49 protein-coding genes and 7 pseudogenes (1 of these 56 cut by a window edge) are annotated in these 57,671 nt (G+C 37.9%); 54 read left to right on the top strand and 2 right to left on the bottom strand.

The genetic code is table 11. The features are described from left to right. The 5 genes from miaB to mutL form a co-directional block, all read left to right on the top strand. Nucleotides 1–161, top strand: partial view of a tRNA (N6-isopentenyl adenosine(37)-C2)-methylthiotransferase MiaB gene (gene miaB, locus NKR74_RS15490; protein ID WP_253630185.1) — the 3' portion only. 1,369 nt of this gene lie to the left of the window's left edge; only the last 161 of its 1,530 coding nucleotides appear in the window; its start codon lies beyond the left edge, outside the window; the stop codon is at nucleotides 159–161. Between the two features lie 3 nt (nucleotides 162–164). Beyond that, on the top strand, nucleotides 165–596 hold the full coding sequence (locus NKR74_RS15485) for a YlbF/YmcA family competence regulator (RefSeq protein WP_098309735.1): 432 nt from the start codon (nucleotides 165–167) through the stop codon (nucleotides 594–596). Nucleotides 597–770: 174 nt separating this feature from the next. Further along, entirely contained in the window at nucleotides 771–1,322 is a 552-nt protein-coding gene (gene cotE, locus NKR74_RS15480) for an outer spore coat protein CotE (protein ID WP_098309738.1), read from the top strand. Between the two features lie 128 nt (nucleotides 1,323–1,450). Continuing rightward, nucleotides 1,451–4,120 (top strand): DNA mismatch repair protein MutS, encoded by a 2,670-nt coding sequence (gene mutS / locus NKR74_RS15475; RefSeq protein ID WP_253630184.1) that lies wholly within the window; start codon nucleotides 1,451–1,453, stop codon nucleotides 4,118–4,120. 8 nt (nucleotides 4,121–4,128) lie between these two features. Further along, complete coding sequence (gene mutL / locus NKR74_RS15470) at nucleotides 4,129–6,051, top strand: DNA mismatch repair endonuclease MutL (protein WP_253630183.1); 1,923 nt, start codon at nucleotides 4,129–4,131, stop codon at nucleotides 6,049–6,051. Nucleotides 6,052–6,257: 206 nt separating this feature from the next. Here mutL and NKR74_RS24260 read toward each other — a convergent pair. Both NKR74_RS24260 and NKR74_RS24010 read right to left on the bottom strand, forming a co-directional pair. After that, nucleotides 6,258–6,347, bottom strand: a pseudogene (locus tag NKR74_RS24260) (IS6 family transposase); the annotation flags it as partial. Between the two features lie 3 nt (nucleotides 6,348–6,350). Continuing rightward, nucleotides 6,351–6,527, bottom strand: a pseudogene (locus tag NKR74_RS24010) (alpha/beta hydrolase); the annotation flags it as partial. A 281-nt stretch (nucleotides 6,528–6,808) separates the two neighbouring features. Here NKR74_RS24010 and NKR74_RS15460 point away from each other — a divergent pair. From NKR74_RS15460 to NKR74_RS15225, 49 genes and pseudogenes are all read left to right on the top strand, one after another. Beyond that, nucleotides 6,809–7,252, top strand: a complete 444-nt coding sequence (locus NKR74_RS15460; protein WP_253630182.1) for a MarR family winged helix-turn-helix transcriptional regulator — start codon at nucleotides 6,809–6,811, stop codon at nucleotides 7,250–7,252. Nucleotides 7,253–7,555: 303 nt separating this feature from the next. Continuing rightward, a complete protein-coding gene (locus NKR74_RS15455) occupies nucleotides 7,556–8,494 on the top strand; it encodes a ring-cleaving dioxygenase (protein WP_253630181.1) in 939 nt (312 codons plus the stop codon). A 22-nt stretch (nucleotides 8,495–8,516) separates the two neighbouring features. Further along, the gene (locus NKR74_RS15450) at nucleotides 8,517–9,125 is read left to right on the top strand and encodes a flavin reductase family protein (protein ID WP_253630180.1); all 609 of its coding nucleotides are present in this window, start codon (nucleotides 8,517–8,519) and stop codon (nucleotides 9,123–9,125) included. 37 nt (nucleotides 9,126–9,162) lie between these two features. Continuing rightward, complete coding sequence (locus NKR74_RS15445) at nucleotides 9,163–10,110, top strand: ring-cleaving dioxygenase (RefSeq protein WP_253630179.1); 948 nt, start codon at nucleotides 9,163–9,165, stop codon at nucleotides 10,108–10,110. Beyond that, nucleotides 10,110–10,721: an alpha/beta hydrolase gene (locus NKR74_RS15440; protein ID WP_253630178.1), complete on the top strand. Its 612-nt coding sequence runs from the start codon at nucleotides 10,110–10,112 to the stop codon at nucleotides 10,719–10,721. The genes NKR74_RS15445 and NKR74_RS15440 overlap by 1 nt, the downstream gene beginning before the upstream one ends. A gap of 118 nt (nucleotides 10,722–10,839) precedes the next feature. Beyond that, nucleotides 10,840–11,451 carry an NAD(P)H:quinone oxidoreductase gene (gene wrbA / locus NKR74_RS15435; protein ID WP_253630177.1) on the top strand — a complete coding sequence of 204 codons (612 nt, stop codon included), beginning with the start codon at nucleotides 10,840–10,842 and terminating at the stop codon, nucleotides 11,449–11,451. Nucleotides 11,452–11,894: 443 nt separating this feature from the next. Beyond that, nucleotides 11,895–12,299: pseudogene (locus NKR74_RS15430) on the top strand (beta-propeller fold lactonase family protein); the annotation flags it as partial. Nucleotides 12,300–12,793: 494 nt separating this feature from the next. After that, a pseudogene (locus tag NKR74_RS15425) lies at nucleotides 12,794–12,986 on the top strand (hypothetical protein). Then, nucleotides 12,955–15,894, top strand: coding sequence for a formate dehydrogenase subunit alpha (gene fdhF, locus NKR74_RS15420; protein ID WP_253630176.1), 2,940 nt, complete (start codon nucleotides 12,955–12,957; stop codon nucleotides 15,892–15,894). Before NKR74_RS15425 ends, fdhF begins: the two are co-directional and overlap by 32 nt. Before the next feature lie 15 nt (nucleotides 15,895–15,909). Beyond that, nucleotides 15,910–16,392, top strand: coding sequence for a helical membrane plugin domain-containing protein (locus tag NKR74_RS15415; protein WP_253630175.1), 483 nt, complete (start codon nucleotides 15,910–15,912; stop codon nucleotides 16,390–16,392). 179 nt (nucleotides 16,393–16,571) lie between these two features. Continuing rightward, entirely contained in the window at nucleotides 16,572–16,916 is a 345-nt protein-coding gene (locus NKR74_RS15410) for a Na-translocating system protein MpsC family protein (protein WP_000041501.1), read from the top strand. Between the two features lie 16 nt (nucleotides 16,917–16,932). Next, entirely contained in the window at nucleotides 16,933–17,730 is a 798-nt protein-coding gene (gene fdhD, locus NKR74_RS15405) for a formate dehydrogenase accessory sulfurtransferase FdhD (protein WP_253630174.1), read from the top strand. A 44-nt stretch (nucleotides 17,731–17,774) separates the two neighbouring features. Beyond that, nucleotides 17,775–18,791: a GTP 3',8-cyclase MoaA gene (gene moaA, locus NKR74_RS15400; RefSeq protein ID WP_253630173.1), complete on the top strand. Its 1,017-nt coding sequence runs from the start codon at nucleotides 17,775–17,777 to the stop codon at nucleotides 18,789–18,791. 261 nt (nucleotides 18,792–19,052) lie between these two features. Further along, nucleotides 19,053–19,832 carry a formate channel gene (locus tag NKR74_RS15395; RefSeq protein ID WP_253630172.1) on the top strand — a complete coding sequence of 260 codons (780 nt, stop codon included), beginning with the start codon at nucleotides 19,053–19,055 and terminating at the stop codon, nucleotides 19,830–19,832. Nucleotides 19,833–19,903: 71 nt separating this feature from the next. Then, a complete protein-coding gene (locus tag NKR74_RS15390; protein ID WP_253630171.1) occupies nucleotides 19,904–20,920 on the top strand; it encodes a molybdopterin-synthase adenylyltransferase MoeB in 1,017 nt (338 codons plus the stop codon). Nucleotides 20,921–20,940: 20 nt separating this feature from the next. Further along, nucleotides 20,941–22,227 carry a molybdopterin molybdotransferase MoeA gene (locus NKR74_RS15385; protein ID WP_309247656.1) on the top strand — a complete coding sequence of 429 codons (1,287 nt, stop codon included), beginning with the start codon at nucleotides 20,941–20,943 and terminating at the stop codon, nucleotides 22,225–22,227. A gap of 141 nt (nucleotides 22,228–22,368) precedes the next feature. Next, nucleotides 22,369–22,887: a molybdenum cofactor biosynthesis protein MoaE gene (locus tag NKR74_RS15380; RefSeq protein ID WP_253630169.1), complete on the top strand. Its 519-nt coding sequence runs from the start codon at nucleotides 22,369–22,371 to the stop codon at nucleotides 22,885–22,887. Continuing rightward, nucleotides 22,838–23,074 (top strand): molybdopterin converting factor subunit 1, encoded by a 237-nt coding sequence (moaD, locus tag NKR74_RS15375; RefSeq protein ID WP_253630168.1) that lies wholly within the window; start codon nucleotides 22,838–22,840, stop codon nucleotides 23,072–23,074. The genes NKR74_RS15380 and moaD overlap by 50 nt, the downstream gene beginning before the upstream one ends. Before the next feature lie 71 nt (nucleotides 23,075–23,145). Further along, nucleotides 23,146–23,631 carry a cyclic pyranopterin monophosphate synthase MoaC gene (gene moaC, locus NKR74_RS15370; protein ID WP_253630167.1) on the top strand — a complete coding sequence of 162 codons (486 nt, stop codon included), beginning with the start codon at nucleotides 23,146–23,148 and terminating at the stop codon, nucleotides 23,629–23,631. A 197-nt stretch (nucleotides 23,632–23,828) separates the two neighbouring features. After that, on the top strand, nucleotides 23,829–24,878 hold the full coding sequence (locus tag NKR74_RS15365; protein ID WP_253630166.1) for a P-loop NTPase: 1,050 nt from the start codon (nucleotides 23,829–23,831) through the stop codon (nucleotides 24,876–24,878). Between the two features lie 136 nt (nucleotides 24,879–25,014). After that, on the top strand, nucleotides 25,015–25,542 hold the full coding sequence (gene mobB, locus NKR74_RS15360; RefSeq protein ID WP_253630165.1) for a molybdopterin-guanine dinucleotide biosynthesis protein B: 528 nt from the start codon (nucleotides 25,015–25,017) through the stop codon (nucleotides 25,540–25,542). Next, nucleotides 25,535–25,756 carry a hypothetical protein gene (locus tag NKR74_RS15355; protein WP_375337706.1) on the top strand — a complete coding sequence of 74 codons (222 nt, stop codon included), beginning with the start codon at nucleotides 25,535–25,537 and terminating at the stop codon, nucleotides 25,754–25,756. Before mobB ends, NKR74_RS15355 begins: the two co-directional genes overlap by 8 nt. A 68-nt stretch (nucleotides 25,757–25,824) precedes the next feature. Next, nucleotides 25,825–26,190, top strand: a complete 366-nt coding sequence (locus tag NKR74_RS15350) for a hypothetical protein (protein ID WP_253630163.1) — start codon at nucleotides 25,825–25,827, stop codon at nucleotides 26,188–26,190. A 67-nt stretch (nucleotides 26,191–26,257) separates the two neighbouring features. Further along, a complete protein-coding gene (gene modA, locus NKR74_RS15345) occupies nucleotides 26,258–27,076 on the top strand; it encodes a molybdate ABC transporter substrate-binding protein (protein ID WP_375337705.1) in 819 nt (272 codons plus the stop codon). A 9-nt stretch (nucleotides 27,077–27,085) separates the two neighbouring features. Further along, on the top strand, nucleotides 27,086–27,742 hold the full coding sequence (gene modB, locus NKR74_RS15340; RefSeq protein WP_253630161.1) for a molybdate ABC transporter permease subunit: 657 nt from the start codon (nucleotides 27,086–27,088) through the stop codon (nucleotides 27,740–27,742). A gap of 359 nt (nucleotides 27,743–28,101) precedes the next feature. Beyond that, nucleotides 28,102–28,206, top strand: a pseudogene (locus tag NKR74_RS24160) (DUF8096 family protein); the annotation flags it as partial. A 430-nt stretch (nucleotides 28,207–28,636) separates the two neighbouring features. After that, the gene (locus tag NKR74_RS15335) at nucleotides 28,637–30,091 is read left to right on the top strand and encodes a YfcC family protein (RefSeq protein WP_253630160.1); all 1,455 of its coding nucleotides are present in this window, start codon (nucleotides 28,637–28,639) and stop codon (nucleotides 30,089–30,091) included. A gap of 32 nt (nucleotides 30,092–30,123) precedes the next feature. Continuing rightward, on the top strand, nucleotides 30,124–31,248 hold the full coding sequence (locus NKR74_RS15330) for a M20 family metallopeptidase (RefSeq protein WP_253630159.1): 1,125 nt from the start codon (nucleotides 30,124–30,126) through the stop codon (nucleotides 31,246–31,248). 231 nt (nucleotides 31,249–31,479) lie between these two features. After that, nucleotides 31,480–32,097, top strand: a complete 618-nt coding sequence (locus NKR74_RS15325; protein WP_253630158.1) for a hypothetical protein — start codon at nucleotides 31,480–31,482, stop codon at nucleotides 32,095–32,097. An 89-nt stretch (nucleotides 32,098–32,186) separates the two neighbouring features. Further along, a pseudogene (locus NKR74_RS15320) lies at nucleotides 32,187–32,412 on the top strand (DDE-type integrase/transposase/recombinase); the annotation flags it as partial. An 824-nt stretch (nucleotides 32,413–33,236) separates the two neighbouring features. Next, nucleotides 33,237–37,646 (top strand): discoidin domain-containing protein, encoded by a 4,410-nt coding sequence (locus NKR74_RS15315; RefSeq protein WP_253630157.1) that lies wholly within the window; start codon nucleotides 33,237–33,239, stop codon nucleotides 37,644–37,646. A 90-nt stretch (nucleotides 37,647–37,736) separates the two neighbouring features. Next, nucleotides 37,737–42,047, top strand: a complete 4,311-nt coding sequence (locus NKR74_RS15310; protein ID WP_253630156.1) for a discoidin domain-containing protein — start codon at nucleotides 37,737–37,739, stop codon at nucleotides 42,045–42,047. 273 nt (nucleotides 42,048–42,320) lie between these two features. Next, nucleotides 42,321–42,515, top strand: coding sequence for an extracellular solute-binding protein (locus NKR74_RS15305; RefSeq protein WP_253630155.1), 195 nt, complete (start codon nucleotides 42,321–42,323; stop codon nucleotides 42,513–42,515). A gap of 384 nt (nucleotides 42,516–42,899) precedes the next feature. After that, nucleotides 42,900–44,066, top strand: a complete 1,167-nt coding sequence (locus NKR74_RS15300; protein ID WP_253630154.1) for an SIS domain-containing protein — start codon at nucleotides 42,900–42,902, stop codon at nucleotides 44,064–44,066. Between the two features lie 25 nt (nucleotides 44,067–44,091). Continuing rightward, entirely contained in the window at nucleotides 44,092–45,252 is a 1,161-nt protein-coding gene (nagA, locus tag NKR74_RS15295) for an N-acetylglucosamine-6-phosphate deacetylase (RefSeq protein WP_253630153.1), read from the top strand. Then, nucleotides 45,249–45,383 carry a hypothetical protein gene (locus NKR74_RS15290; protein ID WP_375337674.1) on the top strand — a complete coding sequence of 45 codons (135 nt, stop codon included), beginning with the start codon at nucleotides 45,249–45,251 and terminating at the stop codon, nucleotides 45,381–45,383. The genes nagA and NKR74_RS15290 overlap by 4 nt, the downstream gene beginning before the upstream one ends. Nucleotides 45,384–45,694: 311 nt before the next feature. Beyond that, nucleotides 45,695–46,168 (top strand): PTS N-acetylgalactosamine transporter subunit IIB, encoded by a 474-nt coding sequence (gene agaV / locus NKR74_RS15285; RefSeq protein ID WP_253630152.1) that lies wholly within the window; start codon nucleotides 45,695–45,697, stop codon nucleotides 46,166–46,168. A 16-nt stretch (nucleotides 46,169–46,184) separates the two neighbouring features. Then, complete coding sequence (agaW, locus tag NKR74_RS15280; RefSeq protein ID WP_253630151.1) at nucleotides 46,185–46,958, top strand: PTS N-acetylgalactosamine transporter subunit IIC; 774 nt, start codon at nucleotides 46,185–46,187, stop codon at nucleotides 46,956–46,958. Then, nucleotides 46,948–47,814, top strand: a complete 867-nt coding sequence (locus NKR74_RS15275) for a PTS system mannose/fructose/sorbose family transporter subunit IID (protein WP_253630150.1) — start codon at nucleotides 46,948–46,950, stop codon at nucleotides 47,812–47,814. Before agaW ends, NKR74_RS15275 begins: the two co-directional genes overlap by 11 nt. 28 nt (nucleotides 47,815–47,842) lie before the next feature. Further along, nucleotides 47,843–48,265, top strand: coding sequence for a PTS galactosamine/N-acetylgalactosamine transporter subunit IIA (gene agaF, locus NKR74_RS15270; protein ID WP_253630149.1), 423 nt, complete (start codon nucleotides 47,843–47,845; stop codon nucleotides 48,263–48,265). Nucleotides 48,266–48,664: 399 nt separating this feature from the next. Beyond that, a complete protein-coding gene (locus NKR74_RS15265) occupies nucleotides 48,665–48,970 on the top strand; it encodes an amidohydrolase family protein (RefSeq protein WP_253630148.1) in 306 nt (101 codons plus the stop codon). After that, entirely contained in the window at nucleotides 48,967–49,902 is a 936-nt protein-coding gene (gene lacC, locus NKR74_RS15260) for a tagatose-6-phosphate kinase (protein WP_253630147.1), read from the top strand. Before NKR74_RS15265 ends, lacC begins: the two co-directional genes overlap by 4 nt. A gap of 15 nt (nucleotides 49,903–49,917) precedes the next feature. Next, nucleotides 49,918–50,907 carry a tagatose-bisphosphate aldolase gene (lacD, locus tag NKR74_RS15255; RefSeq protein WP_253630146.1) on the top strand — a complete coding sequence of 330 codons (990 nt, stop codon included), beginning with the start codon at nucleotides 49,918–49,920 and terminating at the stop codon, nucleotides 50,905–50,907. Between the two features lie 277 nt (nucleotides 50,908–51,184). After that, nucleotides 51,185–51,916 (top strand): GntR family transcriptional regulator, encoded by a 732-nt coding sequence (locus tag NKR74_RS15245; RefSeq protein WP_301287710.1) that lies wholly within the window; start codon nucleotides 51,185–51,187, stop codon nucleotides 51,914–51,916. Nucleotides 51,917–52,041: 125 nt separating this feature from the next. Further along, nucleotides 52,042–52,167: a hypothetical protein gene (locus tag NKR74_RS23975; protein ID WP_301287882.1), complete on the top strand. Its 126-nt coding sequence runs from the start codon at nucleotides 52,042–52,044 to the stop codon at nucleotides 52,165–52,167. 110 nt (nucleotides 52,168–52,277) lie between these two features. Next, a complete protein-coding gene (locus NKR74_RS15240) occupies nucleotides 52,278–52,544 on the top strand; it encodes a phosphocarrier protein HPr (protein WP_253630145.1) in 267 nt (88 codons plus the stop codon). Nucleotides 52,545–52,812: 268 nt separating this feature from the next. Further along, on the top strand, nucleotides 52,813–54,549 hold the full coding sequence (ptsP, locus tag NKR74_RS15235; protein WP_253630144.1) for a phosphoenolpyruvate--protein phosphotransferase: 1,737 nt from the start codon (nucleotides 52,813–52,815) through the stop codon (nucleotides 54,547–54,549). Between the two features lie 748 nt (nucleotides 54,550–55,297). Further along, nucleotides 55,298–57,391, top strand: coding sequence for a sigma-54 interaction domain-containing protein (locus NKR74_RS15230; protein WP_253630143.1), 2,094 nt, complete (start codon nucleotides 55,298–55,300; stop codon nucleotides 57,389–57,391). Next, nucleotides 57,392–57,530 (top strand): annotated as a pseudogene (locus tag NKR74_RS15225) (alkylphosphonate utilization protein); the annotation flags it as partial. Nucleotides 57,531–57,671: the final 141 nt, after the last annotated feature.

Genomic DNA, 57,671 nt, shown 5'->3' with positions numbered 1-57,671 from the left:
ATAATCCTGATGTACTTGCAGGTTATGCACGTGCCAATAAGCTTGTAAACTTCGTAGCTCCAAAATCTGTAATCGGTCAGCTTGTAAAAGTGAAAATAACAAAAGCAAAAACTTGGTCTCTAAACGGGGAATTGGTTGAGGAGCCGATCGAGGTGAAATAATAGATGAAAATCTTTACAAAAGATGAAATTGTAGAGCAAGCGAAGGAATTAGCAAAAATGATTTCTGAAACAGAAGAAGTTGATTTCTTTAAACGTGCAGAAGCGCAAATTCATAAAAATGAGAATGTAAAACGCACGATTGATGAAATTAAAGCTTTGCAAAAACAAGCAGTGAATCTACAACATTATGGGAAATGGGAAGCGCTAAAAAAAGTAGAATCAGAAATTGATGCGTTGCAAGATAAACTGGATGAAATTCCAGTTGTACAGCAGTTCAAATCTTCTCAAACATATGTAAATGATTTATTGCAGCTTGTCGCAAGTACAATTTCAAACAAGGTCACAGATGAAATTTTAATTTCAACTGGCGGCGATGTATTAAAAGGAGAAACAGGTGCTGAAGTAGCAAATAAAAAAGGCACATGTGGCTGTTAAAAGAGATGTCGAATTCGACATCTCTTTTTGTTTCATTTTATGTATTATCTCCTTCTAGAAAGTAGAAGTTTCACGTTACATAATGAGTAGGACAGAGCATTTGCAAAAAAGAATAACACATTCCGCATTTGTCCCGCATATAATGAATTGAACATTCATTGAGGAGGGGTTCGTATGTCTGAATTTAGAGAAATTATTACGAAAGCAGTTGTGGGAAAAGGGCGTAAGTATATGAAAACAACCCACACTGTTACACCAAATCATCCGCCGACAAGTATTTTGGGGTGTTGGGTTATTAACCATGCATATGAAGCAAATAAAAATGGAAAGTATGTAGAAATCGAAGGATTCTACGATATTAACACATGGTATTCGTATGAAGAAAATACGAAAACAGAAGTCGTGACAGAGCGTGTGCATTACACAGATGATGTGAACATTGGTTATCGTGATAAGAACTTTTCTGGGGAAGATTTAGAAATTGTTGCACGTGTCGTACAACATCCAAATTGTTTAGAAGCTGTTATTTCACCAAATGGAAACAAAATGGCTGTCACTGTGGAACGGGAATTTGTAATAGAAGTCGTGGGTGAAACAAAAATTTGTGTGAGTGTGAATCCGGAGGGCTGTCAAGAAGATGATCAGCAATTTGAAGTTGAAGTTGAAGTAGATGATGACGAGTTTGAAGAACTTGATCCGAACTTTATCCTAGAGGAAGAAGAATAAGTCGAAGCTAGGGAGAATCTCTTCCTAGCTTTTTGTATATGTTTCAGATGATGGAACAAAATCATTCGTGTATAATTGTGTTATAATATATTTTTAAAGTGAAAAAGAAAGACGTATGGGGGATCAAAATGGCACAGTACACGCCGATGATGCAGCAATATTTAAAGATCAAGGCAGATTATCAAGATGCCTTTTTATTTTTTCGATTAGGCGATTTTTATGAGATGTTTTTTGAGGATGCTGTAAAAGCAGCACATGAACTTGAAATTACATTGACGAGTCGCGATGGGGGCGGGAGCGAACGGATTCCGATGTGCGGGGTACCGTATCACGCTGCGAAAAACTACATTGAACAACTGATTGAAAAAGGATATAAAGTAGCAATTTGTGAACAAGTTGAAGATCCAAAAACAGCAAAAGGTGTTGTGCGCCGTGAAGTTGTTCAGTTAATTACGCCAGGAACGATGATGGAAGGTCGTACAATAGATGAAAAGGAAAATAATTTTCTCGCAGCACTAGCACATTTTGAAGATGGTTCCTATGCATTAGCATGTAATGACTTAACAACAGGTCAAAATACAGTAACATTGTTAACTGGAACACTTGAAGATGTATTACTAGAAGTATATGCAACGGGTGCGAAAGAGATTGTCGTATCTTCCACGTTCTCTAAGGAAGAATTGGACAAGATGTTAGCAACATTAAAAATGACGGTTTCATATGAGGAAGAAACGAAAATTCCAGAGAGTCTTAGACACCTCGTTCAAAATGTAACGCAAACGAAATTAATTGCAGCAGTTGGACGTTTATTTAACTATGTTTTACGAACACAAAAACGTTCACTAGATCACCTGCAACCGGTTGAAATTTATTATACAAATCAATTTATGAAGATTGATGTTCACTCTAAACGTAATTTGGAGCTAACAGAAACCATTCGAACAAAAGAAAAAACAGGCTCCCTATTATGGTTGTTAGATAAAACAAAAACAGCAATGGGTGGACGAATGTTAAAACAGTGGATGGAACGCCCACTCATTCAAAAAGAAAAAATTGAAGAACGTTTAGAGATGGTTGAAACGTTTGTGAACGATTATTTCTTACGTGAAGATTTAAAAGAAAAATTAAAAGAAGTATACGACTTAGAACGGTTAGCAGGAAAAGTTTCATATGGAAATGTCAATGCACGTGATTTACTGCAATTAAAGCGTTCCTTAATGCAAGTTCCGGCTATTTTAGAGGCAGTTAGTCTGTTAGATAATTCTTATGCTGCAAACTTAATTCAAGGTGCTGATCCTTGTGAAAGCTTAACGGCATTATTAGAGAGAAGTATTCAAGAAAATCCGCCACTTTCTATAAAAGATGGTGACATTATAAAAGACGGTTATAGTGAGAAATTAGATCAATATCGCTACGTAAGTAAAAACGGAAAAACATGGATTGCAGAGCTTGAAAAACGTGAGCGTGATATAACAGGAATTAAATCATTAAAGATTGGTTACAACCGTATTTTTGGTTATTATATTGAAGTTACAAAAGCAAACCTTACCGCACTTCCAGAAGGACGCTATGAACGAAAACAAACACTTGCGAATGCAGAGCGTTTTATTACAGACGAATTAAAAGAAAAAGAAACATTGATTTTAGAAGCAGAAGAAAAAATCGTTCAGTTAGAATATGATTTATTCACGGCTCTTCGCGAAGAAGTGAAAGTGTTTATTCCGAAGTTACAGCAATTAGCGAAAATTATTAGTGAACTAGACGTCCTTCAAAGCTTTGCAACTGTAAGTGAAGAAGAACAATTTGTAAAACCAATATTAACGAGTAAACGAGAAATCTTTATTAAAGATGGCCGTCATCCGGTCGTTGAAAAAGTATTAAACGGCAAGTTGTATGTTCCAAATGATTGTATAATGCCTGAAAATATGGATGTTTTTTTAATTACTGGTCCAAATATGTCCGGTAAAAGTACGTATATGCGTCAATTAGCACTTATTACTGTTATGTCGCAAATCGGTTGCTTTGTACCAGCAGCAGAAGCTGTACTCCCTGTGTTTGACCAAATCTTTACGAGAATTGGGGCAGCAGATGATTTAATTTCAGGCCAAAGTACGTTTATGGTTGAAATGTTAGAAGCAAAAAATGCGATTGCGAATGCATCGGAAAGAAGCTTAATTTTATTTGATGAAATTGGTCGTGGTACATCTACGTATGACGGTATGGCATTAGCGCAAGCAATCATTGAGCATATTCATGATCAAATTGGTGCGAAAACGTTATTTTCAACACACTATCATGAATTAACAGTGTTAGAAGAAAGTTTAGATCAACTGAAAAATGTGCATGTTTCAGCGATTGAAGAAAACGGAAAAGTTGTCTTCTTGCATAAAATTCAAGAAGGAGCAGCAGATAAGAGTTACGGAATTCACGTTGCCCAGCTTGCAGAGCTGCCAGATAGCTTAATCGCTCGTGCCAAAGAAGTATTAGCGCAGCTTGAAGGTCAAGAGGAAGTAACCATTCCAAAACGAACGGAAGTCAAAGTTCCAGAAGAAATCGTACAAGAACCTGTAGTCGTGAAAGAAGAACTAGAGGCATTGCCGCAAGAAGAAGTGGAAGAAGAATCACAGCTATCCTTCTTTGCGGTGGAACAAACAGCGGAAAAAGAAGATAAGTTTGTACTCGATTCAAAAGAAACAGCAGTATTAACACAAATCAAAAAAATAGATTTACTAGATATGACACCGCTAGAAGCATTAAATGAACTGTACCGTTTACAGAAAAAGTTGAAGAAAGGATGAGTAAGTAGATGGGGAAAATTCGCAAACTCGATGATCAACTTTCTAACTTAATTGCAGCGGGAGAAGTAGTAGAACGACCTGCTTCAGTTGTAAAAGAACTTGTCGAAAATTCCATCGATGCGAATAGTACATCTATTGAAATCCACTTAGAAGAAGCTGGATTATCGAAAATTCGCATCATCGATAATGGAGATGGAATTGCTGAAGAAGACTGTATCGTTGCTTTTGAACGACATGCAACAAGTAAAATTAAAGATGAAAATGATTTGTTTCGTATTCGGACGCTTGGTTTTCGTGGTGAAGCATTGCCGAGTATTGCGTCTGTTAGTGAATTAGAGTTAGTAACGAGCACAGGGGATGCGCCAGGAACACACCTTGTTATTCAAGGTGGCGAGATTTTGAAACAAGAAAAAACAGCCAGCCGTAAAGGAACAGATATTACGGTTCAAAACCTGTTTTTTAACACACCAGCACGTTTAAAATATATGAAAACGATTCATACAGAGCTTGGAAACATAACGGATATTGTATACCGCATTGCTCTATCACATCCAGAGGTCTCTCTGCGTTTGTTTCACAATGAGAAAAAACTGCTTCATACATCAGGAAATGGTGATGTAAGACAAGTTCTTGCTGCAATTTACAGCATTCAAGTCGCGAAAAAACTAATTCCAATTGAAGCAGAATCGCTAGACTTTACGATTCGTGGTTATGTAACGTTGCCAGAAGTAACGCGTGCATCTCGTAACTATATGTCAACGATTGTAAATGGTCGTTACGTCCGGAACTATGTCTTAATGAAAGCTGTGCAGCAAGGCTATCACACATTGCTACCTGTTGGACGCTATCCGATTGGCTTTTTATCAATTGAAATGGATCCGATGTTAGTTGATGTGAACGTTCATCCAGCAAAACTAGAGGTTCGCTTCAGTAAAGAACAGGAACTATTGCAGCTTATTGAAAAAGCATTGCAAGATGCTTTTAAAAAGATTCAACTCATTCCTGATGCTGGTGTTACGACAAAGAAAAAAGAAAAAGATGAAAGTGTTCAGGAACAGTTTCAATTTGAGCATACAAAACCGAAAGAACCATCGATGCCAAATATTGTTTTACCAAGTGGAATGGATGAACAAGAAGAAGAAAAGCCAAAGCAACAGTCACCGCTTTGGAATCCACCAAAGCAAGAATGGCAGCCACCACAATCTCTCGTAAAAGAAGAAAACAATTGGCAACCGTCCAAGCCAATTGTAGAAGAACCGCTTCCACAAGAGAATGAGTGGGAAGAGCGTGAGGAAGATTTTGAGTTAGAAGAACGGGAAGAAATGCAAGAAATCGAAATGAACGGAAACGATTTACCACCGCTTTATCCAATTGGGCAAATGCACGGAACATATATTTTTGCTCAAAACGATAAAGGGTTATATATGATTGATCAGCATGCAGCTCAGGAGCGCATTAACTATGAATATTTCCGTGATAAAGTAGGACAAGTTGCACCAGAGGTACAAGAATTACTCGTTCCATATAGAATTGATCTATCACTCAATGAATTTTTACGAGTAGAAGAACAACTAGAAGAACTGAAAAAAGTAGGATTATTCCTAGAGCAATTCGGTCATCAATCGTTCATTGTACGCTCACATCCAACATGGTTTCCAAAAGGACAAGAAATGGAAATCATTGATGAAATGATGCAGCAAGTATTGAAATTGAAAAAAGTTGATATTAAAAAACTGCGCGAAGAAGCAGCCATTATGATGAGCTGCAAGGCATCTATTAAAGCGAATCAATATTTAACGAACGATCAAATCTTCGCCTTATTAGAAGAACTGCGAACAACAACAAATCCTTATACATGTCCGCATGGCAGACCGATTATTGTGCATCATTCGACTTATGAACTGGAGAAGATGTTTAAGAGGGTAATGTAGGGTGTTTGTGTTGAGGGAAAAATTAATTAGGCTAGAGAAAAATCAAAAGAAAATAATAAGTTTTTTGTTATTATTTTGATAAAATATTGAGTTGAGAAAAAGAAGCGATAGGAACAAATCGCTTCTTTTTTAATTAATTTTTTAGGTTCTGGTACAAATATGATTTATTAGAAACATAGAACCTCAATATCCTTTTCATCCATGAATTACGATGCTAATCCAAACAATTTATGTATGAACTCAACTTCATTTTGGGCAGACTTCACCCCTTGGTGAACTTGTTCCTTTTTCATCACACTTTGCACATAGGCAGGACTAGGATTATTCTTATAAAACTTTGTCAGATCTGCCGGTCCATATAGGTTAATCACTGAATTAATAGTTACTGAAGGTACATTGGTTGAAGAAGGTAACTTTGTATCTCCCATACTATAGGCAGCTAGCATGGCTAGATTCTCTCCTGCTGATTGCCCCATTAAGTTTATCTTTTAGCTTGTAAGTGTTTCATATGACTTTTCTCGAAATACTTATCGTTGTTAAGTTATTCATTTTTAATGATTTAAACAACTTAACGTTGTAAATCCGGATTTACGGGACGCTATCATTAGAAGAAAAATAATGTAATATTTTAATACGGTATTTTATCAATTCGGGTGAAAATGAATATTTTTATGAAAAAATCAAAAAAGGTTGACAACCAATATTGAGTGTTATAATATTATCTCGAATTCGAGATAATTAAAAAGGAATTGATGTTATGGATAGGATTAACAATGAAGATTTATCTCTCAAGTTATTTGTTACTTTTTCACGTGCAGGGCAATCAGTCACAAAACGTATTGAAGAAGATATAAAGAGCTATGGACTTAATCCCACTGAATTTGCAGTTCTTGAGTTACTATTTAGTAAAGGGGATCAACCTATACAAAAAATTGGTGACAAAATATTACTTGCAAGTAGCAGTATTACGTACGTTGTTGATAAGTTGGAAAAAAAACAACTTTTAGTACGAAGACCTTGTCCTAAAGATCGCCGTGTTACGTATGCTGCCATTACGTTAGAAGGAATTAAACTAATGGAAGGGATATTTCCTAAGCACAAAGAGGCGATTCAACAAATATTTGGCGGTTTGAGTCCTGAAGAAAAAAGGATAATGATTGAACAGCTAAAAAAACTAGGATACTATGCTCAAAAACTATAATTTTTTTGCAATTTATCTCGAATTCGGGATAAATTGCGTTTAAGTAAGCTATAAAAGGGATATATTGTTATTCTTTTTATAGCTCATCTGAATGGTTAATATAATTAAGAAGTAACTGGTATTTTTTACTGTTAATTATCTCGAATTAAAGATAATTGAATTCAAGATAATTCTCTATAATATGAATTTAACTATTCCTTATAGCCAAGATTAAATGTAACGAATAAAAAGGAATAAGGAAATAACTCATGTTTAATCATTAAAAGAGTTTTTAAATACCTAAATAAAAAAGGAGTATACAAAATGAATAAGAAAACAATGGGGATTCACCATATTACAGCAATCGTAGGTCACCCACAAGAAAATGTAGATTTTTATGCTGGGGTTTTAGGATTACGCTTAGTAAAACAAACGGTAAACTTTGATGATCCAGGGACATATCATCTTTACTTTGGTGATGAAGGAGGAAAACCAGGGACTATTATTACATTTTTCCCGTGGGCAGGTGCTCGTCAGGGAATCATTGGAGACGGTCAAGTAGGAGTAACTTCTTACGTTGTTCCCAAAGGAGCTATGGGATTTTGGGAAAAGAGACTAGAAAAGTTCAATATTCCGTATACAAAAATGAGTCGTTTTGGAGAACAATACTTAGAGTTTGACGATCCTCACGGCTTGCATTTAGAGATTGTTGAAAGAGAAGAAGGAGAAGTAAATAATTGGACTTTTGGAGACGTTAAACCAGAAGTTGCGATTAAGGGATTTGGTGGGGCAACTCTTCTATCGACTCAACCGAATAAAACTGCTGAGTTATTAGAACACGTAATGGGATTAGAACGAATTGGAGAAGAAGGGGATTTCGTTCGCTTTCGTTCTTCAGCTGAGATTGGAAATGTTATTGATCTAAAATTAACACCTATTGGACGTGGACAAATGGGTGTAGGTACAGTTCATCATATTGCATGGCGAGCTAGTGATGATCAAGATCAATTGGATTGGAGAGAACATGTTTCACGCTATGGATACGGTGTAACACCTGTACGAGATAGAAATTATTTTAATGCGATTTATTTTAGAGAGCATGGCGAAATCTTATTTGAAATTGCAACGGATCCTCCAGGATTCGCACATGATGAATCACAAGAAACAATGGGCGAGAAACTCATGTTACCTGAACAATATGAGCCGAATAGAAAACAGATTGAACAAGTATTATTGCCGTTTGAAGTAAGAGAATTAGACTAATTTCACGAAGGGAAGGATTTCTTTGCTATCGATCGATCCATCCAAAAATACGGAAAGAGAAAATTATAAATTTCTTATAGGAAGTATTATTCCAAGACCGATTGCCTTTGTTACGACAATTTCAAAGGAACATATTTTGAATGGTGCACCTTTTAGTTACTTTAATATCGTTTCCTCTAATCCACCAATGATTTCATTAGCGATTCAACGGTCAGAGGGGAGACAAAAAGATACAGCAAAAAATATTCTCGATAGTAAGGAATTTGTTGTTCATATTGTGGATGAACAAAATGTAGAAAGAGTGAATAAAACAGCTGCTAATCTGCCTCCTACTCAAAGTGAAATTGAACTTGCAAGTTTTACTCCAATTGCAAGTGAAAAGATTTCTGTACTAGGAGTACAAGAGGCTAAAGTTCGAATGGAGTGTGTATTAGAGCACTCTTTAGAATTAGGCGATTCTGATTCTCCTGGATGTGATTTGATTATAGGAAAAGTGGTTCAATTTCATGTTGAAAATGAAATTTATGAAAAGGGAAGAATCGATCCAAGGGGATTGGGAGCGGTGAGTCGATTGGCAGGCCATAATTATGCGAAAATAGGTGAGATTTTTTCCATTGAAAGACCTCAGTAATTTAAATATGGCTTAATAATGAAATGGAGAGAGAATAATGTCCAATAAAATAGCAGGTATTCATCATATTTCTGCAATGGTAAATGATGCACAGCGGACAATTGATTTTTATGCAGGCATTCTAGGGCTAAGACTTGTAAAAAAGACAATCAATTTTGATCGACCAGAAGTGTATCATTTGTACTTTGGGAATGAATCTGGTGAACCGGGAACTGTCATCACATTCTTCCCATGGCCCAAACAGTTAAAAGGACGAATTGGAACAGGACAGGTTGGAGTAACCGGTTATATGATACCAAATGGGTCTATGTCATTTTGGGAGACTCGTTTGCGGAAATTCAATATTGAATATGTTTCATCTGTTCGTTTTGGAGAAACATATTTGCAATTTCAAGATCCGGACGGCCTTCAAATTGAGCTTGTGGAGCGAGATGGTGGTCCACAAAATACATGGAGTTTTGGAGGAGTTGGAATAGAAAACGCGATTAAGGGATTTAGTGGCGCTACTTTATATTCTGCACAACCACATAAAACAGCTCAATTGCTGGAGCACGTATTTGGGTTAGATTGCATCGGACAAGAGAATGAATTCTTACGATTTCAGTCAAAAGCAGAGACTGGAAATACAATTGATATTAAATTAACTGCATCAGTTCGGGGACTCATGGGAGCTGGTACAGTTCATCATATTGCATGGAGAGCAAAGAATGAAGAAGAACATCAAGAATGGTGGTCTATGCTTAAAGAGAAAGGATATTATCCTACTGAAATCCTAGACCGTAATTATTTCAAGGCTCTTTATTTTCATGAAGCAGGTGGCATTTTATTCGAAATAGCAACAGATCCACCGGGTTTTACAGTGGATGAATCGACAGAGAATTTGGGTGAAAGGCTTATGTTACCATCTTGGCTAGACCCAAAACGAAAAGAATTAGAAGAACTCTTACCTCCTATTGAGGTGCGGGTTTTGGAAGGGGATAAATAATGAAACATTTTTTTCATAAAGGGAAGGATTTAACAAAGCCAATATTATTATTACTTCATGGTACTGGTGGGAATGAGTTAGATTTATTACCACTTGCGGGTAGAATTGATGAAGAAGCCTCTGTATTAAGTGTTCGTGGAAATGTATTGGAAAATGGAATGCCTCGTTTCTTCCGAAGATTAGCAGAGGGTGTTTTTGATGAAGAGGATCTTGTTTTTCGTACTAAAGAATTAAACGAATTTCTTGATGAAGCAGCAAAAACATATGACTTTGATAGAGAAAATGTAGTAGCAATTGGTTATTCTAATGGCGCAAATATAGCAGCAAGTTTATTATTCCATTATCAAAATGCACTGAAAGGTGCCATTCTTCATCACCCTATGGTACCGAGAAGAGGAATAGAGCTTCCTGATTTATCAGGTAAATCTGTATTTATTTCAGCTGGGACAAATGATCCAATCTGTTCACCTATGGAATCGGAAGAATTACAAACGTTATTAGAAAAGGCGAATGCAAATGTATCATTGCATTGGGAAAATAGAGGGCATCAGTTGACTGCGAGTGAAGTAGAAGCAGCAGCTCAGTGGTATCAGACTTTTCTAAATGCGTGATAAAAAGATTTTATGGTATGGATTATAATTTGAAAAAAGTGAAAAAATAGGTAGGTGTAATGAAATGGGCATTTTATCCAAAATATTTGGAAATTCATCAATAAAGGAGAAGAAAATAATGGGAAATGTAAAATTAGCAGTGATTTATTACAGCATGGGTGGAACAAACTATCAACTAGCAAAGTGGGCTGAGGAAGGTGCAAAAGAAGTTGGTGCAGAAGTAAAAGTATTAAAAGTACCAGAATTAGCTCCACAATCTGTAATAGAAGGAAATCCGGTTTGGAAATCTCATATTGAAGCAACAAAGGATGTACCAGAGGTAACATTAAATGATTTAGAATGGGCAGATGCGATTATTTTCAGTGTACCAACTCGTTTTGGGAATATGCCTGCACAAATGAAACAATTTTTAGATACAACAGGTGGATTATGGTTTAATGGGAAGCTTGTAAATAAAGTTGTGAGTGCGATGACTTCTGCACAAAACGCTCATGGTGGCCAAGAAGCAACAATTTTATCATTATATACTTCTATGTATCATTGGGGAGCAATTGTGGCTGCACCTGGATATACGGATCCAGTAACATTTGGTGCAGGTGGAAACCCATATGGTACTAGTGTTACTGTTGGTCAAAATGGAAAAATGATTGAAGATGTACAAGCAGCTGTGAAACATCAAGCGAAGCGTACAGTAACTGTTGCCGATATGGTTAAAAAAGCAAATCAATAAGAAAAAGCACCAATCAAGAATTAAGATTGGTGCTTTTTTAGTTTAATTCTCTATTATGAATAAAAATTTTATATTGTTCATTTGTAGAAACCAGAATTAATTACACTGCACATTTCTCTTTAGCTGATAATTTTAAAATAACAGTATTACTTATGGTATTTAAGCTGTCTCTTTGTGTAATCCCGTGAATGCTCTAAGCGTATACGGATATATTAGCAATTGAGAACCATCCTAAAAAGAGATTCCTATTTATGCATTTATATTCACAATTTTGCGCGTGGTAAAGCTGATATTGTTACAGTGTTTAAGTAAAAGAAATATGATAATTTACAAAGAGGTACTCAAATTCTTTTGGGATACCTCTTTAAATGAAAAAATTATTTTAAGGTTATTTATAAGAAGCATGATGAACAAAAACCTATAGGGAGAAGAGGTTTATATTAATGATGAATAACAAAGAATTTATTGGATATATTGGAACTTATACGTGAGGAGACAGCGAAGGGATATATACTTTTACTTTAGACACAGAAACGAAAAAAATTAGTAATCTAAAACCAGTAGCAAATCTGGATAACCCCACATATTTAACCATTAACCGAAATAATCAATATCACTATTCTGTTATAAAGGAAGGGGAAGCCGGTTGTATAGCTGTTTATTCGATTGACAGTCATACTGGAGAGATTAAGGCACTAAACATACAAGTATTAGAAGGAGCTTCTCCTTGCCATATTAGTGTTGATAGTAGATATCGTATGGTAGTCACAGCAAATTACCATAAAGGAACGATTGAATCTTATGTAATAAATCAAGAAAATGGAACTGTAAGACTTGCATTATCTATTCATGAATATTGTAGATTCTATCATGTTTATCTAGCGGTGAAATTAACCTTCTTTTGTAAATAGTTGATTAGGAGTTCATACTATCCTGTCTACAGAAGAGGGATTTTTCTGTTTAAAGATAGCCGGTGAGGAAAACTAAATATTTGTGTTATGAATACCGTAATTTTTAAAAATGATTTAAATATTCTTGTTTAACGAAAGACAAAATATTGTTTTGTTGAGAGGATTAAATATACTTTTTTAAGTTTTTATCTTTGCAATAAACTTTTTTGTCTAGAATATGAATCCCAATCTGAAGGGATTAAATTAAATTATTTAAAATAATTTATTCCATACAACCAGTAAATATTAATGACACTAATAGCATGTAATGCTTTATCTTTTCCAATACAATATATTATTGAAATTCATAATACTTTTCCTCGTTATAATTTTTATATTGTATATTTTTGGAGTAAACGCTATAATGATAGTGTTAAAGATGGAATCGTGATATGACCTGTTATGAATCTATCATTTTATTTACAAATAAATGGATTGGTATTTTAGCAAGATGTGCTAATGAACTACTCCACCATGATGATAGCGTACCTATTAATTCGGTGCGTATATTTTCGTGGTGGAGTTTTTTTATTCTCAAAAAGGGGGAAAGACCATGAACGACAGCATGGTTCATATTACAATTGACGGCAAAGAATATACAGCTAAGCCCGGTTCAACTATATTGGGTATCATTAATGAGAACGGAATTGAACATCCACAAATCTGTTACGTACCTGAAGTGGATCCTATTCAAACGTGTGATACTTGTATTGTAGAAGTTGATGGAAAACTTGTGCGATCCTGCGGGGCAGTAGCAACGAACGGTATGAATATTGAGTTGTCCTCTATTAGTGCCAAGGCAGCACAAACGGAGGCGATGGACCGCTTATTGGAAAATCATTTACTTTACTGTACGGTCTGTGACAACAATAACGGGAACTGTAAATTGCATAATACAGCAGAATTAATGGAGATTGAGCATCAAAAATATTCTTACAAACCAAAAGTGGATGTAAGCGAAGTTGATATGTCTCATCCATTTTATCGCTATGACCCTAATCAGTGTATCGCGTGCGGTCAATGTGTAGAGGTTTGTCAAAACTTGCAAGTAAATGAAACGTTATCTATTGATTGGGAAGCAGAGCGTCCTCGTGTTATTTGGGACGATGGAGTGGATATTAACGATTCTTCATGTGTAAGCTGCGGTCAATGTGTAACCATTTGTCCTTGTAATGCTTTGATGGAGAAATCAATGCTTGGAGAAGCTGGATTTATGACTGGGCTGAAGCCGGACATTCTTGAGCCGATGGTTGATCTTATAAAAGAAGTTGAACCTGGATACAGCGGTATTTTCGCTATATCAGAAGTAGAAGCTGCCATGCGCGAAACTCGTACGAAGAAGACGAAAACGGTATGTACGTTCTGTGGTGTAGGGTGCTCATTTGAAGTGTGGACGAAGGGACGTAAAATTCTTAAAGTACAACCAACTTCTGAAGCACCGGTTAATGCAATTTCTACTTGCGTAAAAGGAAAATTTGGTTGGGATTTCGTTAATTCTGAAAAACGAATTACGAAACCTTTAATTCGTAAAAATGGAGTGTTTGTTGAATCAAGTTGGGAAGAAGCGCTTCATGTAGTGGCGTATAAATTAGGATCTATTAAAGAAGAGTACGGTAAAGGTTCTATCGGCTTTATTTCTTCTTCTAAAATTACGAATGAAGACAACTATGTCATTCAAAAATTAGCTCGACAAGTGTTTGAAACGAATAACATTGATAACTGCTCACGCTATTGTCAATCGCCAGCAACAGATGGATTGTTCCGCACAATTGGTATGGGTGGAGATGCAGGAACGATTAAAGATATTGCACAATCAGGTCTCGTTATTATCGTCGGTTGTAATCCAACAGAAGGCCATCCTGTTTTAGCTACTCGTGTGAAACGTGCGCATAAACTTCATGGTCAAAAACTAATTGTCGCCGATCTTCGTAAAACTGAAATGGCAGAGCGTTCAGATATCTTTATTAGTCCAAAGCAAGGAACAGACCAAGTGTGGTTAATGGCTGTTACGAAATATATGATTGATCAAGGTTGGCATGATCGACAGTTCATCGACGAGAATGTAAACTTCTTTGAAGATTTCAAAGATAGTCTTACAGAATATACGCTTGAATATGCAGAAGAGATTACAGGTATTTCAAAAGAAACTCTCGTTCAAATGGCCGAGATGATTCGTGATGCGGATGGTACGTGTATTCTTTGGGGTATGGGTGTAACGCAAAATACAGGTGGTTCAGATACTTCCGCTGCGATTTCAAATTTACTTCTTGCAACAGGAAATTATCGTCGCCCAGGTGCTGGTGCATATCCACTACGAGGTCATAACAACGTACAAGGTGCTTGTGATATGGGAACTCTTCCAGGTTGGCTACCAGGATATCAACACGTTACTGACGACGTAGAACGTACGAAATTTGAAATAGCTTACGGAGTAAAAATTGATAACAAACCAGGTCTTAATAATATTGAAATGCTTCACGCAATTGAAGAAGGGAAAATGAAAGCAATGTATCTTGTTGGAGAGGATATGGCTCTTGTAGACTCGAACGCGAATCATGTGCATGAAGTGTTATCAAGCCTTGAATTCTTTGTCGTTCAAGATGTGTTCCTTTCTAAAACGGCTCAATACGCAGATGTCGTATTACCGGCAGCACCATCTCTTGAAAAAGAAGGTACCTTTACAAATACAGAACGTCGTGTACAAAGATTATATCAAGTACTTCCAACGCTAGGTGATGCGAAACCAGACTGGTGGATCGTGCAGGCAATTGCCAATAAATTAGGCGCAAACTGGAACTATAATCATCCAAGTGAAATCTTTGCTGAAATGGCAAGTTTATCACCACTATTCGCACACGCAAACTATGACGTGCTTGAAGGATGGAACAGTTTCCATTGGGGAAGTTTTGACGGAACGAATACGCCGCTTCTTTTCCAAGATGGATTTAACTTCCCGGACAAAAAAGCTCGTTTTGCGATAGCTGATTGGGTACGTCCTGCTGAATTCCCATCGGAATACGATCTTCACATTAATAATGGTCGTATGCTTGAACATTTCCATGAAGGTAACATGACGAATAAATCAAATGGTATTCAATCGAAAGTTCCGGGTGTTTTCGTTGAAGTTTCTTCAGAACTTGCAAGGGAACGTGGAGTGAAAACTGGTTCGTTAGTACGCCTTGTTTCTCCTTTTGGAGCACTTAAATTACGCGCACTTGTAACGGATCGTGTAAAAGCAAATGAGCTGTATTTACCGATGAACTCGACAGATAACGAAACAGCGATTAATTTCTTAACTGGTCCGGCGGTCGATCAACGTACAAATACGCCTGCATATAAACAAACGAAAGTGCGTATGGAAGTGCTACAAGTAGAAGGTGAAAATCCGATGCCAAAAACGAACCCACGTAATAAAAAGCGTCATCCTCAAAACGGTATTGAGGTAAATCGCAAATGGGCTCGTCCAGGATACGTGCACTTAACGGATAACTAGGGAGGAGAAAAGAATATGGCAGCACCTATTAAAGCGATCCAAAAGCAGGAGCTAACTGAGGAAGAACAAAAACAACAAAAGCTAGAAGATTTAAAAGCACTTCTAGCTAATAATGAAGAAGCTTTAAATCAAATGTTTAATATTGTAGGTGAACTGAATGACATTGGGATGCTAGAAGCTGCAAATTCGATGCTTAAGGCGAAAGAACCAATCGCAAAAATTGTTCTAGGTCAAGTCACTCGTGAACCAGTTACGAATTTAATTAATAATATGATGGGCGCTGCAGGAGCTTTAACAGAACTTGATCCGGAACTTACTAAAAAGCTTATCGGCAGTGTATTAACAGGTATGGATGAAGGGAATCAGCATCTGCAAAGTAATAAAAAAGTAGGAATATTAGATTTGATGAAAGTACTTAAAGATCCAGATATTAACCGTGCTATTGGATTTGGTCTTCATTTCTTAAAAGGTATGGGTAAAGGGTTAAAAGACGAATAGGTAAGCAACAATAATAGTATTTCATACGTTGTATGCATGTTGAGGTAATTCGAAAAGATGAACCTTTTCGTCTCATTATTTGCGTGAATAGTTCAGACGAAAAGGTCATTTTGGTAGAATAGTTATGATGAAACAATATGTGAAAAGTTATTGTTGATGAACAGGAGAGGAATGAGAGTATGTCAAAAATGGTACATGAATTTAATGATATGATACGAAAGCTCCGAAAGGATTTGTTCGGAAAAGGGCCGGAACGAATTCATACTGTATTTGCTGAGAATATGGCGATTGCCACACTTTATGGAAACTTGACACCGACTGAAAAATTCATTTCGGGAACGATGGATGGTGCGGAAATGGTTCATATGGCTCGAACGAAAATGATTCAAGAAGTGTATGCTGTTAATTCTCGTGAACATTTAGAGGAACTTGTTGGAGCGAAATTAGTTCATCTGTTTTCGGATATGAAAGTGGAAGAAGATATTGCAGTTTCGGTGTTTGTCTTTGATAAAAATATAACGTGAGAGAAGGATACTCATCGTGAAATCGATACAGGTGGAACGGGAAATTTTTCGTTATGAGCAAGGGGAATTTACACATATGGAGGACAGCATTGTAACAGAGTTTCCTGTTACGGTTAAAATGAACGGACAGGAATTTGTTACAATGGTTAGTACTCCAGAGTACATTGAAGATATGGTAATAGGCTATTTAGCATCTGAAGGTATTATCCGAAAGTATGAAGATATTGATGAAATATGGGTACAGGAGAAAGAAGGATATGTACATGTAAAAACGACAAAAACCAATCCTTATTATCGTGATATCCAAAATAAACGCTATATAACTTCATGCTGTGGAATGAGTAGACAAGGATTTGTTTTCGCGAACGATGCGCTAACTGCAAAGAAGATGAATGATATTCGCGTAAAAATATCTGCCGAGGATTGTTTTCGGTTAATGAACGATATGCAGCAATCTGCATCCACTTTTCAACTTACGGGCGGGGTCCATAATGCCGCTTTATGCGATGTGAATGGGATTGTTTTAAGCCGAATGGATATAGGAAGACATAACGCTTTAGATAAAATTTACGGCTATTGTTTAAAAAATAACATTTCTATTGGTGATAAAATTATTGTTTTTAGTGGCCGTATATCATCTGAAATTCTATTAAAAGTTGCGAAAATTGGCTGTGAAGTAATACTGTCAAAATCCGCTCCAACTGAGTTAGCACTACAGCTAGCAGAACAGTTAGGCATTACTACAATAGGTTTTATTCGTAATCAATCTTTAAATGTATATACTCATCCAGAGCGGGTTGTAAATATTAAATAAAACTTGTACAGAATTATAAAATATGCAGAAGTGAGGCAATAAACATGAAATCTGTCACATTAGACAAATTGCACCGTCCTTTAAGGGATTTACGTATTTCTGTTACCGATCGCTGTAATTTTCGCTGTCGATATTGTATGCCAGAGGAAATATTTGGTCCTGACTATTCTTTTTTGTCTAATGATAAAATTTTATCTTTTGATGAAATTGAAAGAGTAACACGTATTTTCGTTTCTTTAGGTGTAAGAAAGTTACGTATTACTGGGGGAGAGCCTTTACTTCGGAAAAACCTTCCTGAGCTAATCGAGCGACTTACCAAAATTGATGGAGTAGAGGATATCGGTTTAACTACAAATGGCTCGTTACTTAAAAAGTTTGCTCCTGATTTATATAAGGCGGGTTTATCACATGTGACAGTTAGTTTGGATTCTTTGGAAGAAGAGCGTTTTGCTTATTTAAATGGTAATAGAAGTAAAGTGAAAACGGTTCTTGAAGGAATACAGGCTGCAGCGGAAGTCGGGATGAAAATCAAAATGAACATGGTTGTCCAAAAAGGAAAAAATGAACAGGACATCATTCAGATGGCGCAATACTTTAAAGAGAATAAGCATATTCTTCGGTTTATTGAATATATGGATGTCGGGAATTTTAACGGCTGGAAATTAGACGAAGTCATCTCTAAACAAGAGATATTAGAGACTATTCATAAAGTTATGCCGCTTGAACGAATTGAAGCAAACTATCCTGGCGAAGTCGCCACTCGCTATCGTTATATCGATAGCGATGAGGAAATAGGAATTATTTCATCTGTAACAGATTCTTTTTGTTCATCATGTACAAGAGCTCGTATTTCCGCGGAAGGAAAGCTATATACTTGTTTGTTTGCTTCCAAAGGAAATGATCTTAGAGAATTACTTCGTTCCGGGTATACCGATGAGGAGATTACCGGTGTTATTCGTGACATTTGGAATAATCGTTCAGATCGCTATTCAGATGAACGGTTGAGCAATACAAATAAAAAAACATTGCCAAAAATTGAAATGTCGCATATTGGTGGTTGAGAAATAAATGATATGTTAGAGTGACATTCAAAACACTATGAAAGAAGGCTATTAGTAGCTTCTTTTTGTTATAGCAGATAACGCTTGAATATACGAAGTGGAAAGTGTGCAAGTCCTGTAGATTTTCTATTTTATAGTAAAAGTGATGATTGATATCTCTGTAATAGAAGTGCAGGGAGATTAAGCAGCATTCAAAAATTCTTACTATGTTAAGGGTTTCTTGAAGCTGTTTTTTTATTTGAAAAAATGGAGGAATTGGTTATGGCATTTCATAAACCGGAAAAAATCGCTGAGCTTGTGATTGAAGCCGGTGTTCAAAAGGTAAGGCAATCGCTATCCGCCATGCTTATTCTTGGTTTTTTAGGAGGAGCATTCATTTCGTTAGGGTTTTTGCTTAATATCCGAGTTCTTGGTAATTTACCGGAGCAATGGGGAAGTCTAGTAAATTTTTTGGGAGGAGCAGTTTTTCCTATAGGGCTTATGCTCGTTGTCCTGGCAGGAGGAGAATTAATTACGGGAAACATGATGTCAGTGTCCATGGCCCTGTATGCACGAAAAATCTCATTGAAAAGTGTGTTACATAATTGGGTTTGGATAACTTTAGCTAATTTTGTTGGTGCACTTTTCGTAGCTTATTTTTTCGGTCACCTTGGCGGGTTGACGGAGGGGGCATATTTAAATAAAACAGTAGAAATAGCCCAGGAGAAATTACATGAATCGTTTGGGGAAACATTAATTTCAGCAATCGGTTGTAACTGGCTTGTTTGTCTTGCGATTTGGTTGGCTCATGGAACTAACGATTTTGTTGGGAAAATTATCGGAATTTGGATTCCTATTATGACATTTGTGGTAATTGGATTTCAGCAAGTGGTAGCAAATATGTTTGTAATCTCAGCAGTTATTTTTGCGGGTCACCTTTCATGGATAGATCTTGCAGAGAATTTTGTTCCTGTTTTTATAGGAAATGTAATTGGTGGAGCTGGATTTGTTGGATTTGCTTACTTTTCTTGTTATCAGAAACAAAGTCATATAGAGAAATAGTTAAAAAAACAACCTCATATGAAGCAGATTTTTTAGAACAAGAATTAGCTAAAAGAAAGGAAGGCTATCTAATGATAGAGCGGTATTCACGTCAACAGTTGTTCACTCCTATTGGGAGTAAAGGACAAGAGAAGATTAGAAATAAGCATGTGTTGATTGTGGGGGCAGGTGCATTAGGAAGTGCAAGCGCAGAAGCGTTGGTTCGTGCAGGTATCGGAAAGTTAACGATCATTGATCGTGATTACGTAGAATGGAGTAATTTACAGCGACAACAACTTTACGTTGAACAAGATGCAACAGAAAAATTGCCAAAAGCAATTGCAGCTCAAAATCGTTTAAAACAAATCAATTCAGAGGTACAGATTGATGCTTTAGTAATGGATGCAAGAATAGAGAATATGGAAGTTTTGTTAGACGATGTCGATATTATCATTGATGCGACAGATAATTTTGATATTCGATTTGTGATAAATGATCTATCACAAAAATATGATATTCCCTGGATTTATGGTTCTTGTGTGGGGGGATATGGCATGAGCTATACCATTATTCCAAGGAAAACACCGTGCTTACATTGTGTACTTAAAAGTGTGCCGGTTACAGGAACGACATGTGACACGGTTGGAATCATTAGTCCAGCTGTCCAAATGGTGGCAGCGTATCAAGTGGTGGAAGCATTCAAAATTCTAGTAGAAGATTTTTCAGCAATTAGAAACACCTTTTTAATGTTTGATATATGGAGTAATCAACACCATTCTGTCAAATTGGAAAAGATTAAAACGGACAATTGTCCTTCGTGCGGAACGCATAGAACTTATCCTTATTTATCTTATGAAAGCCAAACAAGGACAGCTGTTTTATGTGGGAGAAATACGGTTCAAATTAGACCCCTGCATAATAGTCGTTACAATTTTGACCATTTAGAAAAACAACTAAAAAAACATGGGAAAGTAGATCGAAACCCGTATTTGCTATCTTGTCAACTAGATGATTATCGTTTGGTCATGTTTCAGGATGGTCGTGTATTTATCCACGGGACAAATGAAATTCAAAAAGCGAAAAAAATATACTATCGTTTATTAGGGTAACAGAAGGAGTGAGGAAAATGATAGAAAAACGAATACCGATTGCAGTTGGAGAGGCCGTCCATAAAGTAATGGAATTTGCCAACCATGGTTTAAAAGAACTGGTACCACTTGAATTAGCTTACGGACGTATATTAGCCGAGGATTTAGTAGCTGATCATGATGTTCCCTCCTTCGATCGCTCACCCTATGATGGATTTGCTATTAGGGCAGAAGATACTGCCTGGGCCAGTTATGAGAATCCAACTATATTCGAAGTAATCGGCGAAATTGGGGCAGGTTCCATATTTCCTCAAGAGTTAGGGCCATTTCAGGCAGTTCGAATCATGACGGGGGCACAAATTCCGGAAGGATGTAACGCGGTTGTGATGTTGGAACTGACCCGTCAATATGAGGATGTCGGTAAAATCTATATGGAAGTGAAACGCTCATTCAAAAAAGGAGAAAATATTTCCTTTCAAGGTGAAGATACACGTAAAGGGACGATTCTTGCGAAGAGAGGAGTTTACATTAATCCAGGTATTTCAGCTCTCCTTGCTACATTTGGTTACAGCGAAGTGCCAGTTGCTAAAAAACCTATGATTGGAGTATTAGCGACTGGGAGTGAGCTTCTTGATGTAAATGAATCGCTAAAACCCGGGAAAATTCGAAATAGTAATACGTACATGATATTGTCTCAAATTCAAAGAGCGGGGGGAAGAGTGAAATACTTTGGGAAGTTTAGTGACGATTTTGATACGTGCCACGCAGCCGTAAAAGAAGCGTTAAGTCAAGTGGATATGTTAATTACAACCGGTGGTGTTTCGGTAGGGGATTATGATCATTTGCCAGCTATATACGAAAAATTAGGGGCATCGGTTCTTTTCAACAAGGTTGCAATGCGACCGGGCAGCGTGACGACCGTAGCACAATTAAATAAAAAATTATTATTTGGATTATCAGGTAATCCCTCTGCTTGTTATGTAGGCTTTGAGTTATTCGTAAGACCTAGCATTCGTACCTATATGTTTAGTGAAAAGCCACATTTAAAAAGAGAAAAAGCATTACTGGGAGAAAATTTTTTAAAACCTAATCCATTTACAAGATTTGTGCGAGCAAAGCTCATATATAACGAAGGACAATTAATCGTCTATCCATCAGGATTTGATAAGTCTAGTGCTGTTTCTTCATTAGCAGAATCAAACGCATTTATCGTACTCCCAGGCGGTACAAGAGGATATAAAAAAGGGATGTTTGTAGATATTCTCTTATTAGAAGATAATCAAGGAAGTGAATGGCCTTGGAGCAATATTATTCCATCCTATAAATAATAGAGTTTTAAAACAACGGGAAGATAATGTTGATAGGAAAATAAATTACAAGAGCTGTGAAAAAAGAAATAATATTAGCTATTCAAGTTAGCAGAGGTTAAAAAATGAATTCACTTTTTATTGAGATAGTGAGGAATTTTGATGGAACAAGTATTATTTGAAATTGTAGATACTCCTATTTTAGTCGAAGAAGTAACGAATAAGGTAGCAAGAAGAGAAGCAGGTGCCATTACAACCTTTATTGGAACAGTAAGAGAATTGACAAAAGGAAAACGAACCTTACATCTAGAGTACCAAGCATACGAATCAATGGCAGTAAAAATGCTTACTCAAATTGGTGAAGAAATCAAGAAAAAGTGGCCGGATGCAAAAATAGCAATTACACACCGGGTGGGACGACTAGAAATAATGGATATTGCAGTTGTAATTGCAGTTTCGTCGCCACATCGTAAAGTGGCCTACGAAGCGAATGAATACGCAATTGAACGCATTAAGCAAATCGTCCCAATTTGGAAAAAAGAATTTTGGGAAGATGGAACAATGTGGATTGGAGATCAGCTCGAAAATACGCCGTACCCAGAAGGGGAACCAAAGAAGGAAGAGTGCGAAGATGATTACAATTTTATTGTTCGCAAATTTGCGAGAGGAAGTCGGCTCTGATCAATTATTAATAATAGAAAGAAAAGAGATGAGGGTTCAGCAATTAAAAGAATGGCTCAAGGATAGCTACCGTTTACAATCTTTGGATCAAGTCATGACGGCTATCAACGAAGAATTTGCAATTGACGAGGATATTGTAAAAGATGGAGATACAGTTGCGTTTATCCCTCCTGTAAGTGGAGGATAATCTTGTTTGGTTTTTGTCTTAAATATAGCATCTTTCAAAGTCATTTACGCAGTACATTAAGGAGAATAACTATGAATAATTTTTCACACTGGAACGAAGAGGGAAGGCCCAAAATGGTTGATATCTCTCAAAAGGATATTTCAATACGGACAGCTGTTGCACAGAGTACAATTTCTTTATCTGATGAATTATTTCAAGCGATTCAAAGTGGGGTACTGAAAAAAGGCGATCCACTTCAAGTAGCACAAGTTGCTGGAATTATGGGTGCTAAAAAAACAGCTGATGTAATTCCTATGTGTCATCCTATATTCATACAAGGAACAGACTTTACGTTCAATTATGAAAAGAAAATCGATGGATATGATTTAATTATACAAGCTACAGTAAAATGTAGTGGTAAAACAGGGGTGGAAATGGAGGCGTTAACCGCTGTATCTATCGCTGCTCTTACCTTTTATGATATGTGCAAAGCCGTTGATAAAACAATGGTCATTAAAGAAACATATTTGGTTCAAAAAACGGGTGGTAAAAGCGGGGATTTTTTTCATAAATTGTAATGATTAGAATAGATGGAATGGTAATAATGGATTGTTATCATTTTATTTATGTTATATATAAATGGTTGGATTGGTATATTAGTAAGTATTGCTAGTAATCTATTCCACGATGAGTACACAAGCCTATTTCATTAGGATCGAGTACTCGTGGTGGTTTTTTTGTATACAAATTAAGGAGACAGGAAGGACTGAGATTTATGCTTACTCATGAACAAATTATGAAAGCTCTAAACCATGTTCAAGATCCAGAGTTGCACAAAAGTATCGTGGAATTAAACATGGTAAGAAATATTCAAATTGATGGTACACAGATTCAACTTGAAGTTGTTTTAACTATTCAAGGTTGTCCTTTAAAGGCAAAAATTCAACAAGATATTGAAGACTCTCTTCGAAACATTGGAGCCTCTAAGGTTTCTTTGGCCTTCGGCTCCATGACACCGGAAGAACGAGCTGCATTAACACAGACTTTAAAGAAAAATTCTAGAATGGAAACCGGCATGCCTAGTATGCTGCGACTTGATTCAGGTGTGCGCTTTATTGCTGTGACAAGTGGAAAAGGTGGAGTAGGGAAATCAACTGTGACAATTAACCTTGCTACTGCTTTAGCCCGTATGGGGAAAAAGGTTGGGATTTTAGATGCAGATATATATGGATTCAGTATCCCAGCTATGATGGAAGCTAATCAAAGGCCAACAATGATAGATCAGACAGCGATTCCGGTCGTTAGTCACGGCGTTAAAATCATGTCAATGGGATTTTTTACAGAGGGTAATAACCCAGTTATGTGGCGAGGACCAATGTTAAACAAATGGATTCAAAATTTCCTTACCAACACTCACTGGGGAGAATTAGATTATCTTCTTCTTGATTTGCCTCCTGGTACAGGAGATGTTGCGATTGATGTGGCTGCGATGATTCCTCATGCGAAAGAAATTATAGTTACTACTCCTCATAATGTAGCTTCGTTTGTTGCTTCCAGAGTAGGGGTAATGGCAAAGCATACAAAACATGATATTTTAGGTATCGTTGAGAATATGGCATATTATGAGGAACAAGATGGTTCAAGGAACTATCTCTTTGGGAAAGGTGGAGGCGAAATGTTAGCAGAACAACTGCAAACAGAAGTGATAGCACAAATCCCTTTTGCAAAGCCTGAAGAAAATAAAGGTTCGTCCGTATATGACGAAGATTCTCTTGTTGGAGAGATGTTTACATCTTTAGCTCAAGATCTTATCTACAAAGGGTAATCTATCAGAAAAAAATAGTAGGAAATTTCTTTATGCTAATCTTCTAGTTAGCTAAAATAACTTTTCGTTTCTTATGAATGGAATCGGCGATTATTTCTTATGAAGATAAAACGAAAACAGAAATTTAAGGAAGTGAATGACCGTGGGAAAAAATTGTCCCATCCTGCAGATTGTAGGATTCCAAAACAGTGGCAAAACAACGCTCACAGAAAAATTAATTTTTAGAGCTAGTAAAGACGGATTAAAGGCTGCATCAATCAAACATCATGGTCATGGAGGAACTCCAGATCATGAATTAAGCTCGAAAGACAGTATGCGTTATCATGTAGCAGGTGCTGTAGTTTCTAGTGTGGAAGGAGATGGAGTCTTACAGCTACGTGCTAAGTTTGATAATTGGAATCTCGAGGAAATGATTAAGTTATATCATTGTTTTTCTGTAGATGTCATTTTCGTAGAGGGATATAAGAAAAAGTCTTATCCTAAAGTTGTTTTAATCCGAGGTGAGGACGATCTTTCGTTACTTAATTCACTAATTAATGTCCGGTGTGTAATAAGTCATGTGAAATTGGATAGTAAGGAACTCAAGCATTATCAGGTTTTTCAGCTAGAAGATGATGATTTGTATATAGATTTTTTAAGGAGGGATTTTAATGGGAATGTGTAATGTAAATCATTCTTCTGAAGATGTAATCAATAAACTTGAAACTCAACAATGCTTCTTATCCGAATTTTTGGTTAAGGACTTACATGAATTTCTAAAGAGCAATCATTCACAGCAAATATTAAATGAGCTATTTCACCTTTTAAAAAAGTACGACCTAGCATCTAAAGAAGAGCGGGAGAAAAGAAATGAACAATTAATGTTACTTATAAGTTAATTAATAGAATTAACAGCAGTATTTAACTTGCGTTTTCCTTAGTTAGCTTTTCGGAAAGGTTGAACCACATGGATATCAAAAAGATGATAGATACAATAGAGACAAAAGGAATTGATGCAGAGTCATTTGTTCCTGAGCTACATGATAAACTGGTAAAACTCTATAATGAAAAAGATATTGAATGGTATATTGAGATTTTAAAAGATATGCTATCGTTGGCTGTTCATCTTAAATTTGATTTTGTTTTGAAATATTTTGGAGTACGCCCAATTGTTACTTCAGATGAACGAAAACAATTTCAGGAAATATTTAAGTGCTTAGCTACGAGGAATAATAATAAAGATTGGTTTTTGAATTTATATGCTTTATATCTAGGATTAATCGTTGTTTTTCAATTTGATGCCAAAATTATTGAGAGAAACTTTTTTGGTTAGTGTAATCGTGGAACCTTATAATATGACATGTTATAACGAAAAGTAGGTGAAAGAAATGAAAAAGGGATTGAAAAGGTTACTTACAACAGTGTTTTTTTTGGTAGCTGCAGTCGCGATCGTCGTTGGTTGTTCTGGTAATTTAGATACAAGCAGTAAGTCAAATAATCAAAAAGTTACTGGAGAGAAAAAAGAAAAAGTAGAGTTAACTATATCTGCTGCTACGAGTTTGCAAGACGCTCTTGTAGAACTTCAAAAAACGTTTGAGAAAGATCATTCCAATATAAAGTTAAAATTTAATTTTGGAGCTTCCGGATCATTGCAACAACAAATTGCACAGGGAGCACCAGTAGATTTATTTTTCTCAGCTGCAAAAGATAAATTTGATGCGCTAGTTAAGGATGGATTAATTTCTAAAGAAGATGGTGTTGATTTAGTTGGAAATGAGCTTGTGTTAGTTGTTCCTAAGGATACAGCTTCTAGTGTGAAAAACTTTGGGGATTTAACAAAAAAAGAAGTTAAAAGGATTTCAATTGGGACGCCTGAATCAGTACCCGCTGGTCAGTACGCAAAAGAGTTGTTTGAAAATATGAAAATATGGACGGGCATTGAATCAAAGGTTGTATACGCAAAAGATGTACGTCAGGTTCTTTCATATGTAGAAACAGGAAATGTAGATGCTGGAGTCGTTTATAAAACAGATGCTCTTTCTTCGAATAAAGTTAACATTGTAGCAACAGCAGATAAACAAACTCACACACCTATCATTTATCCTGTTGGTATCATTAAGGATACGAAACATCGTACGGAAGCGATGGAGTTTTACAAGTTTCTTCAAAGTAAATATGCTATGAAGACTTTAGAGAAATATGGTTTTACATCGAATTGAGGAGATTAAATGATTCAAGAATTCCTAACACCGCTGCAGTTGTCCTTTAAAATCGCCATCATATCTGGACTCGTTGTTATTATTTTAGGAACTGTGGTGGGGCGAGTATTATCTCAAAAGTCATTTAAAGGAAAAGTAATAGTAGAAACGATCCTAATGCTTCCTTTAGTTCTCCCTCCTACTGTTGTGGGATTCTTTTTGATTATTATCTTTGGTAAGCAAAGTATACTTGGAAAAGCTATTGAATGGATTTTTAAGCAACCTGTTATTTTTACATGGTGGGCAGCTGTTCTCGCGTCGATTGTTGTAGCCTTCCCACTTATGTATCAATCAGCAAAGACTGGTTTCCAAGGGATAGATCACGATATTGAAGATGCAGCTCGAGTGTGTGGGGCTAATGAATGGCAAGTCTTTTTCTTTATTTCTATCCCTTTATCTTTAAAAGCCATTGTCTCAGGAAGTATCTTAAGTTTTGCCAGGATTCTCGGTGAATTTGGCGCAACATTAATGTTTGCAGGTAATATTCCAGGAGAGACCCAGACGGTTCCAACAGCGATTTATCTAGCTATTGATTCTGGAAATATGAAGATGGCCTGGCTATGGGTTCTTTCAATTGTTTTACTTTCCTTTATTATGTTGTTAATTATGCAAGTAAAACAGAATTAATATCTGATTTTTTGAGCCTAATCTAAGTAATAAAGGCGCAAATCCTATAAAGAATGAAATTGAAGTGAGCTCATTAAAACTCTACGGAAATTTAGAATGACAGAAACAAATTGATGGTTTAAGAATTTTGTCTTTTACTGATTTAATAAGAAATTAGAATGTGAAGGATTGCACTTCAGCTAACGGGTGCGTTACTTGAAGAAAAATAAGCTAAGTTGTATCTATTTCTCTATTTTGTTATTCCATTATAGGGCGCGTTTGTTGAACAAGAAGTAAAAGGATGTCACATATTAGTCTATAATATGTAACATCCTTTATTTTTTATGACTTTTTACGATTTAGGTCTTGATAATCATGTCAGCGACCGCTGTGATAACTGTGGTCAGGCTAAGTTCAAGTCTTCAATGAAGAACTTCAAGTTTTTGCGGGAGTGTCAACACTGTGGCATGAAAAAGAATATTTGAATAAAAAATGCCCGTAGTTTTTTTATTTTGAATGAACCACAAAGATAAAAGATGAATTAGACACTGATTGTAAATTAGCTAATTCAACAATCAGGCACATGCACGTGCAAGTGGAGCCTTATCCCTTTATAGGATATAATCTGTTTTTATGAACTTTGTTCATAATATAATAATGGTTATATTCTAGGTTATCCGATAACCAATAAAACAACCTATAAACTGACCGAATATTAGTATTTAATAGAATATTCGTAGTATTTAAAATTGGCATGATTCTTGCTTGATAAGAAATTGTAAGTTCTGAATTTTATAACGCGATGAAATGAGGGGGATGACTTACTGAAGAGTCAATCAAAATAAGGGGTTCAAAGCTCCAAAGGAAAGAAGAGGAGCAAGATGAAAAAAGAATTTTGGAATTGGGGGAAACTTCATGCAATCTATTAGGAAAGAGATAGCAGTTGAAAAGACAGCCGGTCAGGAGAAAGCGGAGAGGAAAAGAAAATTCCTACAGCCTGACGCTTATGTTCTATTGTTTTTTGTTGCATTGATCTGCGCTATTGCGACATACATTTTACCGGCAGGTCAATTTGCAAAGATAAAAAAGGGGGATATTTCCATGACGGTGCCTGGAAGCTATCACCATGTTGCTTCAAATCCCACTGGTTTCGTAGATTTCTTTACTACGATCCAAAACGGAATGGTGAAAGGCGCACCGATTATTTTCCTTATCCTATTTACAAGCGGAGCTTTAGCTATCATTGAAAAATCGGGTGCGATCGATGCGTTTCTTAAGTCCACCCTTATCCGACTCAGAAATCGCTTGCTATTTTTAATTATCCCTGTAGGATTGATATTTTCAGTTTTAGGAACAACTGGGATTATAACCAACGCTGTAATCGCTTTCATTCCATTAGGATTACTTGTCGCACGTGAGTTGAAATTGGATCCTATTTTCGGCGTTGCCCTTATTTATCTAGGAACCTATGCTGGTTGGAACGTACCTGTTTTTGCTCCTCAAACGCTTGGACTATCCCAGCGTATTGCCCACCTTCCGCTTTTCTCGGGAATGGGCTACCGGGTCATTATCTACCTAGCGTTTCTGGCTGCTACTATTATATACATATATATGTATGCACGCAAAATTCGAAAAGACCCAAACAAGAGTATCCTCGGTCCAGAATCGTTCGCTTCTGAGATTGCAGAGAAAGGTGATGAAGTAGCGACTACGGTAACGGTTTCCTTGCAGCAAAAGCTAATTTTATCGTTTGCGGGATTATCTTTATTAGGTTTTATAATTTTCTCTCAGGTATTTAAATGGACGGAAAATGAAATGGCTGGTCTTTTCATTTTTATTGCCATTGGCGTTGGTTTAATCGCGCGAATGAGTGCAAATGATATTGCATTTACATTTATTCAAGGCTGTAAACAAATGGTCTATGGTGCTCTCATCGTGGGGATGGCCAGAGCAGTAGGCATAATCCTTGAGGATGCAAGGATATTAGATACCATCGTCAATGTATTGACAAAACTCCTTGAACCGTTATCTCCGATTGCCGGTTCGATTGGAATGTTTGTTGGAAGTGCGGCTCTGCACTTTTTGATTTCTTCCGGTTCCGGGGAATCTACTGTGTTGATGCCGATTCTTGTCCCTTTGGCAGATTTGCTGCATATTACGCGTCAAGTAACTGTCCAGGCGGTTATGCTTGGGGAAGGAGTAGTAAACACAATTAATCCGACATCCGGTGTGCTGATGGGTGTACTAGCAATGAGTGGTATCTCTTATGGAAAATGGCTGAAGTTCATGCTTCCATTAACGGCGGTTTGGTTTGTTCTCTCATGTATTTTCATCATTATCGGTATGATGATCAACTGGGGACCTTTCTAAGAAATTAACGATAAATAAAGGAGACTCCAAATATGGATAAAGTACTAGAATATTTAAAACAACACCAAGAAGAGATCATGGAGGATCTAAAAACACTTGTGCTAGCTGAATCGCCTTCGCATTCGAAAGTACGGGTGGATCAATGTGGAGAAGTGATTCAACAGCTGTTTAAGAAGCATCTTGACGTTGAAGGGGAAGTGATTCCCCAAGAGCATGCGGGGAATCAACTGCGGTTTAGTTATGGGGAAGGCGATGCCCAAATCTTAATCATATGCCATTTTGACACTGTCTGGGAGGTGGGAAGGCTTTCCTACCGAGTAGAAGGAGACAAGGCGTATGGGCCGGGCATCCTGGATATGAAAGGAGGAATTATCCAAGCTCTTTGGGCGCTGAAAGCCTGCCGTGAGTTGGGAATTTCCTTAAACAAAAAGATCGTTTTCCTTTGCACTGGCGATGAAGAGCTTGGAAGCAAAACGTCTAGAGCATTGATTGAACGTGAAGCTTTAAAGAGCGAGGTTGTTCTCGTTCCGGAGCCAGCAGCACCACATACAGGTGCACTTAAAACAGCCCGAAAAGGAGTTGGCAAGTTTTCGATCAAGATTAAAGGAAAAGCAGCGCATGCAGGGCAGGATCATCAGAATGGAATTAGCGCGATACAGGAAATGGCTCATCAGATTTTATTCTTGCACTCACTTACCGATTATGGGTCGGATACAACTCTAAATGTCGGCGTGGTACAAGGCGGAAGCTCTGAAAATGTGGTAGCAGAACAAGCGGAACTGGCTGTGGATCTGCGAATCAGCCAGCTCGGTGAGGGGGAGCGTGTTTCAGAAATCATTTATGGGCTAAAGCCGCATCTAGAAGGGATATCCTTACAGGTTTCAGGTGGAGTTGTCCGCCCGCCTATGGAAAGAACAGCTCAAAATGAAAAATTGTTTAATCTGGCAAAAACATGTTCATCTGAATTAGGGTTTCACTTGACTGAGGAATCAGTGGGTGGGGGTAGTGATGGGAATTTCACTTCTGCATTAGGCATTCCAACGCTAGATGGGTTAGGCCCAGTGGGAGAAGGTAACCATGCCGAACATGAGCATATTGAAATCAATCAACTTCCCGCTAGGGCCGCTTTGATTGCCCACCTTCTTCGTAAATTATAATTTTAATAAAAAAATGCAACTCCAGGTTTGGTACTTGCATTTTTTTTGCATAGGAAAATTTAAATTAGAAACAGCGTGAAAAACGAACGAATTTTCCGATCGGGATAAAAAACGTCCTCTAATAGCGGTCTAGTTTCCTTGAAATACTCTGATAGGAGTTTTTTATTTATAGTTTTAGGTTGTTTTTAGGTTATTATTATTCTAAAAAAGGGATTTTAAGAGGAGAGGAAAATGGGGAGATCAAGTATTTTACTGCTAACAAGAGGGGAAAAGCTAGCACAAACCTTTGAGACTAACCTGAGAATGTTTTTCGGTACCAATATTCAGATTTATACCGTTCATGAGCACGAGGAGCTGGATAGCAAATTAGTGGATGAGTGTGAACTGATTCTAGTTTCCGCCGAAAGTATATTGGATCGTTTACCGAAACTACTCCATGAGCGGACACTGTTTGCCAGAAGAACGGTTCATTTGCCAAAGCTCGAACAACTGATGGATTTAGCTCCGGGAACCCAATGTCTATTTGTCTCGAACAGTATGGACACGATTGTAGATGCCATTGAGCTTTTGAATCGTCTGGGGTTTGATCATTTGCGCTTTATTCCATATGTTCCGCAGCCAGCAGAAAGGCCTGTACTTGAGGGCATCGATGTGGCGGTTACTCATGGATTAGAAGAACTTGTCCCGGAGACGATTGGTAAAGTGATTGATTTGGGCATACGCCCGATCGATTTGACAACGATTTATGATATTGCTCAACAATTGAATCTTCCTATAGAAAATGCGTATTTCTATACAGCAGAGTTTTGTCCGCCTTGGAAGAAATTTAGCCGATTCCGTAAACAATGAGAAACGGTTAAATCAATAGCTGGAATCCGTTTTTTTGTGCTTCATGCGTGGCCAAGGCATATGGGGTGTAAACAATTCTGTTTAAGTAGTTGAAGCAAATTCGGTATCTAAATAACATTGTGGAACAGGAGCACCGTTTCATTAAGAAACGTGTACGTTCCGTGTTAGGATTCAAGTCGTATGAAACAGCCACTTCTATATTGAGTGGTATTGAAGCTGTACATATGATGAAAAAAGGGCAGACTTCACCCACAGGTGAAGTCTGCCCAAAATGAAGTTGGATTCATACATAAGTTATTTGGAATTGCAACATAATCTGTTATTGAACAGTCTATGTAGGTTCTATGTCTCTATCAAATGGTTTTTGCACCATAAACTCAAGACCTCTTTAAGTACATCGCTATACTTAAATTAAAATAGCCTATTCAAATACTAAAAGGGGTGTAGCCAGGGAAATGCAGATTTACAGCGCTAAGCTATTTATAGGGTTAAAAATGAATGATTTAACAACGATGAGACTTTTGAGACAAATCATATGAGACACTACCCCTATTAGGATATTTATGTTAAAGGGTTGACCCATCAACCCGATTTATTATATATTATAAATGTTAGAAAATTCCCTTAATTAAGACTAAAAGAGGGGAGGGAATGGATCTTACATTAGAAATAAAACAGAAAATGCATCCCAGTAGGCAGCAAAGGCATTACAAAAAGGGCTAAATTGATAATGACAACACATCCCTCTAACATTCATCGACGATCATTTCTCAATCGCAAATTTCCTATCAATATAGATTTTACGTGATCTGCTAGTATACCAAATTTCATTTTTCATCATATATAACCTCAAACTAAGACTTTATAAAGGTCTTACTTAATTATGCTTATATATTTAGGGATATATAAATATATAAAAAATATAGAAGGGGTGGTGGTATAAATGATTTTTTGCAAGTCAAAAAAAGATCGTTACCCATAAACAGGGCAAATTGCAAGTTTTTAAGTTTTTAAGGGGACTGTCTTTCTTCTCTTGCGATTGGATCCACTAGGAATTGATACGCCAATTATCCATACGAAGAGTTAAAGACTATTGGAATTCATTTTCGGTAAACCAATATTACATTCGGAGGTAGAATATGCTAAGACGTCGAGCTAGGTTTAAAAAACTGGTAACCTTGTCCTTATCAGTGGGTATGTTGCTTACTATGCTTCCAACAGCATCTGCTACTGCAATTAAAAAGGAGTACTCCATTAATAATGTATCTGACAATCAAACCTATAAGACTATAGGTAAAATTACTAAAGTTACGAAAGAAGGAAATAACGTATACTTTGACTTAGAAACAGGAGAAAAAATTAAAATTAACTTTCTAAAAAATAATCTTTTTCGATTGCATTTGGACCCAAAGGGTGTTTTTGAAGAATATCCAACTCCAAATAGCCCTGAGCATGAGACGAAAATTATCAACAAAAATGTTAGCGATTACAATAAGGAATATGGAGAAATTGACATTGAGGTCGATCAAGGAGATAACAATGTCTATAAAATATCTACTAATGCTTTAGAGTTAAGAGTAGATAAAGCTACTTCAAAGATGAGCCTGTACGATAAAAAAAGAGCAAAGATTCTTTGGAGTGAAAGTGAACCGCTAAAACATTCGAGCGGAAGTACTGTTCAAACCCTCGATACAAAAGAAAGTGAATATTTTTATGGTGGAGGTCAACAGAATGGGTTTTATGCCCATAAGAATAATTCCATAAATATTGCAATCGGGGGAGGTTGGGATGCAGGAGCTGCATCAAGTCCAGTCCCATTCTATGTAAGCACTGAGGGCTACGGAGTCATGCGAAATACTTTTAAGCCGGGTGCTTATGATTTTACCAAAACGGCTACCTTTACTCACAATGAAGACAGATTTGATGCTTATTATTTTGTAGATGATTCCATTCCAAAAATTATTAACGAATATACAGAATTAACTGGGAAACCGGCACTTATGCCAAAATACGGTTTCTATTTAGGGCATGCAGATTGTTTTAATGGAACTCATAATGGTCATAAGGATCAACGAACACTCCTAAATAATGGATTAAATACATTAAATCAATATGCAGATAACGATATGCCTTTAGGATGGATGTTACCAAATGACGGCTATGGATGCGGATATGGCGGATTGGATAATTTGAAGCAATTTGTTGATAAAGCAAATGACAAAAAAGTAGAGGTAGGTTTATGGACACAAAGCAATCTCCATCCAGACCCTAATTTACCCGAGGATAGCCCTTTACGCAGAGACCTTGACGGGGAAGTTAAAGCAGGCGTAAGAGCAATAAAGACGGATGTTGCATGGGTTTGGCAAGGATATTCCATGGCCTTAAATGCTACACGCCAAGCAGCGGAAGGAATTCAAAAAGATGAGAATTCAGGTGGTGCACGTCCATTTGTTATTTCGCTAGATGGGTGGGCTGGTACTCAACGTTATGCTTCATTATGGTCAGGCGACCAATATGGTGGTAATTGGGAGTACATCAGAATGCATATCCCTACTTACATTGGCGCTGGTTTATCAGGAAATCCAAATGTTGGCTCAGATATGGATGGTATATTTGGCGGAGATGCAAAAGTACAGACACGTGATTTCCAATGGAAAGCATTCACTCCTATCCAAATCGATATGGACGGCTGGGCATCCGGAGGTAATGATTATAGTAAGTCTAAAAATCCATGGAATTATGGTGAACCTTATGCTTCGATTAATAGAATGTATTTAAATCTAAAGTCACAGATGCTGCCTTATATCTACACAATTGCTGAGGAATCCACATCAAAATCCATGCCGATGATTCGAGGGATGATGTTAGAATATCCGAATGATCCATATACGTACGGGACGCAAACACAATATCAATATATGTGGGGGCCAAATCTATTAGTAGCACCAATATATGATGGAAACTCTAATGCAGCTGAAGTAAGGAACGATATTTATCTTCCAGATAAAAATCAAATTTGGATCGATTATTTTACAGGTGAGCAATATCAGGGAGGTTCGGTTCTTCATAACTTTAGCGCTCCACTATGGAAGACCCCTGTATTTGTTAAAGCTGGGGCAATTATTCCAATGGCACCAAAAAATAATTCTATTAATGAATTAAATGGTTCTGAAAATAGAATATTTGATGTTTATCCATCGGGAAAATCAGAGTTTACTCTATATGAAGATGATGGTAAAACTGTTGAGTATAAGGAAAAGAAAAATACAACAACGAAGGTCACTTCAAAGGTAATCAAGGAAAAAGCTGTTATAACCGTTGATACCGCAAAAGGAAAAGGCTATAAAGGGATGGTTAAAGACAGGGGCACAGAAGTGATTGTTAATACACGTGTAAATCCAAGGGATATAACGGTTAAGGTTGGAAACAAAGATGTTCCATTAAGAAAAGTTACGAATGAAGAGGAATATAACAACTCAGAAAACGTGTACTTCTATAATGAACATCCAAACTTAAACAAATATTCTACAAAAGGCTCACCTTTTGAAAAGACTGACATTATTACATCACCAAAGCTTTATATTAAGGTAGGGAAAACAGATATCACGAAAAATAAAATAACTTTTACAGTAGATGGCTTCGATAATACTCAAAAGAAGGATGTAGTAGATAAAGAAGTACCAACGATTCCATCGGGGCTTAATGCTGATGAGGCCAACATTACCGATCGAGATATTAAATTAAATTGGGATAAGGTTGATGGTTCGAATACAATATATGATTTAATGATTGATGGTATTGTTCATACAAATGTGTTTAAGTCAAGTGATAGTCAGCAAGCACCATTCTATCTCCATACAGGCTTAACAGCTGATACAGAACATTCTTATCGAATAAGAGCAACGAATACAAAAGGATCATCAGGCTGGAGTGATGAGATCAAAATAAGAACGAAGCTTGACCGATACAGGAATGTCCCTAAGGATATGACGGCAAAAGCAGATAGTGAACAGCCAGGGGAAGAAGCATCTCTAGCTGTCGATGGAAAAGATGATACAATGTGGCATACTAAATGGCAAGAAGAGGGCAAAAAATTGCCACATACCTTTGAGATTGATATGAAGTTAGCTTATGAATTAGATAAGCTTGAGTATGTTCCAAGACCAAATGCAGGGAATGGTACGATATTAAAATACAATTTAGACGTAAGTTTAGATGGAAAAACTTATAAAAACGTCATCACTGATGGAAAATTTGAGAGAAATGACGAAACGAAAGTCATTGATTTTCAGAAAAATATTACTGCAAGGTATATTAAGTTGACCATTACAGACTCTGTAGGCGGCTTTGGAAGTGCAATGGAATTCAGGCCATACAAAAAGGATAAAACAGAAGGAACGGTTGTAGGTGAGAATATACCGAACGGGGTCATTGATGAAGATGATCTGCTCTTCTTTGCCAGCTATATGGGTGTCGATCAAACTGAAGCTTGGGAACAGGTTTCAAAGGTGGATATTAATTTCAATGGTGTAATAGATGCATACGATTTAATGTATGTAGCATCACAATTGGGTCAAAAACCACTTCAAGCAACAGGCAAACCGGTTGCCGGATTATTGGATATTAGACCTAGTAAGCAGGAATTAAAAGCAGGAGAGGAATTTTCAGTAGAAATAATAGGAGCAGGATTACAGGATATTAATGCATTCAACTTAGAACTAAAACTAGACCCTAACAAATATGAATTAGTGAAAGAGTGTAAGCCTGACGGGACTTGCGGTAAAAATATTGTTTCAGCTTCCAATGAAACTGCTAATATGTTGAATTATTCCTTACTTGCGGGGATTGGAAAGCCTGAACAACGAATTATGGCTGCATTTTCTAATAAGGGAACACAAAATACATTAGAAGGTACGAAGACATTAGCTACGATTAAGTTAAAGGCTAGGAAAGATCTTCAATTTGATATGCCGATAACCAGGTCCTTACTGATTAATACAGCCTTTGACACGATTGATAAAATAGGAGAGGTTTTAAATCCTGGCCAAGAACCAGAGGCAAAGGAACTACAATTATCGAATAAAGATATGATGGTTACTGGTGAAGGGGAAAAGATGCAGGGCGGTGCAGCAGCTTTTGCCAAGTTGATTGACGGTGAGATAAGTGAAAGTTCATTGGCGGAATTGAAATGGAGCCTCACTGGAAATGAAGGAATTTCACTACCGTTACCCGTTGATTTTAACTTTACTAAACCACAAGAATTGACTAAATTTATCGTTTATAATCGCCCGCAATATACGAACGGCAAAATTAAAACACTAAGTGCCAAAGTATATACTGAATCTGGAAAAGAGTATGATTTAGGTGCAAAAAGTGTCAAATTTGACGATAAATCAGTAACTTTCGATTTAGCAGAGGCTGCTATACCGATTGGAACTAAATTTACAAAGTTATCGATTAACTTTGAGGAATCGCACAGTGGGCCTCTTATGTTGTCTGTTGCAGAGGTAGAAGTTTTTGCAAAGAATCCTGCTGATGTAGCTAAATAAAAATAAAAGTGTCTTATTGCTTTAGTGATGTTAGGGTTAACCCGTTAACCCTAATACATAATCTTTGTTATGATTGGAGGGGAAATTAATATGTATATGAAAAAGATGCTGTCGATGTTCTTATCTACAGCTATTGTGGTGAGCGTTATACTCCCAATCGGCAGTAACTCAAGTTCAACAAAAGTTTCAGCTGCCGGGTCAAGCTTTGTAAACATAGCAAAGGACAAAGTAGAAATTGGAAATGATGCAATCACAAGAGTTATTGATATATCCGATTCCAAGTTGAAGACAAAAATAGTCTCTAACAAAAGAATTGGAAAGGACTTGGTTCCTGGAGGAGGTTCGGAGGATTTTGCCATTCATTTGATCCCCGAGAATCAATCACCTCAAGAGCCAGATGCACACAAACCGAAAATTCAGCTTGAGCGAACGAATTGGACGGCAACTGTCTACGATTCTAATGGAAAAGCCAAAGATGGTGCGAAAATGCTAGATGGCGATAACAACACTTACGTAGATTTTTCGGATGGAAACAAGGCATGGCCATATGAAGTCGTAATTGATTTAAAGGAAGAAAAAACAATTGGATCGTTTGGCTATCAAAAAAGACCAGGATTCCAAGACCAGGTATATGGGATCAATGGAACAATAGGAAAATATGAAATTAAGGTTAGCAGCGATGGGAAAAATTGGACAGATGCAGGCACGGGAGAATTTTCGTCCAAAGATTTTAACCTGCACAAAGTAGATAATCTCTACAATGTGGGAGATATGGTCTATGGAAATTTAACAGAGGCGAAAACAGCAAGATACGTAAAGATTGTTCAATTAAGTGGTGCACTAACAAATGATATTTCATTTACCGGTGCTGAAATTTACTTGTTTAAGGATACCACTCGACAAGACAACAAAGATCCCGGAGACACGAATAAAAGAATGATTAAGTCAAGTGAATTAACGATTAAACAAGTAAATGAAGAAAAATACAAAACGGGGAAACGAATTCAATTCGTGTTTGAAAAGTATGAAAAGTATAACTCGGTATGGACCATTAAGTACAACGTATTTGTGGAGGATAATGCTCCTTATATAAGAAGTAATCTTGAAATTTCATCTTCAAATAAAGATATCGCCTTCGACTACATCGACGTGGATCAATTTGCACTGCCCAAAAACGTGGAAGGACTATTCCATCACCCGCCGCTAAATGATATTTCCTCCATGTGGATTGGAAAATATGAATTAGTTTTGGGGCAGCCAATTTATGCAAATGGTATGTTCTTTGGATCAGAATTTCCTGCCTCAGACACAGATGTAGTAAATAACACGATGCAGGTGCGGTATTACTCAGGTAAGAATTTCAAAAAACTGGCAGAAGACAAACAGCTCAATACGGATGGAAGCTTTACGACTTGGAATAGTGTCATGGGTGCTGCAGCCGGAACGGATAAAGACGTCGTTCAAACTGACTTTTTCGCCTATATCAATGATATTGCTACAAAGACGGAATTTCGAAAGCAATATAATTCCTGGTATGACAACATGATGGATATTACAGATGAGAGTATTGCCAATTCATTCTATGGTACGGAAAAAGAGTTGAGCAAAAATGGAGTAGAGCCTTTGGATTCCTATGTTGTGGATGATGGCTGGAATGCCTATGAAACTGTTAACTCCGCTGGACAGGAAACGAAAGCGCCATATGATAACAAAACAGGATTCTGGGAATTCAACAATAAATTTCCTAATGAATTATATCCGGCCAGTGATATGGCAAAGAAGTTTGGCTCAACGTTTGGACTGTGGCTTGGCCCTCAAGGCGGCTACAATTACTTTGGCGGGTTTGCCAAGTTTCTTGAAAAGAATGGCACAGGACATGTGACCAATGATTATTGGCAAAGTGTAGACGTAGGCTCCAAAACATATGTAAACAATCTGACGAAGCTCTTCTTGGATTATCAAAACAGATTTGATATTGAATATTGGAAGCTAGATGGATTTGCTGTGAGACCTTCAGCCGATAAAGACAATCAGCACATGGTTGGCGGCGACCACAATATGTATTATACATCAGATCTTTGGGAAACATGGATTGATACCTTTAAAGCCATGAGACAAGAAAGGGAAGGAAAAGGCAGGGGTCTATTTTTAAACCTTACCTGCTATGTAAACCCAAGTCCGTGGCTGCTGCAGTGGGCGAATACGATTTGGATTCAAGACTCCGGTGACAATGGATTTTTGAGCACCTACGGTGGAACCCAGGCAGAACAAATGATGTCATACAGAGACAATGTTTACTTTAACATTTTTAAGAAAAATGATTTGCAGTTCCCATTGAAAAATGTATATAATCATGACCCGATTTACGGAGTTTCTGCAGGAATAAAATTTACCGATGATGATTTTAGAAATTATTTGATGATTAATGCGACAAGAGGAACGGCGTTCTGGGAATTGTATTTTTCACCGAGTATGATGAATGATGCTAAATGGAGAATAACAGCTGATGTATTAGAGTGGGCCGAAAGCCATTCGAAGACGCTTGAAAAAGCAAAGCTATTTGGGAAGCGGCCAGATCAAGGTGGAGTTTACGGCTATTCGGCTTGGAACAGCGGCGAAGGAATTGTTTCATTTAGAAATGCCAGCAATAAAGAACAAAGCTATACGCTGACATTAGATAATACTGTAGGTGTTCCAACAGATTTAGATAATGCAAAAATGGTACAGATTCTGCCAAGAGCTGATGAAACCAAAGTGGAGAAGATGAGCTATGGCAATACGTTAACGGTAACCCTAGCCCCTCATGAGTCAAGAATCTATCAATTTACCAGCAAAGATCAGACACCTGCTAAGGTTATCTCTGTAAAGAATACAAAAGAGAATACTGTGCGAGTGAAATTTGATCAGAGAATTCAGAATCCAACCATCACTGTTAATGGTAAGCCTGCAGATGCCACTATTTTGGAAGATTATCGATCCATTGAGGTTACCAATGCTAAACAGATTGGTAAGGAAAACAAAGTAGACATCAACGTCGAAAACATCTGGGGCACTCCTACTGCTGCCAAGAAGGATTTCTATGGGTATGTAAATGGTTATGCGGCAAAGCTGCTGGAGAAAACGGATGTTGAAAATGGAGAAAGTTTGGAGACTTTTCATTTTGAAAAAGCAAATATTGACTTGTACAGCATCAATCATAAAGAATATAAATTTAAGAAACAAATTCCATTAGTTGGAACAGACGACTTTTCCATCTCATTTAAGTTTCGACCTTCAGGTAATAACCAAGTCATTTTAAACCAGGAAGGTGCCTATTCCATTGCGATTGACGAAAACGGATATCTCAACTTTACTGTAGGAGGCGACGTTGTCAATTCAAAGACGACTGTAACGACTGTTGCTGAAAAGGCAACTGGAACTTTTGGAACGACAGAATACAAACCAACCACAACCAATGAAACGGTTAAGGGGAAAGTTAATGATGGAACCCTGCACGATGTAAAGGCCGTTAGAGAAGCAAATGGGATGATTAAGCTCTATTTAGATGGTGAACTCTTGTCATCAAAATACGTTAAAGATAGATTCTCATTGCCAAAAGGAAAAATCACCCTCGGCAGTAAAAAGACGAATCTGCAGATTGCAGATGTAGAAATTAGAAATGAAGCAGCAGCGTATGATGAGGCAAAAAAATCCTATGAAGATCTTAATTTAGCGCCTGGATATAAGGAATTGGACAGAACCGGATTTAAGGCATCTGCAGATTCAGAGGAGCAAAAAGCCGGGGAAAATGAAGGACCGGCAACTAATGTATTAGATGGGAAAACCTCTACATGGTGGCACACGCAGTACAATGGAGCAAGACCTGTAGCACCTCATTGGTTAACCATTGAAATGCCAAAAGTTAAACCTGTTGACGCTTATGAGTATGTAAGCAGAAACGGAAACGGGAATGTGAAAAAGTACGAATTGCAAGTTTCGGATACGAACGAGGATGGCAGCTGGAAAACTGTGAAATCTGGAGAAATGCAGGATGGCGGAAGCACTTTAATTAAGTTCGATCAACCAGTTGAAGCCAAGTTCTACAGATTGTACATCACGGAAACTTATGGCAGTCCAGCTAATACATTTGCATCGGCTGCCGAAATAAAGTTGTATAAGTACAATGAAGGAGCTGCGGATTTTTCAAAATTAGCCGCTGCTTACGAAAAAATGACTCTTTTCGATGATAAGCCTTATTCAAAGAAAAGTTTAGACAGCTCAGGATTTAATACTTTGAAGGACAAAGTTGTAAATGTATATAAAAATCCTAATTCAGCACAACCTGAAATAGATGAAGCTTTTTCTGATTTCACACAAAACTTTGCGGCTATTTTATCCCGGTTGGAGCAAAAAAGCCAATAAAAACCATAGAAGCTCTAGTAGCAAAGGGATTCATTGAGAGAAGAGAAATCTATAAGAGGATGATTTCTCTTCTCTTTTCAAAATGTGCGGTTGACCCATCAACCTACGTATTATATATTTGAATTATAAGAATAATTTGTATTTTACAAAAAACAATAGGGATTAAGTGGGAAAAAGGATTAGCAGTGTGATTATTTCAATCCTGTTGTTCGCTATTTTATTACCTGCAGCAGCAGTTCTTCTTTAGGAAAAACCACAATCAAGTACTGGTCTATGTGGAACAAAGGGGAACCGCAACAGGTTGTCATCCAAAAAATTATTGATGAATTTGAGGATGCGAATCCAAATGTCAAAGTGGATGTACAATGGATGGGCCGTGAAGTCATGTCGAAGGTGAGAAATGCGGCGTTAAGCGGGGATGCGCCGGACCTTATAGAGCAATTAGGGATAGAGGCAATAGTTGGGTAAAGTTCAGGGTAGAACAATGTATATCTCGAAAATTGGTGCTGTCAAGCTCTAATAAAAAAGTGATAGAGCGGAGCTACAAATGAATTTGTAAGGGGTTAGGTTGTTGAATAATTTTATTTGAAAATTAAAATTTATTTAACTTGTTGGGTTGACCCTACATCATGATGTGGTATAATAAAATTGCATATAATATTCAGATTATTCTCATAGTCTAATTTCTATGAGTTTTTCTTCCGTTCAACTTATACCATCAACCCAATGTTATAAAGGGTGTGGGATGGATTTTTTGAAGAAAACTCGTCTTCCCACATACTGGCGCAGAATAATGGTGTTGTTGGTGCAGGATTGCGAGTATTCGAAAGAATTGAAAGAGGAGTGTCGGATATGTTTACATTCAGTCAAGAAAAATTAGTACCATTAGGTGCACAAGTCACAACCGCAGAAATAAAACAGCAGCCTGATCTATGGGCTGAAACCTTTGCATTGTACATGGATAGAAGCAGTGAGATTGAAAAGTTTCTACTAAAAATATCAATGAAACACGGCCGGGTTCGCGTTATTTTTACCGGTGCCGGAACATCTGCCTATGTCGGTGATCTCGTCACCCCATACCTAAAAGAAAAAGTGGATGAAAAACAGTGGGAATTGCTGAGTATTCCGACAACCACCTTGGTATCAAATCCTTATCAATTCCTAAAAGCGGATTTCCCAACCTTACTCGTTTCGTTTGCAAGAAGCGGCAACAGCCCGGAAAGTATTGCTGCCGTCCAATTAACGGAGCAAATTGTGACCGATTTGTATCATCTAACAATTACTTGTAATAAGGATGGTCAATTGGCCAAGCGGGCAGCAGGGGATGAAAATAATTTATTGCTTTTGATGCCTGAAAAATCGAATGATCAAGGGTTTGCGATGACGGGAAGTTATACGTGCATGGCACTATCGACTTTGCTCGTTTTTGATCCTAAGCCCCTGGAAGAAAAAACAGCCATTGTAAAAGCGATTCGGCAAATGGGTGAAAGTGTTATTGAAAGAGAAGACGTTATTCAAGCGATTATCGATCGTGATTTTGACCGTATCGTTTACTTAGGCTCTGGCAGTTTAGAAGGTTTAACGAGAGAAGCACAATTAAAAATATTAGAACTGACAGCTGGAAAAATAGTCACTAACTTTGATTCACCGTTAGGCTTCCGGCATGGTCCTAAATCATTTGTGAATGAAAATTCCGTGGTTTTTGTGTTTGTTTCCAACCAGCCTTATACACGTCAATACGATTTAGATATGTTAAAAGAAATGCAGCAGGACAACATTGCCAGTTATATATGTGCCATCGAGGTTGAGGGAGAAACCAATTATGATGGGAACACATTTAGTTTTGGCAGGGAGGCTCAATCTATACCAGATGCTTATCTGGCGTTACCTTTTGTCATGATTGGCCAGACAGTTTCATTGCTGGCTTCGATAAAGGTTGGCAATACACCGGATACCCCGTCGCCGACAGGAACAGTGAACCGTGTCGTTAAAGGCGTGACCATCTATGAATACCAGTAATTTGGGTAGGGAGAGCAGCAAGTCGATGTTTATCTTTGCCGATCAGTTTTTTCTTGAGGAGAAGGTCATAGGGCCTGGATTTTTGGAAATAAAAGATGGGAAATTTGGTGTTTTTTCTGAAAATCGGCCTGATGAAGCGGCAGAAATCATTGATTACGCGGGGTGTTGGATTGCTCCTGGTTTAGTAGATACACATATTCATGGATTTCGAAATCACGACATTATGGACAATGATTTTCAAGGATTGAATGAGATATCTGAAGGACTTCTTTCCTGCGGAGTTACCTCATTTTTGCCGACAACCTTAACCTCTTCAACAGAAGCGTTGAATCAAGTCGCTGAAATGATCGGTGCCAATTATACGAAAGTCAGGGGAGCCAAAATTAAAGGCATATTTTTAGAAGGGCCGTTTTTTACCGAAAAGCATAAAGGGGCACAAAATACGAAATATTTTTGTGACCCATCCATTGAAAAGTTGAAAGTTTGGCAGAGATTATCCAATGATTCTATTAAAAAAATTGCGATTGCACCTGAAAGAAAAGGTGCAGCGGAATTTATTGAATATGCTGTCGGTGAAGAGATAGCTGTGGCGTTAGCTCACAGTGATGCAACTTATGAAGAAGCAAAGCAAGCGGTTGATAGAGGGGCTTCGATTTTTGTTCATACGTTCAATGGAATGAGCCCGCTGCACCATCGTGAGCCAGGGATGGCCGGCGCTGCTATGAATCTAAAAGATGTTTTTGCAGAAATCATTTGTGACGGACACCATGTTCATCCTGCTGCCGCCAATATTTTAATGAATGCACGCGGCAGAGATCAAACCGTTTTGGTCACCGATTGTATGATGGCTGGGGGAATGCCGGAAGGAACCTATCAGCTCGGAGAATTTGCTGTAGAGGTGAAAGCTGGTGCGGCCCGTATCGAGGGCGGCAGTTTAGCAGGCAGTGTTTTACAGCTGAAAGATGCAGTCAAAAATGTCGTTGATTGGGGGATTGCCACCCCGGAGGAAGCAATCTATATGGCGAGTACCGCACCTGCTAAAAGTATTGGGATGGATGGGGAATGCGGGAAAATTGCTAAGGGTTACGCTGCTGACTTTATTGTGTTGAATCCTGAACTGGAATTAATGGCGACGTACCTTGATGGTGCTTGTCGTTACCATTTACGGAAAGAGGGAGTTCGATGATTTTAGCTGTCACGATGAATCCATCCGTTGATATTCCCTATCCTCTTCATGAATTCAAGTTAGATGCGGTGAATATTGTGGGAGAAGTTCGAAAAACAGCTGGGGAAAAAGGCTTAAAGGTGTCCTGCTAAAGGTGCCACTATCCTTGCCGTGTTTACGTATTGAACAATTAACACATGGGGTAGATCGGGTGATTGAGTATACGAATATTATCGCCAGGGGGGATAAGTTTAAATACCATGTTTGCCTAGAAAATTAATCTAGGCACGCTCTAACTGGTAATGACGTGTCTTCCTTTCCTTGAACAATTTGCTTTATGGTCTGCTTTTTGCATTTCGATTTATTTGGGAATAGCTCTAGATAACCCATCATCATCTTGTATGGTAAACCGGGTTGTTAAAGGAGTTAAAATATATCCATCATATTTATAGGGGGTAATATCATGCCGAATATTTTACTAACAAGAATCGACAACCGATTGGTTCATGGTCAAGTAGGAGTTACATGGGTTAATCATTTAGGAGCTAATTTAATTGTCGTCGTAAATGATGAAGTGTCTGAAGATGAGATACAACAGGATTTAATGGAAATGGTTGTTCCGGGGTCAATCGGAATTCGCTTTTTCTCAGTCCAGACAACCATTGATGTGATTCACAATGCAGCAGATGAACAGCATATCTTTTTAGTTGTAAAAACACCACAAGATGTGTTGCGACTTGTAGAGGGGGGTGTGCCAATTGACAAGGTGAATATTGGAAATATGCATTTTTCTCAAGGGAAAACACAATTATTCTCCACCGTTTCCGTTGATGAAGATGATAAAGAAGCCCTTAGGAAGCTGCGTGACTTGGGAGTGAAACTTGAGGTACGTCGTGTTCCGGATGAAAGACCAGATGATATTTATAAACACTTATAGAAAGAAGTGAGAATGAATGGATAATCACATGCTGCTTCAAGCCTTATTAGTTGCCATATGGGCTGGAATTGCAGGAATAGACCTGTTTAACGGGTTGTTCCACATTCACCGGCCAATTGTAACCGGTGTCATTATTGGTTTGATTTTTGGGGATTTACAAACAGGGGTTATGACAGGTGCTGCCATTGAATTAGTGTGGGCCGGTATGGTGCCGCTCGCTGGGGCACAGCCGCCAAACGTTGTTATTGGGGGAATAATCGGAACGTCGTTTGCGATTCTGACAGGACAAGAGCCAAAAGTGGCAATCGGTATTGCTGTTCCGTTTGCAGTTGCAGTTCAGGCATGTATCACCCTCATGTTTACTGCTTTTTCTCCGGTTATGCATAAAGCTGACCAATATGCACAAGAGGCTAATACAAAGGGAATTGAACGGATTAATTATTTGGGGATTCTTACATTATTTGCATTCTATTTTGTTATTGCTTTTTTACCAATTTATTTTGGCGCAGACGCTGCGAAAGGGGTCGTAGAGGCTTTACCAAAATGGCTTATTAGCGGCCTTGGTGTTGCCGGGGGAATGATGGCCGCAATTGGTTTTGCGATGCTATTAAAAATTATGTTGAAAAAACAATATGTTGCCTTTTTAATCGTCGGATTTATTTTAGTCACATATATGAAGTTGCCAGTCATTGCTGTTGCTTTAATTGGGGTTGCTATTGCGCTATACGATTACTTCAAAGCAAATTCTGGTAATGGATCAGTAATGGGGGGTGCAAAACGTGGAATCTAAACAAGTAGTAACGACAGTGGATCATACGAGCAGTCCGGATTATTATCAAGACGGTGCTACAAAACAGGTCTTGACCAAAAAAGATTTAAACAAGATGGTATGGCGATCCCTTTTACTTCAAGCGTCATTTAACTATGAAAGAATGCAGGCCGCGGGATGGTTATATTCGATTTTGCCAGGTTTGAAAAAGATTCACAAAAATAAGCACGATTTAAGTGAATCGATGAAAAGTCATATGGAATTCTTCAACACGCATCCATTCCTTGTAAACATTATTATGGGGATTGTCCTTGCTCTGGAGGAAAAGAAACAAAACCGAAACACGATTAGAGCCATTCGGGTAGCCATGATGGGACCGCTTGGAGGAATTGGTGATGCCCTTTTCTGGCTGACCCTCCTTCCCATTTGTGTTGGTATAGGTGCTTCACTTGGGCAAGATGGAAACCCTATGGGGGCAGTGATCTTCCTATTAATCTTTAACGCAGTTCATTTTGCTCTTAGATTTGGATTAATGCATTACGGTTATAGTGCCGGAACAAATGCTATCAGTTCTTTAAAGGAAAATACTAAAAAAGTAGCACATGCGGCATCTATTGTAGGGTTAACAGTTGTTGGCGCATTGATTGCCTCATTCGTAAAGTTAGAATCAAGTTTAGTGATCCATGCTGGTAAGGCAAAAATTGCCCTGCAAAAGGATGTACTCGATAAACTCATGCCGAACTTATTGCCTTTAGCATATACATTATTAATGTACTATCTATTAAAAAAGGGATTTTCTCCAGTTAAGCTAATTATCATTACCGTTATCATCGGTATTATTGGTAAAATTCCATTTCCTTTTGGAACCATTTTATAATATTTAGCATGTTAGGAGGATTTTTAAAATGAATGGTTTGATTATTAGCGGTCATGGATCGTTTGCAACGGGTCTTCAATCTTCGGTAAAACTAATCGCTGGAGATCAACCCAATGTGGAATACGTGGATTTTCTTGAATGCGATTCAACATGTGACCTTGAGAAAAAGCTGCTTGAGGCTTTTTCAAGATTACAAGAATGTGAATTTATCTTAGTCTTATGTGATTTAGTTGGCGGTTCTCCGTTTAAAACGGCCGTTTCGCTTACGAATGGGAAGGAAGGTTCTGCTGTGGTTGGCGGAACAAATCTTGCGATGGTCATCGAAACTGCTTTACTAAAGGACGGACTTCAAATCGATGGATTAAGAGATTTAGCGATCAATACTGGTAAAGAAGCGATTAAAGGTTTTCAAAAGTCGGAACGTCCAAGATTCAAAGAGTCTAGCATATAATGAAAGCGATAACAATCTATAAGTCTAATAATTGTGACTCCCACGCCCTGATAAGGAATATGATAGAACGGAACTACAACTGAATATTGTAAGGGTGGCTAGGTTATTGGTCTGATTTTTTTGAAAATTAAAACGTTTAATGCGGCCAAATCCGTCCGCATTAAACGTTTTATAATTGCTGGGTTAACCCTACAAGTTATGGTGATATAATAGAATTATTTAAAACAATCTAACTATTATTCTCATAATCTAGTTTCTATGAGTTTTTCTTTTGCTTTAACTTGTACCAACAACCCGATGTTACAATTGATTTTTTGGAAGAACAACTCGTCTTCCTGATTACATCAATTTTTTAAAACAGATGAGCAGGTACACTAGAATAAATAGAGGTGCAGGAACATGAAAATGGCAATAGGCATTGATATTGGCGGAACAAAGATTGCGGTGGGCAGTATTTTGCAATTAAAAGAGGCTGTCAAAAATGCCGTTGATTGGGGAACTGTGACCCATGAGGAAGCCTTCTATATGGCAAGTATAGCACCCGCGAAAAGTATTGGCATCGATGGGGAATGCGGTATGATTGCGAGCGGTTATGATGCCGATTTTATCGTCTTAACACCGGAGCTCGAATTCACTGCCATGTATCTTAATGGGGTTTGCCGGTTTCAAACTGAAAACTTGATAGGGAAAGAGGGAGTGCAATGATTTTAGCTGTCACCATGAATCCATCCATTGATATTTCCTATCCAATTCAAGATTTTAAGCTAGATGATGTAAATCGTGTGGAAAATGTTCGTAAAACTGCAGGCGGAAAAGGCTTAAATGTCGCTCGGGTTGTCAAGCAGATGGGCGAAGACGTTTTGGCCACAGGTGTAATTGGCGGGACTATCGGCGGTTGCATAATTCAAGAATTGACGAAAAGTGATATCAGGAATCATTTTTATAAAATCAATCAAGAATCAAGAAACTGTATCGCGATTCTCCATGATGGCAAGCAGACAGAAATCCTCGAATCCGGGCCAATTTTATCCGCGGCAGAAGGAGCAGCCTTTTTAGAAAAATATCGTGAACTGCTGTCTGAAGTTTCTCTTGTTACTATTTCGGGTAGTTTGCCAAAAGGGCTTGAGTCTGGATTTTACCGTCAGATGGTCGAAATTGGCCGGGAGAAAGGAATTCCCGTGATTGTTGATACATCAGGGGAGCCGCTCCGACAGGTTTTGAACCATAATGTAAAACCCTTTGCGATCAAGCCAAATATCTCAGAACTGTTCCAGCTTCTTGGCATGGAAGTGGAGGAGAGCACAAACAGCTTGAAACAACTGTTAACCAATGAGTTATTTCATGGGATTGAATGGATTGTCGTTTCGATGGGAGCGGCAGGTGCTTTTTTCAAGCATGGTGAAGATTATTACCGGGTTACCATTCCTGCTATTGAGGTCGTGAACCCTGTTGGCTCGGGTGATGCGACCGTTGCGGGATTAGCGGTTGCCCTGAAACGAAAGCAATCCGTTCCGGACATCCTGAAAACTGCGATGACGACGGGAATGCTCAATACGATGGAAGAGGGAACAGGTTATATTGATCCGGAGAAGTTCGATCAATTTTTTGAAATGGTAGAGGTTATTAAAATAGATTAATAGAGGTGATTGTTGATGTTAGCATTAACGAATAATAAATTAGCAGCTCTCAAGCGTTTGTCGGATGAAAATGGAATTATCGGTGCTTTGGCGATCGATCAACGCGGTTCATTAAAGAAAATGATTGCAGCTGGAGGTGAGAATAATGTCGGGGATGGGGGCATCATTCGCTTCAAAGAATTGGTTTCTGAAGAGTTAACACCATATGCAACGTCAATTCTATTGGATCCGGAATATGGTCTGCCGGCTTCGAAAGTCCGTCATTCGGACGCTGGGTTATTGGTGGCGTATGAAAAAACAGGCTATGATGCAACAGCCGAGGGTCGATTGCCTGATTTATTGTCAGAGTGGTCTGTTAGACGCCTGAAGGAAGCTGGAGCAGATGCGGTTAAATTTTTACTGTACTATGATGTAGATGAAGATGAAAAAATTAATGACTATAAGCACGTTTATATGGAACGAGTTGGATCTGAGTGTGCGGAAGAAGACATTCCGTTCTTCCTTGAAATAGTGTCTTATGATGCCAAAAATGATGATGTGAAAAGCCTGGAGTATGCCAAAGTGAAGCCTCATAAGGTTATCGAGGCCATGAGGGAATTCTCTAAACCACAATACAAGGTGGACGTTTTAAAGGTAGAAGTTCCAGTAGATATGAAGTTTGTAGAGGGTTACGCAGAAGGCGAGATAGCCTACAGCAAGGAAAAAGCGGCTGCGTATTTCAAAGAGCAAAGTGAGGCAACAGATCTGCCGTTTATCTTCTTAAGCGCCGGCGTAAGTGCAGAATTGTTCCAAGAAACCTTGACGTTTGCAAAAAAATCCGGCTCAACTTTCAACGGTGTCCTCTGTGGCCGGGCAACATGGAAAAATGGCGTCGCTCAATTTGCCGAAAATGGTGAACAAGCCGGACGTGCTTGGTTACAAGAAACCGGCAAAAAAAATATCCAAGAACTAAATATTGTCTTGAAAGAGACAGCAAGCCCGTGGTTTGCAAAAATTTCAGGGTAAGGAAGCGAGGTAAGAAAGTGTGGGGAAGGTTCTCGCGCTTCCTTATTTTTAAAAGTCGTTTTGACTAGAACACGGCAAACGGTCCGAGTAAGGAGGCTATCAATATTTTACAAGCGTAGAAGATATTAATAGCGACTTTGATAAGCCATCATTATTATAGCTTGGTAGAAACTATTCCTTTATAGAATCTGGTTGTTAGGTTGACGCTACAAGTGTTGATGGTATAATTTAGGTTATTAAAAGAACATTAGTATGATTTGGAGGCAGGTTTAATAAAATGAAACCATTGCAGCATGAAAGTATAATCCCGCTTTATCATCAATTAATGGAAAGATTAAAGGATTCAATTGAAAAAGGTCATTGGGCACTTGGTGATAAAATCCCATCAGAAAATCAGTTAATGGATCAATTTGGTGTGAGTCGCAACACGGCAAAAAAAGCGATTGAGGAGCTTGTACAGGAAGGAATTCTATACCGAATCCAAGGAAAAGGTACCTTCGTGGCAAAACCAAAATTGCAGCAGTCATTGATGGGATTTTACAGCTTTAGTAAAGTATTGAAAGAAAAAGGCTTGAACCCTAAGGATATCATTCTGAAAATAGAAGAAATCAAACCGACTGCCAAAATCAAAGAAGCGCTGCAGCTGAGTGAAGATGTGAATGTCATTGAAATGAAACGCCTTCGCTGTGCTGAAGATGAGCCGTTTATTTTGGAATCATCTTTTATTCCGAAACATGTTGTTACAGATATAGAGCAGTTAAAAAAGGTAGGCGAAATTTCTTTATATGATTTATTTTCACAACAGTTTAATACCGTGGTAACAAGAGCAAATGAGGCATTTGAACCCGTTCTCATCCGTGCCGACGAAAGTGAATATCTGCAAACGGAGGAAGGTCGTCCCGCACTTCTGCTTGAACGAACTGCCTACGATACCAATGGTGTGCCTGTTGAATTTTGTATATCCATAGTGCGGGGCGATCGCTGCCGCTTTTACACTGAATTAACCTAATCGTTGAATCACTCATAACATTTGTTTATGAGTGATTCAATTGATCTATTTTCTACAATACCCCATTATACATTTCAAAATTTTCCTCCGGTTACAGTTCAGGTGGCGTACCACAATATAATCCGGTGGAAAAGGACGGAAATGGACATGGTTGCGAACATAACTTACTTGGAACAGGTTCACTGGCAGCAGCTATGGTACTTCGTTATTACATGGAAGAAAACAATATAGAAGGAACCGTTCGTTATTAAGGTTGCCCTGGAGAAGAAATTGGCGGATAAAGAGGCAATTTCGGTATTAGAACACAAAATAGATACTAGAATGAGTATTAAAATTTAGTAAAGAAAGAGAGAAATATAAAATGGCAGAAAAAACATTTAAAATTATCGAAAAATTCGGTATTCATGCAAGACCAGCAGCACAGCTGGTCAATAAAGTAGGTCAATATGAGGCAGAAATAGTTCTTCAGTACAATGGGAAGTCTGTAAATTTAAAATCAATTATGGGTGTCATGTCTCTTGGGGTTCCGAGTGGGGCTGAAGTCACAATCGTAGCTGAAGGTAACGATGCAAAAGAAGCATTAGAAGCGCTCGAAGAGTTAATAAAAAATGAGGGGATTGGCCAATAACATCAGCACGAATGTTACAGGAATTGCAGTTTCTTTAGGAATCGCGATTACGAGAGCTTTTAGCCCCCTCTGTCAAATAGAGAGTATTAAAAATAAAAGTTTCATATATAAGGCATAAAGATGTAAAGACGAACATGAAAAAAGCAACATTGTACATTTGTTTGGTGTAAATCCGTTTGAACAGCTGGACGTTGAGACGTACAAGAAAAATATAAAATTAAAATAAGTTTGAGCTAAAAAATAACTTGAGAAAGGGGTTAATAAAACAATGTCCATCATAATTAAAGGGATTGCAGCTTCTCCGGGCATTGCTATTGCCAAAGCTTTTCGCTTAGAAAATCCAGAGTTAATTGTAGAAAAAATAGCAGTAACGAATACAGATCAGGAAGTAGAACGCTTTGAACAAGCGCTCGAAACATCAAAATCAGAGCTTGAAGGAATAAAAGAGCATGCTCGTAAAGAACTTGGCGAAGATAAAGCAGAAATCTTTGCTGCTCACCTTCTCGTGTTGAGCGACCCGGAACTAATCAATCCAGTTAAGGACAAAATCAAACGCGAGCAAGTCAATGCGGAGTTTGCTTTAAACGAAGTGGCCACTATGTTTGTGAACTTGTTTGAGACAATGGACAACGAATATATGAAAGAGCGTGCTACTGATATTCGTGATGTGACAAAACGCGTGTTATCGCATCTTTTAGGTGTGACCATTGCCAATCCAAGCATGATTTCAGAAGAAGTAGTGATTGTCGCAGAAGACTTAACACCATCTGATACTGCCCAATTAAACCGCAAATATGTAAAAGGTTTTACAACGGATATAGGCGGACGTACATCGCATTCAGCGATTATGGCGTGTTCTATGGAAATTCCAGCGGTCGTTGGTACGAAGATGGTAACAAATAATATCGAAAACGGAGTATTAGTCATCGTCGACGGTTTAGAGGGCAAAGTAATCGTCAATCCAACAGAAGATGTTGTGGAGATATACGAAGATGAAAAAGCTGTTTACGAAGCCCAAAAAGCAGAGTGGGCCAAGCTTGTAAATGAGCCTACATTATCATCTGATGGACATCGCGTGGAGATTTTTGCCAACATCGGTACTCCTGAGGATGTAAAAGGTGTTCTTGAAAATGGTGGTGAAGGAGTAGGTTTATACCGTACTGAATTTTTATACATGGGGCGCGATACACTTCCAACAGAAGAAGAACAATTTGAGGCTTACAAAACGGTATTAAAGCGAATGGAAGGTAAGCCGGTTGTTGTTCGTACACTGGATATCGGGGGCGACAAGGAGCTTCCATATTTAAATCTTCCAAAAGAAATGAATCCATTTTTAGGGTTCCGTGCGATTCGTTTATGTTTGGAAATGCAGGACATGTTCCGCGCACAACTTCGTGCGCTGTTGCGTGCAAGTGTACACGGTAATTTAAAAATTATGTTCCCGATGATTGCTACACTTGATGAATTTCGTCAAGCAAAAGCGATTTTAATAGAGGAAAAAGAAAAACTTCAAGCTGAAGGCACAACCGTTGCCGGAAGTATTGAGGTAGGGATGATGGTGGAAATTCCATCTTCCGCTGTGATGGCTCACCTGTTTGCAAAAGAAGTTGATTTTTTTTCAATCGGAACAAATGATTTAATTCAATATACGCTGGCAGCAGACCGCATGAATGAGCGTGTTTCTTATCTGTACCAGCCATATAACCCGGCGATCCTTCGCTTAATCAAAAATGTCATTGATGCAGCACATAAAGAAGGAAAATGGGCAGGTATATGTGGTGAAATGGCTGGGGATGAAATCGCGATCCCTATTCTTCTTGGTTTAGGATTAGACGAATTTTCTATGAGTGCCACTTCTATTTTACGAGCAAGAAACCAAATTCTTAAGTTATCAAAAGCGGAAATAAACTTAGTTATTGAACAAATTTTAAATATGACAACATCTGAGGAAGTCGAGAGATTTGTAAAAGATATATTTATAAAACCAAAAAGTTTTTCTGTTTAATTTTATGATTATCTGTAATATTTTAAAAACATTAATGACCATCATATTTCAGTCAGATCAACTTCATAAATTTAGAAAGGCTCCTTGTTTATCAAGGAGCCTTTTCATTTCATTAACTTTGGAAAAACCAAGATGAAATATGTTGGATGTAATTGCTACCTTTAATACCATATTAAATTTCTTATCATCTCGTTCGTAAAAGTACAACGTTTTGAATGTCTGTAAAAGTTTATTTTTAATTTACGAACGTTCATTAAATCACGACTATGTTTGCGGACGGTTTTTGATTCGGATCAGTCCTGCTCCCTCTTGATCTAACATATGGATCTTAGAAAGGTGATCGGGAGGGGGGTGTCTGAGAGGATTCGGAGTCCATGGCGGTTTATTTTGTTTCGAGAATGTAACTTACGGACCAATAGAAGAGTTTTTGGTCGTGCTAATTGGCCTTATCATCATTTACTTAAGCTATAAATTTATTTATAAAAGATAAATTGTATATTCATTTTTAATTTATATAATCGGTTAGAGGAAGTTAATCAAAATATAAAGTTGACTTTAACAGCCAACTTTATACACTATTTGAACACCATCCCTTTTCTAGATTGATAATATCAGTATGTCCAAGATTTAGAGATTAGTTTCGAGTTAGCTGGAATTTTTGTCCCGAACTGTTTTTTATTAGGTATAGTTTTAGGTTTGTGTTTAGGTTATTATTATTCTAAAAAAGGGATTTTAAGAGGAGAGGAAAATGGGGAGACCGAGTATTTTACTGCTAACAAGAGGGGAAAAGCTAGCACAAACCTTTGAGACTAACCTGAGAATGTTTTTCGGTACCAATATTCAGATTTATACCGTTCATGAGCACGAGGAGCTGGATAGCCAATTAGTGGATGAGTGTGAACTAATTCTAGTTTCCGCCGAAAGTATATTGGATCGTTTACCGAAACTACTCCATGAGCGGACACTGTTTGCCAGAAGAACCGTTCATTTGCCAAAGCTCGAACAACTGATGGATTTTGCTCCGGGAACTGAATGTCTATTTGTCTCGAATAGTATGGACACGATTGTAGATGCTATCGAGCTTTTGAATCGTCTGGGATTTGATCATTTGCACTTTATTCCATATGTTCCGCAGCCAGCAGAAAGGCCTGTACTTGAGGGTATCGATGTGGCGGTCACTCATGGATTAAAAGAACTTGTCCCGGAGACGATTGGTAAAGTGATTGATTTGGGCATACGCCCGATCGATTTGACAACGATTTATGATATTGCTCAACAATTGAATCTTCCTATAGAAAATGCGCATTTCTATACAGCAGAGTTTTTCCGTGATTTTGTCCGCCTTGGAAGAAATTTAGCCAATTCCGTAAACAATGAGAAGCGGTTAAATCAAAAGCTGGAATCCGTATTTAATGCTGTTCATGAAGGGATTATCAGTATGGATGAATGGGGATATATTACGGTTTTTAATGAAGAAGCAGAGAAAATTCTTAGTCTGTCTGCAGAGAATTGCCTTGGAAAGACGTGCTGGGATGTAATCCCTGAGTTTAACCTGAATCAGATTTTTCAGTCCCATGCGGAGGAGTCCAATCAATTATTGAAGATACGGAACAAGGTTCTTCTGGTTACCAAAGTTCCCATAATGCTGGACGGACATTTGATGGGCGTCGTTGTTACGTTTCAAGACGTCACGATTGTCCAACGAAATGAACAGGAAATCCGCAAAAATAGCAGCCGTCTGGGATTAACGACAAAATATTCTTTTGAAAATATTATCGGTGTAAGCGATTCCATCACTTCTGCGAAACAGGTTGCTGTCAGACTGGCAGAAAGTGATTTTACCGTATTAATCACAGGAGAAAACGGTACAGGCAAGGAAGTATTTGCCCAAGCGATTCATAGGCATTCCACCCGGCGGGATGGCCCATTCGTCCCGGTCAATTTTGCTGGCCTTACAGAAAGTTTGGCAGAAAGTGAATTGTTTGGATACGAAGAGGGCTCTTTCACAGGAGCTAAAAAAGGAGGGAAAATGGGTCTATTCGAATTGGCCCATAATGGAACCATTTTTCTGGATGAGATTGGGGATGCTCCTCTTAGTATTCAGGCAGCCTTGCTGCGTGTGCTCCAAGAGCGGCAGGTGATGCGGGTAGGAGGAAATCGCGTAATTCCCATTAATGTTAGGGTGATTGCTGCCACAAACCGAAATCTGAATAGTATGGTGTCTAAGGGTACTTTTCGGGAAGATTTGTACTATAGACTCAACGTTTTGCCGTTAAATATCCCAAATCTTAGAGAACGGCAAGAGGATCTTTTTATCCTCATTGACTATTTCCTTAATGATAATGGGAGAAAGCTACAATTTACACCTGAAGTAAAAAATGTTCTTTTAAACTACAGCTGGCCAGGTAATATTCGGGAGTTGGAAAATTTCATTAAGTACCTGAAGGTAATCGTAGAAGGAGATACAGTGAAATTACAACATATTCCTGAACGTATATTGAATAGCAGCGTCATCTTGTCAACCCCTCATGGTCCAACAGCCGGAGGAGAAACAGTGGAAAGGGAGGACATCCTTCAATTCTTGTCACGTCACGGTTCCCTAATGGATTATGAGGATATACTGACGATCTTGTGGAATATCAGTAAACGTCAGGAGCGGGTGGGACGAACTGTTTTAGGCTCATTGCTCTCCCGTCCCTTATCCGAAGCTCAAATTCGCAATAAGCTATCGATTCTCAAACGGTGTGGATGTGTCGCAGTAGGTATCAAGAAGCAAGGTACAACGATCACTCCTATGGGAATACAAGTTTTACAAAGTATCAGAGAGAAAATAATGAATTGAAAAGGAAGTTCATTCGTTATAAAAATAGGTACAAAAGTAAAAAAATATACGTTTGGTTGAGGGAGATCATGACATTGATTGCAAAATTGATGGTATTGGAGCTATGCAATTAAAATCTGAATTTGTTAAAAAGGTATAAATGAGGTTAGGGTTTATTTGGTATGCAGATTTTTAGATAGCTGATATCAATTCTTTAGAAAACAGAAAAAATCTAGTTGAACGGAATTTTACTTAATTTTAACTTGATGGGCATGAAGTATCGCAAGCATTTTGGAAAAAA

Source organism: Bacillus sp. 3103sda1, assembly GCF_024159135.1.
GTDB classification, from domain to species: Bacteria; Bacillota; Bacilli; order Bacillales; family Bacillaceae_G; genus Bacillus_A; species Bacillus_A rhizoplanae.
Note: the sequence above shows the minus strand (reverse complement) of the source record. Positions and strands in the feature narration are given on the sequence as shown.

Coding starts and splice junctions, on each gene's coding strand:
- NKR74_RS15485 (WP_098309735.1), top strand. CDS start 165: ATGAAAATCTTTACAAAAGATGAAATTGTAGAGCAAGCGAAGGAATTA.
- cotE (WP_098309738.1), top strand. CDS start 771: ATGTCTGAATTTAGAGAAATTATTACGAAAGCAGTTGTGGGAAAAGGG.
- mutS (WP_253630184.1), top strand. CDS start 1,451: ATGGCACAGTACACGCCGATGATGCAGCAATATTTAAAGATCAAGGCA.
- mutL (WP_253630183.1), top strand. CDS start 4,129: ATGGGGAAAATTCGCAAACTCGATGATCAACTTTCTAACTTAATTGCA.
- NKR74_RS15460 (WP_253630182.1), top strand. CDS start 6,809: ATGGATAGGATTAACAATGAAGATTTATCTCTCAAGTTATTTGTTACT.
- NKR74_RS15455 (WP_253630181.1), top strand. CDS start 7,556: ATGAATAAGAAAACAATGGGGATTCACCATATTACAGCAATCGTAGGT.
- NKR74_RS15445 (WP_253630179.1), top strand. CDS start 9,163: ATGTCCAATAAAATAGCAGGTATTCATCATATTTCTGCAATGGTAAAT.
- NKR74_RS15440 (WP_253630178.1), top strand. CDS start 10,110: ATGAAACATTTTTTTCATAAAGGGAAGGATTTAACAAAGCCAATATTA.
- wrbA (WP_253630177.1), top strand. CDS start 10,840: ATGGGAAATGTAAAATTAGCAGTGATTTATTACAGCATGGGTGGAACA.
- fdhF (WP_253630176.1), top strand. CDS start 12,955: ATGAACGACAGCATGGTTCATATTACAATTGACGGCAAAGAATATACA.
- NKR74_RS15415 (WP_253630175.1), top strand. CDS start 15,910: ATGGCAGCACCTATTAAAGCGATCCAAAAGCAGGAGCTAACTGAGGAA.
- NKR74_RS15410 (WP_000041501.1), top strand. CDS start 16,572: ATGTCAAAAATGGTACATGAATTTAATGATATGATACGAAAGCTCCGA.
- moaA (WP_253630173.1), top strand. CDS start 17,775: ATGAAATCTGTCACATTAGACAAATTGCACCGTCCTTTAAGGGATTTA.
- NKR74_RS15395 (WP_253630172.1), top strand. CDS start 19,053: ATGGCATTTCATAAACCGGAAAAAATCGCTGAGCTTGTGATTGAAGCC.
- NKR74_RS15390 (WP_253630171.1), top strand. CDS start 19,904: ATGATAGAGCGGTATTCACGTCAACAGTTGTTCACTCCTATTGGGAGT.
- NKR74_RS15380 (WP_253630169.1), top strand. CDS start 22,369: ATGGAACAAGTATTATTTGAAATTGTAGATACTCCTATTTTAGTCGAA.
- moaD (WP_253630168.1), top strand. CDS start 22,838: ATGATTACAATTTTATTGTTCGCAAATTTGCGAGAGGAAGTCGGCTCT.
- moaC (WP_253630167.1), top strand. CDS start 23,146: ATGAATAATTTTTCACACTGGAACGAAGAGGGAAGGCCCAAAATGGTT.
- NKR74_RS15365 (WP_253630166.1), top strand. CDS start 23,829: ATGCTTACTCATGAACAAATTATGAAAGCTCTAAACCATGTTCAAGAT.
- mobB (WP_253630165.1), top strand. CDS start 25,015: ATGACCGTGGGAAAAAATTGTCCCATCCTGCAGATTGTAGGATTCCAA.
- NKR74_RS15355 (WP_375337706.1), top strand. CDS start 25,535: ATGTGTAATGTAAATCATTCTTCTGAAGATGTAATCAATAAACTTGAA.
- NKR74_RS15350 (WP_253630163.1), top strand. CDS start 25,825: ATGGATATCAAAAAGATGATAGATACAATAGAGACAAAAGGAATTGAT.
- modB (WP_253630161.1), top strand. CDS start 27,086: ATGATTCAAGAATTCCTAACACCGCTGCAGTTGTCCTTTAAAATCGCC.
- NKR74_RS15335 (WP_253630160.1), top strand. CDS start 28,637: ATGCAATCTATTAGGAAAGAGATAGCAGTTGAAAAGACAGCCGGTCAG.
- NKR74_RS15330 (WP_253630159.1), top strand. CDS start 30,124: ATGGATAAAGTACTAGAATATTTAAAACAACACCAAGAAGAGATCATG.
- NKR74_RS15325 (WP_253630158.1), top strand. CDS start 31,480: ATGGGGAGATCAAGTATTTTACTGCTAACAAGAGGGGAAAAGCTAGCA.
- NKR74_RS15315 (WP_253630157.1), top strand. CDS start 33,237: ATGCTAAGACGTCGAGCTAGGTTTAAAAAACTGGTAACCTTGTCCTTA.
- NKR74_RS15310 (WP_253630156.1), top strand. CDS start 37,737: ATGTATATGAAAAAGATGCTGTCGATGTTCTTATCTACAGCTATTGTG.
- NKR74_RS15305 (WP_253630155.1), top strand. CDS start 42,321: ATGTGGAACAAAGGGGAACCGCAACAGGTTGTCATCCAAAAAATTATT.
- NKR74_RS15300 (WP_253630154.1), top strand. CDS start 42,900: ATGTTTACATTCAGTCAAGAAAAATTAGTACCATTAGGTGCACAAGTC.
- nagA (WP_253630153.1), top strand. CDS start 44,092: ATGTTTATCTTTGCCGATCAGTTTTTTCTTGAGGAGAAGGTCATAGGG.
- NKR74_RS15290 (WP_375337674.1), top strand. CDS start 45,249: ATGATTTTAGCTGTCACGATGAATCCATCCGTTGATATTCCCTATCCT.
- agaV (WP_253630152.1), top strand. CDS start 45,695: ATGCCGAATATTTTACTAACAAGAATCGACAACCGATTGGTTCATGGT.
- agaW (WP_253630151.1), top strand. CDS start 46,185: ATGGATAATCACATGCTGCTTCAAGCCTTATTAGTTGCCATATGGGCT.
- agaF (WP_253630149.1), top strand. CDS start 47,843: ATGAATGGTTTGATTATTAGCGGTCATGGATCGTTTGCAACGGGTCTT.
- NKR74_RS15265 (WP_253630148.1), top strand. CDS start 48,665: ATGAAAATGGCAATAGGCATTGATATTGGCGGAACAAAGATTGCGGTG.
- lacC (WP_253630147.1), top strand. CDS start 48,967: ATGATTTTAGCTGTCACCATGAATCCATCCATTGATATTTCCTATCCA.
- lacD (WP_253630146.1), top strand. CDS start 49,918: ATGTTAGCATTAACGAATAATAAATTAGCAGCTCTCAAGCGTTTGTCG.
- NKR74_RS15245 (WP_301287710.1), top strand. CDS start 51,185: ATGAAACCATTGCAGCATGAAAGTATAATCCCGCTTTATCATCAATTA.
- NKR74_RS15240 (WP_253630145.1), top strand. CDS start 52,278: ATGGCAGAAAAAACATTTAAAATTATCGAAAAATTCGGTATTCATGCA.
- ptsP (WP_253630144.1), top strand. CDS start 52,813: ATGTCCATCATAATTAAAGGGATTGCAGCTTCTCCGGGCATTGCTATT.
- NKR74_RS15230 (WP_253630143.1), top strand. CDS start 55,298: ATGGGGAGACCGAGTATTTTACTGCTAACAAGAGGGGAAAAGCTAGCA.